The sequence below is a fragment of the Pseudomonas sp. CCNWLW23 genome (genome assembly GCF_037095675.1).
GTDB classification, from domain to species: Bacteria; Pseudomonadota; Gammaproteobacteria; order Pseudomonadales; family Pseudomonadaceae; genus Aquipseudomonas; species Aquipseudomonas atacamensis.
This window is the reverse complement of record NZ_JBAWKM010000001.1, coordinates 230585-285570: the sequence shown is the minus strand read 5'-3', so window position 1 is coordinate 285570 and position 54986 is coordinate 230585. Positions and strand designations below refer to the sequence as shown.

General features: G+C 61.1%; 58 protein-coding genes, 1 other RNA gene and 2 pseudogenes (2 of these 61 running past the window's edge). 30 read left to right on the top strand and 31 right to left on the bottom strand.

What is annotated here, in order from left to right:
- On the top strand, positions 1 to 89 hold the final stretch of the coding sequence (locus tag V8J63_RS01350; RefSeq protein ID WP_016772582.1) for a secondary thiamine-phosphate synthase enzyme YjbQ. The gene continues 337 nt to the left of window position 1, outside the view; 89 of the gene's 426 nt are visible here — the last part of the coding sequence; the start codon falls outside the window, past its left edge; its stop codon occupies positions 87 to 89.
- Between the two features lie 101 nt (positions 90 to 190).
- Positions 191 to 517 (top strand): transcriptional regulator SutA, encoded by a 327-nt coding sequence (sutA, locus tag V8J63_RS01345; protein WP_016772583.1) that lies wholly within the window; start codon positions 191 to 193, stop codon positions 515 to 517.
- 189 nt (positions 518 to 706) lie between these two features.
- Here the strand turns inward: sutA and V8J63_RS01340 are convergent, their stop codons facing one another.
- From V8J63_RS01340 to lptM, 6 genes are read right to left on the bottom strand one after another with little or no spacing between them, the layout of a single operon-like run.
- Positions 707 to 1414, bottom strand: coding sequence for an HAD family hydrolase (locus tag V8J63_RS01340; RefSeq protein WP_122698695.1), 708 nt, complete (start codon positions 1412 to 1414; stop codon positions 707 to 709).
- A complete protein-coding gene (gene xerC, locus V8J63_RS01335; protein WP_024014773.1) occupies positions 1411 to 2310 on the bottom strand; it encodes a tyrosine recombinase XerC in 900 nt (299 codons plus the stop codon). Before xerC ends, V8J63_RS01340 begins: the two co-directional genes overlap by 4 nt.
- 2 nt (positions 2311 to 2312) lie before the next feature.
- Positions 2313 to 3038: a DUF484 family protein gene (locus V8J63_RS01330; RefSeq protein ID WP_024014772.1), complete on the bottom strand. Its 726-nt coding sequence runs from the start codon at positions 3036 to 3038 to the stop codon at positions 2313 to 2315.
- 13 nt (positions 3039 to 3051) lie between these two features.
- On the bottom strand, positions 3052 to 3882 hold the full coding sequence (dapF, locus tag V8J63_RS01325; RefSeq protein WP_016772587.1) for a diaminopimelate epimerase: 831 nt from the start codon (positions 3880 to 3882) through the stop codon (positions 3052 to 3054).
- Between the two features lie 3 nt (positions 3883 to 3885).
- A complete protein-coding gene (gene lysA, locus V8J63_RS01320) occupies positions 3886 to 5133 on the bottom strand; it encodes a diaminopimelate decarboxylase (RefSeq protein ID WP_130889073.1) in 1248 nt (415 codons plus the stop codon).
- Between the two features lie 9 nt (positions 5134 to 5142).
- Entirely contained in the window at positions 5143 to 5313 is a 171-nt protein-coding gene (gene lptM / locus V8J63_RS01315; RefSeq protein WP_016772589.1) for an LPS translocon maturation chaperone LptM, read from the bottom strand.
- 324 nt (positions 5314 to 5637) lie between these two features.
- Here lptM and cyaY point away from each other — a divergent pair, with 324 nt between their 5' ends.
- The 3 genes from cyaY to rnk all read left to right on the top strand — a co-directional run bounded on the left by cyaY (position 5638) and on the right by rnk (position 6868).
- On the top strand, positions 5638 to 5970 hold the full coding sequence (gene cyaY / locus V8J63_RS01310; protein WP_041476930.1) for an iron donor protein CyaY: 333 nt from the start codon (positions 5638 to 5640) through the stop codon (positions 5968 to 5970).
- A gap of 3 nt (positions 5971 to 5973) precedes the next feature.
- Positions 5974 to 6195: a DUF1289 domain-containing protein gene (locus V8J63_RS01305; RefSeq protein WP_110599860.1), complete on the top strand. Its 222-nt coding sequence runs from the start codon at positions 5974 to 5976 to the stop codon at positions 6193 to 6195.
- 253 nt (positions 6196 to 6448) lie between these two features.
- Positions 6449 to 6868, top strand: a complete 420-nt coding sequence (gene rnk / locus V8J63_RS01300) for a nucleoside diphosphate kinase regulator (RefSeq protein ID WP_125925379.1) — start codon at positions 6449 to 6451, stop codon at positions 6866 to 6868.
- Between the two features lie 9 nt (positions 6869 to 6877).
- Here rnk and V8J63_RS01295 read toward each other — a convergent pair whose 3' ends face one another.
- From V8J63_RS01295 to V8J63_RS01285, 3 genes are all read right to left on the bottom strand, one after another.
- Positions 6878 to 9721 carry a class I adenylate cyclase gene (locus V8J63_RS01295; RefSeq protein ID WP_336463457.1) on the bottom strand — a complete coding sequence of 948 codons (2844 nt, stop codon included), beginning with the start codon at positions 9719 to 9721 and terminating at the stop codon, positions 6878 to 6880.
- 181 nt (positions 9722 to 9902) lie between these two features.
- Positions 9903 to 10148 carry a TIGR02647 family protein gene (locus V8J63_RS01290; protein ID WP_016772594.1) on the bottom strand — a complete coding sequence of 82 codons (246 nt, stop codon included), beginning with the start codon at positions 10146 to 10148 and terminating at the stop codon, positions 9903 to 9905.
- A 196-nt stretch (positions 10149 to 10344) separates the two neighbouring features.
- Positions 10345 to 10635, bottom strand: coding sequence for a hypothetical protein (locus tag V8J63_RS01285; RefSeq protein ID WP_122698690.1), 291 nt, complete (start codon positions 10633 to 10635; stop codon positions 10345 to 10347).
- Positions 10636 to 10758: 123 nt separating this feature from the next.
- Between V8J63_RS01285 and V8J63_RS01280 the strand changes: the two genes are divergently transcribed.
- Positions 10759 to 11418 carry a glutathione S-transferase family protein gene (locus tag V8J63_RS01280; protein ID WP_125925381.1) on the top strand — a complete coding sequence of 220 codons (660 nt, stop codon included), beginning with the start codon at positions 10759 to 10761 and terminating at the stop codon, positions 11416 to 11418.
- Between the two features lie 128 nt (positions 11419 to 11546).
- Here V8J63_RS01280 and argH read toward each other — a convergent pair whose 3' ends face one another.
- Positions 11547 to 12941, bottom strand: a complete 1395-nt coding sequence (gene argH, locus V8J63_RS01275) for an argininosuccinate lyase (protein ID WP_110599872.1) — start codon at positions 12939 to 12941, stop codon at positions 11547 to 11549.
- Positions 12942 to 13255: 314 nt separating this feature from the next.
- Here argH and V8J63_RS01270 point away from each other — a divergent pair.
- From V8J63_RS01270 to V8J63_RS01235, 8 genes and pseudogenes are all read left to right on the top strand, one after another.
- Positions 13256 to 13414: pseudogene (locus V8J63_RS01270) on the top strand (sensor histidine kinase); the annotation flags it as partial.
- A complete protein-coding gene (locus tag V8J63_RS01265) occupies positions 13411 to 14157 on the top strand; it encodes a LytR/AlgR family response regulator transcription factor (RefSeq protein WP_336463456.1) in 747 nt (248 codons plus the stop codon). The pseudogene V8J63_RS01270 and the gene V8J63_RS01265, both read left to right, overlap by 4 nt.
- Positions 14158 to 14294: 137 nt before the next feature.
- Positions 14295 to 15236 (top strand): hydroxymethylbilane synthase, encoded by a 942-nt coding sequence (gene hemC, locus V8J63_RS01260; protein WP_125925382.1) that lies wholly within the window; start codon positions 14295 to 14297, stop codon positions 15234 to 15236.
- Positions 15233 to 15979 (top strand): annotated as a pseudogene (locus tag V8J63_RS01255) (uroporphyrinogen-III synthase); the annotation flags it as partial. The gene hemC and the pseudogene V8J63_RS01255, both read left to right, overlap by 4 nt.
- A 36-nt stretch (positions 15980 to 16015) precedes the next feature.
- The gene (locus V8J63_RS01250) at positions 16016 to 17158 is read left to right on the top strand and encodes a uroporphyrinogen-III C-methyltransferase (protein WP_241664263.1); all 1143 of its coding nucleotides are present in this window, start codon (positions 16016 to 16018) and stop codon (positions 17156 to 17158) included.
- Entirely contained in the window at positions 17155 to 18393 is a 1239-nt protein-coding gene (locus V8J63_RS01245) for a heme biosynthesis protein HemY (RefSeq protein WP_130889077.1), read from the top strand. The genes V8J63_RS01250 and V8J63_RS01245 overlap by 4 nt, the downstream gene beginning before the upstream one ends.
- A gap of 216 nt (positions 18394 to 18609) precedes the next feature.
- A complete protein-coding gene (locus V8J63_RS01240; RefSeq protein ID WP_016772601.1) occupies positions 18610 to 19161 on the top strand; it encodes a disulfide bond formation protein B in 552 nt (183 codons plus the stop codon).
- A gap of 181 nt (positions 19162 to 19342) precedes the next feature.
- Complete coding sequence (locus V8J63_RS01235; RefSeq protein WP_016772602.1) at positions 19343 to 19801, top strand: Rsd/AlgQ family anti-sigma factor; 459 nt, start codon at positions 19343 to 19345, stop codon at positions 19799 to 19801.
- A 58-nt stretch (positions 19802 to 19859) separates the two neighbouring features.
- Here V8J63_RS01235 and V8J63_RS01230 read toward each other — a convergent pair whose 3' ends face one another.
- On the bottom strand, positions 19860 to 20525 hold the full coding sequence (locus V8J63_RS01230; protein WP_016772603.1) for an FKBP-type peptidyl-prolyl cis-trans isomerase: 666 nt from the start codon (positions 20523 to 20525) through the stop codon (positions 19860 to 19862).
- 192 nt (positions 20526 to 20717) lie between these two features.
- Between V8J63_RS01230 and V8J63_RS01225 the strand changes: the two genes are divergently transcribed.
- Entirely contained in the window at positions 20718 to 21923 is a 1206-nt protein-coding gene (locus V8J63_RS01225; protein ID WP_336463455.1) for an AlgP family protein, read from the top strand.
- Here V8J63_RS01225 and V8J63_RS01220 read toward each other — a convergent pair.
- Entirely contained in the window at positions 21920 to 22381 is a 462-nt protein-coding gene (locus V8J63_RS01220) for a TIGR02444 family protein (protein WP_130889079.1), read from the bottom strand. The two genes, V8J63_RS01225 and V8J63_RS01220, sit on opposite strands and share 4 nt — an antisense overlap.
- Before the next feature lie 50 nt (positions 22382 to 22431).
- Between V8J63_RS01220 and V8J63_RS01215 the strand changes: the two genes are divergently transcribed.
- The 3 genes from V8J63_RS01215 (at position 22432) to rhtB (ending at position 25702) form a co-directional block, all read left to right on the top strand.
- A complete protein-coding gene (locus V8J63_RS01215; protein ID WP_130889080.1) occupies positions 22432 to 24342 on the top strand; it encodes an ATP-binding cassette domain-containing protein in 1911 nt (636 codons plus the stop codon).
- Positions 24342 to 24923 (top strand): mechanosensitive ion channel family protein, encoded by a 582-nt coding sequence (locus tag V8J63_RS01210; protein WP_130889081.1) that lies wholly within the window; start codon positions 24342 to 24344, stop codon positions 24921 to 24923. The genes V8J63_RS01215 and V8J63_RS01210 overlap by 1 nt, the downstream gene beginning before the upstream one ends.
- Positions 24924 to 25069: 146 nt before the next feature.
- Positions 25070 to 25702: a homoserine/homoserine lactone efflux protein gene (gene rhtB, locus V8J63_RS01205; RefSeq protein WP_016772608.1), complete on the top strand. Its 633-nt coding sequence runs from the start codon at positions 25070 to 25072 to the stop codon at positions 25700 to 25702.
- A 170-nt stretch (positions 25703 to 25872) separates the two neighbouring features.
- Here the strand turns inward: rhtB and V8J63_RS01200 are convergent, their stop codons facing one another.
- From V8J63_RS01200 to V8J63_RS01180, 5 genes are all read right to left on the bottom strand, one after another.
- Positions 25873 to 26619 carry a penicillin-binding protein activator LpoB gene (locus tag V8J63_RS01200; RefSeq protein WP_130889082.1) on the bottom strand — a complete coding sequence of 249 codons (747 nt, stop codon included), beginning with the start codon at positions 26617 to 26619 and terminating at the stop codon, positions 25873 to 25875.
- A 3-nt stretch (positions 26620 to 26622) separates the two neighbouring features.
- Positions 26623 to 27210 carry a penicillin-binding protein activator LpoB gene (lpoB, locus tag V8J63_RS01195; RefSeq protein WP_016772610.1) on the bottom strand — a complete coding sequence of 196 codons (588 nt, stop codon included), beginning with the start codon at positions 27208 to 27210 and terminating at the stop codon, positions 26623 to 26625.
- A gap of 36 nt (positions 27211 to 27246) precedes the next feature.
- Positions 27247 to 27624, bottom strand: coding sequence for a YcfL family protein (locus V8J63_RS01190; RefSeq protein ID WP_336463454.1), 378 nt, complete (start codon positions 27622 to 27624; stop codon positions 27247 to 27249).
- A 16-nt stretch (positions 27625 to 27640) separates the two neighbouring features.
- A complete protein-coding gene (locus V8J63_RS01185) occupies positions 27641 to 29035 on the bottom strand; it encodes a COG3014 family protein (RefSeq protein WP_016772612.1) in 1395 nt (464 codons plus the stop codon).
- Positions 29036 to 29241: 206 nt separating this feature from the next.
- On the bottom strand, positions 29242 to 30648 hold the full coding sequence (locus tag V8J63_RS01180) for a COG3014 family protein (RefSeq protein WP_125925387.1): 1407 nt from the start codon (positions 30646 to 30648) through the stop codon (positions 29242 to 29244).
- A gap of 251 nt (positions 30649 to 30899) precedes the next feature.
- Here V8J63_RS01180 and V8J63_RS01175 point away from each other — a divergent pair, with 251 nt between their 5' ends.
- Positions 30900 to 32798, top strand: coding sequence for an FTR1 family protein (locus tag V8J63_RS01175; RefSeq protein ID WP_125925388.1), 1899 nt, complete (start codon positions 30900 to 30902; stop codon positions 32796 to 32798).
- A 102-nt stretch (positions 32799 to 32900) separates the two neighbouring features.
- On the top strand, positions 32901 to 33356 hold the full coding sequence (locus V8J63_RS01170; RefSeq protein ID WP_042607095.1) for a YaiI/YqxD family protein: 456 nt from the start codon (positions 32901 to 32903) through the stop codon (positions 33354 to 33356).
- Between the two features lie 128 nt (positions 33357 to 33484).
- Here the strand turns inward: V8J63_RS01170 and elbB are convergent, their stop codons facing one another.
- Together elbB and V8J63_RS01160 are read right to left on the bottom strand one after the other, a co-directional pair.
- On the bottom strand, positions 33485 to 34153 hold the full coding sequence (gene elbB, locus V8J63_RS01165) for an isoprenoid biosynthesis glyoxalase ElbB (protein ID WP_336463453.1): 669 nt from the start codon (positions 34151 to 34153) through the stop codon (positions 33485 to 33487).
- 167 nt (positions 34154 to 34320) lie between these two features.
- The gene (locus tag V8J63_RS01160; RefSeq protein ID WP_016772617.1) at positions 34321 to 34980 is read right to left on the bottom strand and encodes a DedA family protein; all 660 of its coding nucleotides are present in this window, start codon (positions 34978 to 34980) and stop codon (positions 34321 to 34323) included.
- A 207-nt stretch (positions 34981 to 35187) separates the two neighbouring features.
- On the opposite strand from V8J63_RS01160, the gene hemB reads away from it, so the two are divergent.
- Positions 35188 to 36201 (top strand): porphobilinogen synthase, encoded by a 1014-nt coding sequence (hemB, locus tag V8J63_RS01155; RefSeq protein ID WP_041476908.1) that lies wholly within the window; start codon positions 35188 to 35190, stop codon positions 36199 to 36201.
- 18 nt (positions 36202 to 36219) lie between these two features.
- A complete protein-coding gene (gene ppk1 / locus V8J63_RS01150) occupies positions 36220 to 38445 on the top strand; it encodes a polyphosphate kinase 1 (protein WP_016772619.1) in 2226 nt (741 codons plus the stop codon).
- Positions 38446 to 38615: 170 nt separating this feature from the next.
- On the opposite strand, the gene ppx is transcribed toward ppk1, so the two are convergent.
- The 5 genes from ppx to V8J63_RS01125 form a co-directional block, all read right to left on the bottom strand.
- Entirely contained in the window at positions 38616 to 40118 is a 1503-nt protein-coding gene (gene ppx, locus V8J63_RS01145) for an exopolyphosphatase (protein WP_076564507.1), read from the bottom strand.
- Positions 40119 to 40325: 207 nt separating this feature from the next.
- On the bottom strand, positions 40326 to 41063 hold the full coding sequence (locus V8J63_RS01140) for an amino acid ABC transporter ATP-binding protein (RefSeq protein WP_130926508.1): 738 nt from the start codon (positions 41061 to 41063) through the stop codon (positions 40326 to 40328).
- On the bottom strand, positions 41050 to 41700 hold the full coding sequence (locus V8J63_RS01135) for an amino acid ABC transporter permease (protein ID WP_016772621.1): 651 nt from the start codon (positions 41698 to 41700) through the stop codon (positions 41050 to 41052). Before V8J63_RS01135 ends, V8J63_RS01140 begins: the two co-directional genes overlap by 14 nt.
- Positions 41697 to 42365 carry an amino acid ABC transporter permease gene (locus tag V8J63_RS01130; RefSeq protein WP_122612308.1) on the bottom strand — a complete coding sequence of 223 codons (669 nt, stop codon included), beginning with the start codon at positions 42363 to 42365 and terminating at the stop codon, positions 41697 to 41699. Before V8J63_RS01130 ends, V8J63_RS01135 begins: the two co-directional genes overlap by 4 nt.
- A gap of 21 nt (positions 42366 to 42386) precedes the next feature.
- Positions 42387 to 43172 (bottom strand): transporter substrate-binding domain-containing protein, encoded by a 786-nt coding sequence (locus tag V8J63_RS01125; RefSeq protein WP_123441794.1) that lies wholly within the window; start codon positions 43170 to 43172, stop codon positions 42387 to 42389.
- A 256-nt stretch (positions 43173 to 43428) separates the two neighbouring features.
- Here V8J63_RS01125 and V8J63_RS01120 point away from each other — a divergent pair, with 256 nt between their 5' ends.
- From V8J63_RS01120 to V8J63_RS01095, 6 genes are all read left to right on the top strand, one after another.
- A complete protein-coding gene (locus tag V8J63_RS01120) occupies positions 43429 to 44136 on the top strand; it encodes a FadR/GntR family transcriptional regulator (protein ID WP_073471078.1) in 708 nt (235 codons plus the stop codon).
- 120 nt (positions 44137 to 44256) lie between these two features.
- The gene (gene trxA, locus V8J63_RS01115; RefSeq protein WP_336463452.1) at positions 44257 to 44586 is read left to right on the top strand and encodes a thioredoxin TrxA; all 330 of its coding nucleotides are present in this window, start codon (positions 44257 to 44259) and stop codon (positions 44584 to 44586) included.
- A 248-nt stretch (positions 44587 to 44834) separates the two neighbouring features.
- Positions 44835 to 46094: a transcription termination factor Rho gene (rho, locus tag V8J63_RS01110; RefSeq protein ID WP_003229334.1), complete on the top strand. Its 1260-nt coding sequence runs from the start codon at positions 44835 to 44837 to the stop codon at positions 46092 to 46094.
- A gap of 238 nt (positions 46095 to 46332) precedes the next feature.
- The gene (ubiD, locus tag V8J63_RS01105; protein WP_039757427.1) at positions 46333 to 47799 is read left to right on the top strand and encodes a 4-hydroxy-3-polyprenylbenzoate decarboxylase; all 1467 of its coding nucleotides are present in this window, start codon (positions 46333 to 46335) and stop codon (positions 47797 to 47799) included.
- A complete protein-coding gene (locus tag V8J63_RS01100; RefSeq protein WP_101161513.1) occupies positions 47799 to 48767 on the top strand; it encodes a CDP-6-deoxy-delta-3,4-glucoseen reductase in 969 nt (322 codons plus the stop codon). The genes ubiD and V8J63_RS01100 overlap by 1 nt, the downstream gene beginning before the upstream one ends.
- A gap of 184 nt (positions 48768 to 48951) precedes the next feature.
- Positions 48952 to 49620 carry a gamma-glutamylcyclotransferase gene (locus tag V8J63_RS01095; protein WP_125925390.1) on the top strand — a complete coding sequence of 223 codons (669 nt, stop codon included), beginning with the start codon at positions 48952 to 48954 and terminating at the stop codon, positions 49618 to 49620.
- Here V8J63_RS01095 and glpT read toward each other — a convergent pair.
- Both glpT and V8J63_RS01085 read right to left on the bottom strand, forming a co-directional pair.
- On the bottom strand, positions 49596 to 50945 hold the full coding sequence (gene glpT / locus V8J63_RS01090) for a glycerol-3-phosphate transporter (protein ID WP_024014747.1): 1350 nt from the start codon (positions 50943 to 50945) through the stop codon (positions 49596 to 49598). The genes V8J63_RS01095 and glpT overlap by 25 nt on opposite strands.
- A 257-nt stretch (positions 50946 to 51202) precedes the next feature.
- On the bottom strand, positions 51203 to 52180 hold the full coding sequence (locus V8J63_RS01085; protein WP_336463451.1) for an NADPH:quinone oxidoreductase family protein: 978 nt from the start codon (positions 52178 to 52180) through the stop codon (positions 51203 to 51205).
- Positions 52181 to 52330: 150 nt separating this feature from the next.
- Here V8J63_RS01085 and V8J63_RS01080 point away from each other — a divergent pair, with 150 nt between their 5' ends.
- Positions 52331 to 52738 (top strand): flagellar basal body-associated protein FliL, encoded by a 408-nt coding sequence (locus tag V8J63_RS01080; protein ID WP_056791694.1) that lies wholly within the window; start codon positions 52331 to 52333, stop codon positions 52736 to 52738.
- 113 nt (positions 52739 to 52851) lie between these two features.
- Here the strand turns inward: V8J63_RS01080 and V8J63_RS01075 are convergent, their stop codons facing one another.
- A complete protein-coding gene (locus tag V8J63_RS01075) occupies positions 52852 to 53304 on the bottom strand; it encodes an EVE domain-containing protein (RefSeq protein ID WP_130889089.1) in 453 nt (150 codons plus the stop codon).
- Positions 53305 to 53501: 197 nt separating this feature from the next.
- Between V8J63_RS01075 and V8J63_RS01070 the strand changes: the two genes are divergently transcribed.
- Entirely contained in the window at positions 53502 to 53657 is a 156-nt protein-coding gene (locus V8J63_RS01070; RefSeq protein WP_024014743.1) for a hypothetical protein, read from the top strand.
- A 35-nt stretch (positions 53658 to 53692) separates the two neighbouring features.
- Here V8J63_RS01070 and V8J63_RS01065 read toward each other — a convergent pair whose 3' ends face one another.
- The 4 genes from V8J63_RS01065 to V8J63_RS01050 form a co-directional block, all read right to left on the bottom strand.
- Positions 53693 to 54298, bottom strand: a complete 606-nt coding sequence (locus V8J63_RS01065; protein ID WP_016772631.1) for a 5-formyltetrahydrofolate cyclo-ligase — start codon at positions 54296 to 54298, stop codon at positions 53693 to 53695.
- Between the two features lie 80 nt (positions 54299 to 54378).
- Positions 54379 to 54557, bottom strand: a non-coding RNA gene (gene ssrS, locus V8J63_RS01060) — 6S RNA.
- Between the two features lie 30 nt (positions 54558 to 54587).
- The gene (locus tag V8J63_RS01055; protein ID WP_016772632.1) at positions 54588 to 54905 is read right to left on the bottom strand and encodes a cell division protein ZapA; all 318 of its coding nucleotides are present in this window, start codon (positions 54903 to 54905) and stop codon (positions 54588 to 54590) included.
- Positions 54902 to 54986, bottom strand: partial view of a TIGR02449 family protein gene (locus V8J63_RS01050; protein ID WP_007911197.1) — the 3' portion only. Its footprint extends 125 nt past the window's final position; only the last 85 of its 210 coding nucleotides appear in the window; its start codon lies off the right edge, out of view; the stop codon is at positions 54902 to 54904. Before V8J63_RS01050 ends, V8J63_RS01055 begins: the two co-directional genes overlap by 4 nt.

Genomic DNA, 54986 nt, shown 5'->3' with positions numbered 1-54986 from the left:
GTACCTGGCAAGGGATTTATCTGGGCGAGCACCGTGATCATGGCGGTGCCCGTAAAGTCCTCGCCACCTTGCACGGTGAACAGGCATGAGCCGCTGCCGGGCAGCGGCAGAAGATTTTTCAACGGCGGCTTCGACAGTCGCCAAAGCTGGTCTATAACTAATCTGCTTTTGGCAAGTCATGAGGTAGAACATGAGCGACGATGATCTGGAAAACGACGACCTCGAAGTAGGCGACGAAGACGAGGCCGAGGAAGGCCTGGAAGCGGCAGCGGAAGACGTTGCCGAAGATGATGGCGGTGACGACACGCCGGCCCCGGCTGCCAAAGGCAAAGCCAAGGCTGCGGTATCGGTCGACGAGTTGCCGAGCATCGAAGCCAAGAACAAGGAGCGTGACGCCCTGGCCAAGGCCATGGAAGAATTCCTTGCGCGCGGCGGCAAGGTGCAGGAAGTGGAGGCCAACGTGGTCGCCGATCCGCCCAAGAAGCCGGATAACAAGTACGGCAGCCGCCCTATCTGAGGCGCGTCGCTCGCTTGCTGAAAAAGCCCGCCGTCGCTGCGGGCTTTTTCATGCCTGAAATAAATCCGTTGAAAACAAATGCAGTCCCCTGTGGGAGCGAGCCTGCTCGCGAAGAGGGCATGTCAGCCGACATACATGTTGGATGACACACCGCATTCGCGAGCAGGCTCGCTCCCACAGGGCTGTAGATCAGTTCGAGGAAGCATTCCAGCGGGAGAGGACGGCTGGCAGTTCAGTGAGGCTGCGAATTTCCGCATCCGGCAAGCGCTCCGCTTCCCAGACCTTGCCCGTCGGGTTGAACCACACCGCGCGCAAGCCTGCCTGCTGAGCGCCGGCAATGTCATCGCCAGGATGATCGCCGACATGCACCGCCGCTGCGGGGCTTACACCGCCGCGCTGCAACGCTTCATGAAACAGCCGCGCATCCGGTTTGGCGATGCCGATGTCTTCGGCGCACAAGGCGAACTTGAAGTAATCCGCCAGCCCCAGCCGACGCACGTCGGCATTGCCATTGGTGACCACGCCGAGGGCATAGTGATTGGCGAGCAGCTCCAGCAGCGGCTCGACTTCCGGGAACACTTCGATCTGATGCCGCGCATGCAGGAACACTTCAAAAGCCTTGTCAGCCAGCTCCGACGCTTCGCCGTGGGCATACCCGGCTTCTTCCAGCGCATGGAACAGCACACGTCGGCGCAGCGCGCTGATGCGGTGTTTGAGGCCCGGTTCGCCCGCCAGCACTCGCTCGCGAATCGACCACAAATGCTCCACCGGCACCGCGCCCAGGTTCGACGCATGCTCGCTCAGCCATTCGCGCAACACGGTTTCGGCGCTGGCGATCACCGGCGCGGTGTCCCACAGAGTGTCGTCGAGGTCGAAGGTGATCAACTGAATGCTCATGAATCATCGCCTTTCATGCGTTTGGCCCGGGGATGGGCGCTGTCGTAGACCGCCGCCAGATGCTGGAAGTCGAGGTGGGTATAGATCTGCGTGGTTTTGATATCAGAGTGACCGAGCAATTCCTGCACCGCGCGCAGATCCTGTGAAGACTCGAGCAAATGGCTGGCGAACGAGTGCCGCAGCATGTGCGGATGCAGGTTCTGCCCCAGCTCGCGCTCGCCAGCCAGTTTGACCCGCACCTGAATCGCCCGGGGGCCGAGACGCCGACCTTGCTGGCTGACAAAAACCGCATCGTCCGCCGGGTTGGTCATGGCTCTAAGCGGCAACCAGTGTTCCAAGGCTTCGCGGGCCTTGGTGCCAACCGGCAACAGCCGGGTCTTGCTGCCCTTGCCGAGCACCTGAACCATGCCGTCGGCGAGGTCGAGTTGATCGAGATTGAGCCCGGTCAGCTCGGACAGGCGCAGGCCAGAGGAATAGAACAGCTCGAGAATCGCCTGATCGCGCCGGGCGAGAAAATCGTCCTCGACCGCACCTTCAAGCAGCTGCAATGCGCGGTCGGTATCAAGGGTTTTCGGCAGGCGCCGTTCGCCTTTCGGCGGGGCCAGGCCGGTGGCCGGGTCGTGGTCGCACAGACCTTCGCGGTTCAAGTAGTGATAGAGCCCGCGCACCGCTGAGAGCAGGCGGGCGAGGCTGCGCGAGGACTGGCCTTGCGCATGCAACCGGGCGATCAGGCTGCGCAGACGCTGGATGTCCAGCGCGGCCCAACTGCCGATGTTCTGCTTGATGCACCAGCCGAGGACTTTATCGAGGTCGCGGCGATAAGCCGACAGGGTGTGCGGCGACACCTGTCGCTCACTGCGCAGATGTTCGCAGTAAGCGTCCAGTTGTCGTTCCATGGTCAGCGTACCGAGCGCAGCGAGCTGTTGACCCGTGGCAGCACGCGGCCCATGACCTCGGCGATGTAGCTCAGGAACAGGGTGCCGACCGAACTCTTGTAATGCTGCGGGTCACGGCTGGCGATGGCCAGGATGCCGTGAATGCCCTGATGGCTGACGGCAACCACGGCGGTCGAGCCGATCTGCTGGCGCTGTTCTTCGCCGAAGAGGAAGTCCAGCTCATGTTCACGCAGGCTGCCGCTGACGCTTTTGCCTTCGGTGAGCAGGCCGCCAATCGCGGTTTGCGCATCGGCGTGGGTTACCCAGCGGCCGACCGGGGCCGGGTTGTCGCCGAGCAGGATCAGGCTGACGAAGGGGACCTGGAAATCCTGACGCAGGCTGTCTTCAACGCTGATGACCACGTCTTCCAGGGTCGATGCATCCATCAGCGCTAGGATCAGGCGGCGGGTTTTTTCAAACAGGCGATCGTTGTCGCGGGCCACGTCCATCAGATGCGAAAGGCGATGGCGCATCTCGATATTGCGGTCGCGCAGGATGGTCATCTGCCGCTCGACCAGCGACACGGTGTCGCCACGTCGGTGCGGAATGCGCAGCGACGGCAGCAGCTCTTCGTGCTCGACGAAGAAGTCCGGATGAGCCTCCAGGTAGGCGGCAACCGCGGCCGCCTCAAGGCTCTCTGACGCTGATTCGTCGACTGGTCGGGCGGGTACCTGTGGCTTGTCGGTCATGATTTCTGCTCGCTCAAAGACGCACTTGTCCTTCGTATACACGCACTGCCGGACCGGTCATCAACACCGGTTCGCCCGGGCCGGCCCACTCGATGGACAGACGCCCGCCGGGCAGGTCGATCAACAGCGGCGAATCCATCCACCCCTGACTGATGGCTGCCACCGCCGCCGCACAGGCGCCGGTGCCGCAGGCCTGGGTTTCCCCGGCGCCGCGTTCCCAAACACGCAGTTGCGCGCGATGGCGGTCGATGACCTGAAGGAAGCCGACATTGACCCGCGCCGGAAAGCGCGGATGGTGCTCGATCTTCGGCCCCAGTTCATGCACCGGTGCGCTGTTGATGTCGTCCACGCGAATGACCGCATGGGGATTGCCCATCGACACGGCGGCCAGTTCGACCGTGGTGCCATCGACGTCCAGCGAATAGCTGCTGGCCTGCGCTGGCGCCTGGAATGGAATGTCCGCCGGCACCAGCCGCGGCGCGCCCATGTTCACGCCGATCTGGCCGTCGTTACGCACGTCCAGTTCGATGATGCCGCCCTTGGTCTCGACGCGGATCTGCCGTTTGGCGGTCAGACGCTTGTCGAGCACGAAGCGGGCGAAGCAGCGCGCACCGTTGCCGCACTGCTCCACTTCCGAACCGTCGGAGTTGAAGATCCGGTAGCGGAAATCCACATCCGGGTTGCTCGGCGCTTCGACGATCAGCAACTGGTCGAAACCGATCCCGGTGTGGCGGTCGCCCCATTGCTTGGCGTGTTTGGGCTGAATGTGCGCGTGCTGGCTGACCAGGTCGAGGACCATGAAGTCGTTGCCCAGGCCGTGCATTTTGGTAAAACGCAGCAGCATGGGTTACTCCGGCAGCAGGCTTTCGCCGGCAAACAGCTCGGCCACGGTTTCGCGGCGACGCACTTCAAAAACCTGATCACCATCAACCAACACCTCAGCGGCACGGCCACGGGTGTTGTAGTTGGAGCTCATGACGAAACCGTAGGCACCGGCCGAATGCACTGCCAGCAAGTCGCCCTCTTCCAGCGCCAGCTCGCGGTCCTTGGCGAGGAAGTCGCCGGTTTCGCAGATCGGGCCGACGATGTCGTACTTGCGTGCAGCGCTGTCGCGCGGTTTCACCGCGGTGACGTCCATCCACGCCTGATACAGCGCCGGACGGATCAGGTCGTTCATCGCCGCGTCGACGATGGCGAAATCCTTGTGCTCGGTGTGCTTGAGGTACTCGACCTGGGTCAGCAGCACGCCGCCATTGGCAACGATGAAGCGACCCGGTTCGAACACCAGCGCCAGATCACGCCCGTCGAGACGCTCGCGCACGGCTTTGATGTAGTCGGCAGCCAGCGGCGGCTCCTCATCGCGATAACGCACGCCCAGGCCACCACCAAGATCGATGTGGCGCAGGTGAATGCCGCAATCGCCCAAGCGGTCGACCAGATCGAGCAAGCGATCCAGTGCATCGATGAACGGCGGCAGGGTGGTCAGTTGCGAACCGATGTGGCAGTCGACACCGACCACTTCCAGGTTCGGCAGATGCGCGGCGCGCACGTACACGTCTTCGGCATCGGCAATGGCGATGCCGAACTTGTTCTCTTTCAGACCGGTGGAAATGTACGGATGGGTGCCGGCATCGACGTCCGGGTTCACGCGCAGCGAAACCGGGGCGCGAACACCCAGCTCGGCGGCGACCACTTGCAGGCGCTCGAGCTCGTCGGTGGATTCGACGTTGAAGCAGTGCACGCCGACTTCGAGGGCGCGGCGCATGTCGTCACGGGTCTTGCCGACGCCGGAGAAAACGATCTTGTCGGCGCTGCCACCAGCGGCCAGTACACGTTCCAGCTCGCCACGGGAAACGATGTCGAAACCGGCGCCGAGACGGGCCAGGACATTCAGTACACCGAGGTTGGAGTTGGCTTTGACTGCGAAGCAGACCAGATGCGGCATGCCGGCCAGCGCATCGGCGTAGGCCAGATACTGCGCTTCGATGTGGGCGCGCGAGTAGACATAGGTGGGCGTGCCGAAGCGGTCGGCGATGGCGGACAGCGGCACACCTTCCGCGAACAGCTCCCCGCCACGGTAGTTAAAAGCGTCCATGGCGATCCCTTAGTAAACGTCGTGCTTGTGAGCCTTGGATGGCTGCTTCTGCGAAGACTGGGCTTGTTCGGCCGGGTCCTGGTCGTCATCGGGCAGGTACAACGGGCCTTTTTGACCACAGGCCGAAACCAGGCAGGCAACCGCGACGAGCGCAGCAAGGGAAGAGATCAGGCGCTTCATGGCGAAATCCTTGAAAATGCGTTAATTGCGCCGGAGTATACCGGCCACCCGGCAGCTTGCCTATGCGAGGGGGTTCCCGTCCGGCGGGGCTTGCTGGATACCGGATGGATACCTGCAATACCTGTGGGAGCGAGCTTGCTCGCGAAGAGGTCGTCACATTCGATATGTTTGTTGCCTGACACACCGCTTTCGCGAGCAAGCTCGCTCCCACAGAGTGCGATGTTGGATGGAAACTGGTGCTTGGTCGTTAATCTTTGCAATCGGCCGGCAGCGTCCGTATCTTTCGGCGCTTGAGCCTGATCAGACATTTTTGAGGTTGCCGCAATGAGTTTGTCCGAAGCCCGTTTCCACGATCTGGTCGATGAAACCCAGGAAAAACTGGAAGACATATTTGACGAAAGCGATCTGGACATCGATCTGGAAAGCTCGGCAGGTGTCTTGACCGTCAAGTTCGAAAACGGCTCGCAGCTGATCTTCAGCCGCCAGGAGCCATTGCGTCAGCTGTGGCTGGCGGCCGTGTCCGGTGGTTTCCACTTCGACTATGACGAAGAAAGCGAGCGCTGGATGTGCGACAAGAGCGAAGAGCAATTGGGCGAAATGCTTCAGCGCCTCGTCAAGCAGCAGGCTGGCGCCGAATTCGATTTCGAAGGTCTGTGATTCGTGACGGATGCCGCCCCTGTTCGCCCGCCGAAACCGCTCTACAGCAACGTCAGCCCGGCGGTGCCTTCGCCGTGCACGGGAGTATGTCGATTGGACGAACAGAAAGTCTGCCTCGGCTGCGCGCGCCACGTTGAAGACATTCGCGAATGGCGCTCGGCCGATGATCAACGGCGCCGGGTAATTTGCCAGCAGGCTGCCGCACGAAAATCCCAAGCCTGTTGATATTGTGGCGAGGGGATTTATCCCCGTTGGGTCGCGTAGCGGCCCCAGAATCTATACGGCTGCTGCGCAGCCGAACGGGGATAAATCCCCTCGCCACAAGGGTTTCACCCAGGCAAAAGGTGGGTGACTTGTATATTTTTTGAGCTGTGATAGTGTCCGCGAACGCCTCAAACCACCGAGGCACGGTGAAAACCCCGTCTTTTTTGGCGGGGTTTTGCTTTTTTTGTGCAGAAGAAAGGAGTCTGCCTGGATCATGACCGCACCTTCCATCACCCTTACCCGTCTGGACGTGCAACGTCTGCAGCGCCTGATCGACAACCTGATCGATAAAGACCAGGCAGCGCCGGGCGTGATTGCGCTGCAAACCGAGCTGGACCGCGCCGATACCGTGGTCGGCCACGATGAAGTGCCCGCCGATGTCGTGACCATGAATTCCCGCGTGCATTGCCGCGAAGAAGGCAGTGGCAAGGATTACCACCTGACGCTGGTCTATCCCAAGGACGCCAACGCCGACAACGGCAAGATTTCGATTCTCGCGCCGGTCGGCAGTGCGCTGCTGGGTCTTAAGGTCGGTCAGCACATCGATTGGCCGGCGCCGGGCGGCAAGTCGCTGAAACTGACCTTGCTGGAAGTGGAATCGCAACCGGTCAACGGCGGCGCCTTTCCCGAATAAATTCCCGCTTCAAACCTGTTCGAGCGCTTCATTCAACGAGCGCTCCAGGTCCGCCTTGTAGCGCAGATACAGATTGCTTGAACTGTGCCCGTCACCGAGCAACCCCGAGAGGTCGAGGTCGGTGATGTAGCAGCGATAGCGTTCGGTCTCGCGGCGCTGCTCGACGATCTCCCGGGCGACCACGCTGAACAACTGGTCGCCATGCTCCAGCTCGCTGAATTCGCGCTGATTGCAATACAGGGTGACCTGCACTTCGCCGGGCGCGGCTTTACCGATGATCGCCTGTACGTCATAGAACGGTTTGTTCACCGGGGTCTGCGGTGCCGGCCGGGTTTCGACCCTGCGCGAGCGCCCCGGGCCTGACGGCAACAGCTGGTAATACAAAGTCTCGGGGCTGCCCGCAGGGCCACCGTCCATCGGCAATTGCGCTTCACGGCGGTACTGGATCGATTGCAGAAAACGCTGCAGCGGCACCAGCAGACTCTGCTCGTCGTGGTACGGCAGTTGCTGCTGCCACAGCGCATTGAATTCATCCAGCACGTACAGCTCGGCCTGCTGTTCGCTGATGCGGTAGAACACCTGAATGCACTCCGGCTGACCCATCGGCAGGATCAGCGCCAGGTCATGGTCCTCCAGCGCCATCGGGTCGAGGTGCAGCGGGCTGTAGCGCGGTTGTTCTTCGCCCAGATAATCGAGCAGTGCCGGCAGAGTGGCGAGGGCGACATGGTTGACCTGGCCGGGCACCAGCTCCAGCACGTGATAGTGCTGCTGCACCTGAATCAGGTAGCGGTGATTCAACTCGCTGAGCAACAGGGTCTGCGCGGTGTCGACGATTTCTTCGACGCGGCGGGCAATGAATTGCGCGCGGTTGTGGCAGAAACAGCGCACTTTCAGCGACGGCTGCACCGGGCCGCGCGGCAGGTTGTTGAGGTAATCGCGCAGGCAGTCGAGCAGCGCATGCGGGCCGTCGAAACGATTGACCAGCACTTCGTTCCAGCTGTTGAGCGTGACCTGATCGAGGGTCAGCACCAGGTTCTCGCGCACACCGGCATAGCTCAGCGAGTCGGTGCGTTCGGTGGTCATCAGGATGTTCAGATCACGGTGATGCTTGAGCGGGTCGACGCCGACGTTGATCAGCAGCAGCACTTCGCTGGGCACAGCGGCACGTAGCAATGGCTCTTCAGCAACAGAGGGCAAGGGCAGGGCGATGCACTGCTGCAAGCTGCCGAGCAGGTTGAACAGCTCGAACTCGCTCAAGTCGCTGGTGCCCGGATGCAGGGCCAGACGTGTGCTGCTGTCGATCACGCCGTTGCGGTGGCACCAGGTCAGCAGTTCAAGCAGCTCGCGACTGCGCTTGATCGGCGCGAAGTGTTCCCACTCCAGTGCCGTCAGGCTGCCGTTGTACAGGCCCCACTGGGTCTGCCCCGGCTCCTTTTTGTTCGGCGACTGCACCAGGGTCAGGGTGTCTTCGGCCAGATCCGGGGCAATGCCCGGATTGATGAACTCGACCTTGTCGGCCTTGCGCTCGAACGCTGCGTAGAGGCGCCGGCCGAGGACATTGAGGTCGCGCTTGTTGATCAGGCTGACAGTCTGTTCGCTGCGGGCGAACTGGGTCAGAAAGCGATAGCTGTAGTTGAGTTCATTGACCAGCGCGCGGCGCTCGGCGCTGACCTGGCGGACTTTCCACTGACTGCGACTGTCGAGCAGCGCCAGTTGCCGTTGATCCCAGTGCCACTCGCCGGCCAGGCGTTCGAGCAGTGCGCGTTGCCAGCCCTGGCTGCGGCTGTTGCCGGTGAGCTTGCGGTTGACCTTCAGATACAGCGCGCGGCGCACCAGCTCAAGACGTTCCGGCTCGTTGCGGGCGATCAGGTATTCCTCGATACGCCGGTACACCACCATGTACGGGTCAAGCTCATCGAGATCGAGCTGATTGGCGAACACGGCTTTCTTGAAGCGCAGGCTCAGGCACTGCACGTGCGGGTGTTCACTGGCGTACACCTCGGTCAACAGCAGTTTGAGCACCGATTTGTAGGGCGACTCGATGCCTTTGAACAACTGCCACAACCCGGCGCCGATGAATTCTCCGGGCGGAATGGTCGCCATCGGCCCGAGATCGAGGGTTTCGTCGGCGCGAATAAAGCGTTTGGACAGCAGGGTGTGGGTGTAGGCGTCGTAGGCCGTTTCTTCATAGACCGGCACCAACCACCAGATCGGCGTGCGCCCGGCCAGCCAGATCGCCGTGCGATAAAACTCGTCGAGCAGCAGATAGTGCTGGGTGCTGCCGCAGTTGTCCGAACTGAGCCTTGAATCGCGTTCGCCTTTGACGAAGCGCGCCGGGTCGATCAGGAAGAAATGCGCTTCGGCACCCTGGCTCGCAGCCCAGGCTTCCAGCAATTGGCACTTCTTGCTCAGCTCGGCGAGCTCGCTTTCGCTCAGATCCGGCCCATGGCAGACCCACACGTCCATATCGCTCTGATCGGCCTGGGCCAGCGTGCCGAGGCTGCCCATCAGGAACAGGCCGTGGATCGGTCGCGGCGGGTTGCTGCCGTGGCGCGGCCTGTAAGAGAACGAGCGAGTCAGGCGCTGCGCCTCGGTCAGCGCATTGGCGTCCGGCTCATAATTCGAAAGCCCCGCCGGCGTACTGCCCGAGACATAGCCGGGCAGCAACGGATGATTGACGTGAAAGAACAGCGGCAACAGCGTCAACACGCTTTGCTGGCGCGTCGACAAGCCTTCGAGAGCGCGGCCGAGGCGGCCTTCATTGAGTTTGAGAAAACGTGCGCGCAGTTGGCTGAGTACCTTGCGGTCGATACCTTCGTCCAGGTCGGGGCGGATTTCGTGGGTGCGGGTCATGTCAGCTCAAACCGGCTTGCAGGCTCGGACGTAGAGGGTCTCGGAATGGCCGCAGTTTAGCCGCTGCGCGGCAGGACGTTTAAGCTGAATTTGTTTTTTGACGTCAGTTTTTTATCGACAGCGAGCGGGCGGGCCCGCGGAAATCCCGTGGCAGGAGTTCCCGTGGGCAAAGTCAGAGAAATCAGGCGGTTTCCTGTTCTTTCAAAATCGTCAGTACGGTCTGCACGTTTTGCGCGGCATCGCGACCGAGGCTGGTCAGATAACCGCCATCGGGCTGGTCGGTGAGTTCTTTTTCAAAGAGGCGCTGGGCGGCAGCGATATGTTTCGGGGCAGCGGTCTGGTGAATTTTCAGACCTTCCTGGGAACTGTCCAGGTTGAAGAGTGCAAGGACTTCCAGTTCGGCAACCAACTCAGGGGTAAGCGACATAAGGACTCCAGACTTTCTAGGAATTGGACGACAGCGCCTCTAAGGTGAACCCGCTGGTGCAGCATGTCCAGTGCTCGGATCAGGGGATTTTGTCTTGAGGCGAATTCCAGTGTAGTCGGGCGGCAGCAGATGGCTGGATGGATGCGTAACAAACCTTGTGGGAGCGAGCCTGCTCGCTCCCACAGGAGCAATGTGGTTACTGCTTTTCCGGTGGCAGCTCTGGCAAAGCGCGCAGTGCCGCTTCGTACCACTGGGTGTCGAACGGGCGATCTTCATCGAGCATCGCGTCAATTTCAAAAGCCAGCACGTGGGCCATCAGATTGAGGATCTCCTCACGGTCCATGCCCACCAAAGTCAGCTTGTTCAACGTCGCCTTGGCCGCCGGCGGGTTGTCGCTTTCAATCTGGTTCTCGATGGCTTCGATCAGCGTCGCTTCGGTGAATGCTTCTTCGTCGTCATCGTTGACGATATCTGTCGGCTCGCTCATGGCAGGCTCCTCAGGGAAAGGCGCCAGTTTACCCGCATTCAGCGGCGTGATGCTGCTGGCGGGAAACGCCGCGGCGATCTATAAACAGGCACTGCCCACCCCGCACGGCCTGGAGGCTCTGTGATGTTCAAGCTCTACGGATTTGCTGTCAGCAACTACTACAACATGGTCAAACTGGCGCTGCTGGAAAAAGGCCTGCCCTTCGAAGAGGTGACGTTCTACCCGGCGCAAACCCCGGAGTCACTGGCAATCAGTCCGCGTGGCAAGGTCCCGGTGCTGGGTGTCGACGCCGGTTATATCAACGAAACCGCGATCATCCTCGAATACCTCGAACAATCACAAAAGGGCACGCCGCTCCTGCCCTGCGATCCGTTCGAGCGCGCGCAGGTATTGGCGATTGCCAAGGAGATCGAGTTGTACATCGAGTTGCCGGGGCGTGCCTGCTATGGCGAGGCGTTTTTCGGTATGACATTGCCGGAGGCGATCAAGGAGAAGACCCGGACGGAACTGCTGCTGGGCTTCGCGGCACTCGGCCGCCACGGCCAGTTCGCCCCTTATGTGGCGGGTGACAGCCTGAGCATTGCCGATTTGTATTTCCTCTACAGCGTGCCGCTGGCCTGTGCGGTCGGGCAGAAGCTGTTCGGGATTGATCTGCTGGCCGAGATGCCGCAGGCGAAATCGCTGCTGGAGCGGCTTGAGCAAAATCCGCATGTGCAGAAGATCGCGGCGGACAAGGACGCGGCGATGCCGGCATTTTTAGCGATGATTGCTGCAAAGAAGTGAATTTTGTAGCGCTCTGAAGGAAGCCTTCGCGAGCAGGCTCGCTCCCACATTGAGCCGGTGGTGAACACAAATTTTGTGAACATCCAGAATCCCTGTGGGAGCGAGCCTGCTCGCGAAGCTCTTGGCTTTTAGCGGCTGGCGATTAGGGCCTGGCCGCGCGCCACCGCAGCCTTGACCTGCGCCGGTGCAGTCCCGCCGATATGGTCGCGGGCATTCACCGAGCCTTCCAGGGTCAGCACGGCAAACACGTCCTGCTCGATCTGATCGCTGAACTGACGCAGTTCTTCCAGGCTCATCTCGGCCAGATCCTTACCGCTGTCGACGCCGTATTTCACTGCGTGGCCCACGATTTCATGGCAGTCGCGGAACGGCAGGCCACGGCGCACCAGGTAATCCGCCAGGTCAGTCGCGGTGGAGAAACCGCGCAGTGCCGCTTCACGCATGATCGCGTGTTTCGGCTTGATCGCCGGGATCATGTCGGCAAACGCGCGCAGCGAATCGCGCAGGGTGTCGGCGGCGTCGAACAGCGGTTCCTTGTCTTCCTGGTTGTCCTTGTTGTAGGCCAGTGGCTGGCCTTTCATCAGGGTCAGCAGGCCCATCAGCGCGCCGAACACACGGCCGGTCTTGCCGCGCACCAGTTCGGGCACGTCGGGGTTTTTCTTTTGCGGCATGATCGAGCTGCCGGTGCAGAACCGGTCTGGTAGATCGATGAACTGGAACTGCGCGCTGGTCCACAGCACCAGCTCTTCGGAGAAACGCGACAGGTGCATCATCGCGATGCTCGCGGCCGAGCAGAATTCGATGGCGAAGTCGCGATCGGAAACGTTGTCCAGCGAGTTGCCGCCGACGGCGTCGAAGCCGAGCAGTTGCGCGGTGTATTCGCGGTCGATCGGGTAGGTCGTGCCGGCCAGCGCGGCGCTGCCCAGCGGCATGCGGTTAGTGCGCTTGCGGCAGTCGACCAGACGCTCGTAGTCGCGGCTGAGCATTTCGAACCAGGCCAGCATGTGGTGCCCGAAGGTCACAGGCTGCGCGGTCTGCAAGTGGGTGAAGCCCGGCATGATGCTCGCGGCCTCACGCTCGGCCTGCTCCAGCAGGCCTTTTTGCAGGCGGGTGATCTCGGCGAGGATCAGGTCGATTTCATCGCGCAGCCACAGGCGGATATCGGTGGCGACCTGGTCGTTGCGGCTGCGCCCGGTGTGGAGCTTTTTACCGGTGACGCCGATGCGGTCGGTCAGGCGTGCTTCGATGTTCATGTGCACGTCTTCGAGGTCGACGCGCCAGTCGAACTGGCCGGCCTCGATTTCGCCCTGAATGGTCTTCAGGCCATCGATGATGCTGTCGCGCTCGGCATCGGTCAGCACGCCGACCTTGGCCAGCATGGTGGCGTGGGCGATCGAGCCCATGATGTCGTGGCGATACAGGCGCTGGTCGAAAGTGACGGAGGCGGTGAAGCGGGCGACGAAGGCGTCGACGGGTTCACTGAAGCGGCCGCCCCAGGACTGATTGGTCTTGTCAGTGCTCATGAATTCGCTCGTATCGGCTTGAAGAAATGGCGTGAAACGCTGGCGCGGATAATAACAGGGTTGCCAATCCTGTCGCTGACACCGGTCGATACGTTTTTTCGCGGATGTGTCAGGCGTGTCCGGCGCGGTCTGCAAGGAATTTACAAAAGGATATTTTTTGATTGAGCAATATCGTTCCGACGAACGTCTACAGTGGACATAAGGGTCGGTGCGAATGCGGATCATGCAAAGGTCCGGCCACTGGCTATAAGAAGAGGGGGCGGGTGAGTTGTACAACGGTCACCCACCGTGAGAAACGCAGGAAACACTGGGCTCCGAGCGGTACGACCCGGACGCTGGCAAATATTGCTGGCCGACGTACGGCACTTTTTGGCGCTCGGGCTAGTCTTAGCGTGGATCGCGGTGACGGAGGTCACTACACCTGTCTACGCTATCCTTGTGCGAGACTCACGCAGGAATCCAGCGCAATATGAATGTCCTGATCGTTGATGACGAACCCCTGGCTCGCGAGCGCCTAAGCCGTATGGTGAGCGAGCTCGAGGGTTACACAGTCCTGGAGCCCAGTGCCACGAATGGCGAGGAGGCGTTAGCGCTGATCGACAGCCACAAGCCGGATATCGTGCTGCTCGATATCCGCATGCCGGGCCTCGATGGCCTGCAGGTTGCTGCCCGACTGTGCGAACGAGAGACGCCGCCGGCCGTGGTGTTTTGCACCAGTCCCGATGAATTTGCCGTGGAAGCCCTGCTGGCCAGCGCCGTGGGCTATGTGGTGAAACCTGTGCGAACCGAACACTTGAATGAAGCCCTGAAGCGGGCTGAACGTCCCAGCCGGGCGCAACTCTCGGCCCTGACCCGTCCCGCTGCCGAAAGTGGCAACGGCCCACGCAGCCACATCAGCGCACGGACCCGTAAAGGCATCGAGCTGATTCCGCTGGATCAGGTGGTCTACTTCATCGCCGACCACAAGTACGTGACCCTGCGTCACGAAGCCGGCGAGGTGCTGCTCGACGAACCCCTCAAAGCCCTTGAAGACGAATTTGGCGAACGCTTTGTGCGTATCCACCGCAATGCGCTGGTCGCTCGTGATCGCATCGAGCGATTGCAACGCACGCCATTGGGACATTTCCAGTTGTTCCTCAAAGGCCTCAATGGCGATGCACTGATTGTCAGCCGGCGGCACGTTGCCGGTGTGCGCAAGATGATGCAGGGGCTTTGACCCGGTCCTCACCGGCCTTTTCGAGTTCTTTTATCCGGCATGGCAGGCCAGGGAGGCCGCGCCGGTTCTGATTCAGGTCAAAGCGAAATTGACTGAGCTGTTATTATCCGCCGTATCTATTCAGTACGGATTGTTCCATGTCCCCTCGCGAAATCCGCATCGCCACCCGTAAAAGTGCGCTGGCCCTCTGGCAGGCCGAATACGTCAAAGCCCGTCTCGAGGCGGCCCACCCGGGCCTGCTGGTGACGCTGGTGCCCATGGTCAGTCGCGGTGACAAGCTGCTCGACTCGCCACTGTCGAAGATCGGCGGCAAGGGCCTGTTCGTCAAGGAACTGGAAACCGCGCTGCTGGAAAACCAGGCCGATATCGCCGTGCATTCGATGAAAGACGTGCCGATGGACTTCCCGCAAGGCCTGGGTCTGTTCTGCATCTGTGAGCGTGAAGACCCGCGCGATGCATTCGTCTCCAACACCTACGCCAGTCTTGAAGCGCTGCCTGCCGGGGCCATCGTCGGCACTTCGAGCCTGCGTCGGCAGACGCAATTGCTGGCGCGGCGTCCCGATCTGCAGATTCGTTTCCTGCGCGGCAACGTCAACACCCGTCTGGCCAAGCTCGACGCCGGCGAGTACGACGCGATCATCCTCGCCGCGGCCGGTCTGATCCGCCTGGGTTTCGAAGAACGCATCACATCGGCGATCAGTGTCGATGACAGCCTGCCGGCCGGTGGCCAGGGCGCGGTCGGCATCGAATGCCGCAGCGCCGACCAAGAAATCCACGCCTTGCTCGCGCCTTTGCATCACGCCGATACCGCTTCGCGGGTGACCGCCGAACGCGCCCTCAACAAACATTTGAACGGCGGCTGCCAAGTGCCGATCGCCTGCTACGCCGTGCTTGAAGGCGAGCAGTTGTGGTTGCGCGGTCTGGTCGGCGAGCCGAGTGGTGGCAAGCTGCTCAGCGCCGAAGCCCGGGCGCCGCGTGCCGACGCGGAAACCTTGGGTGTGCAGGTCGCTGAAGACCTGCTCAAGCAAGGCGCCGACGACATTCTCAAAGCGGTGTACGGCGAGGCGGGGCACGAGTGACGGCCTGGCGCCTGCTGCTGACGCGCCCGGCAGACGACTGCGCGGCGCTGGCCGAACAGTTGGCCGGGCACGGGATTTTCAGCAGTTGCCTGCCGCTTCTGGACATTGTTCCGCTGCCGCTCTCTGACACTATTCGCCAGGCGATTTCGCGATTGCCCGCTTGCAGCGCGGTGATTGTGGTCAGCAAACCGGCGGCGCGGATTGCGGTGGATCTGCTCAAGTCCCAAGGCACGGCGCCATTGAGCATGCCGTGGTTCAGCGTCGGCGCGGCGACCGCAGGCATTCTTCGCGAGCATGGTCTCGATGTCAGCTTCCCGGCTGACGGCGATGACAGTGAAGCCCTGCTGCAATTGCCGCGTCTGCGCGAGGCGCTCGACCAGTCCGGCGCGCAGGTGATGATCCTGCGCGGCGAGGGCGGTCGTGAACTGCTCGCCGAGCGCCTGCGCGCGCTTGGTGCTAGTGTCGAGTATCTGGAGTTGTATCGCCGCGACCTGCCAGCCTACCCGCCAAACGAGCTGCCACGGCGGATCGAAGCGGAACGCTTGAACGGGCTGGTGGTCAGCAGTGGACAGGGTTTCGAGCACCTGCGGCAGATGGCCGGCGATGCCTGGCCGAAGATCGCGCAGTTGCCGTTGTTTGTTCCAAGCCCGAGGGTCGCCGAGCTGGCACGTGCCGCCGGGGCTCAAACAGTTGTGGATTGCCGCGGCGCAAGTGCCGCGGCTTTGCTGACGGCGTTACGGGAATGTCCCATGCCGTTTTCTAATGCAAAGGATGGATACGTGAGCGAAACAGCCTTGCCAAAAGATGACGTCCAGCCTGCGCTCGATGCCCAGGTTGAAACTCCACCACCGGCCCAAGAGCCGCGCCGAGGCAATGGACTGGCAATTGTCGCCCTGCTGCTCGGCGCCGCCGGTGTCGCCATCGGTGGTTGGGGTGTCTGGCAGGTGCGCCACCTGCAGAACAACACGCAGCAACAGTCGAGTCAGGTGCAGGCTTTGAACGATCAGGCGCAGAGTCTGAAGCTCAACGAACAGCGTCTGACCGAGCGCCTGGCGCAGTTGCCCGGTGCTGACGAGCTCGCCGAGCGCCAGCGTCTGGTCACGCAACTGCAGGGCGATCAACAGCGCCTGAATCAACGTCTGGAAACCGTCCTCGGCGCCAGCCGCAAGGACTGGCGTCTGGCCGAGGCCGAACACTTGCTGCGTCTGGCCAGCCTGCGCCTTTCAGCGTTGCAGGACATCAGCAGCGCCCAGGCATTGGTGCAGGGCGCCGATGAAATTCTCCGTGAACAGAACGATCCGGGTTCCTTCGCCGCGCGCGAGCAAGTGGCGAAAACCCTGGTCGCCTTGCGCAGCACCGAACAGCCGGATCGCACCGGGCTGTTCCTGCGTCTCGGCGCGCTGCGCGATCAGGTCATCGACCTGACTGAGCTGGCGCCGGAGTACAAGGATCGCGGCGAGTCGCTGTTGGGCCTGACCAGCGATGGCGATGGCGCCAGTCGCTGGGCACTTTGGTGGGACAAGGTATCGCGCTATATCCGCATCGACTTCAACGCTGACAAGAACGTCAAACCGCTGCTGGCCGGACAGAGCCTGAGCCAGGTGCGCCTGGCCCTGAGCCTGGCGCTGGAGCAGGCGCAGTGGGCCGCGCTCAACGGTCAGGCGGCGGTGTACACCCAGGCGCTGGCCGAGGCACGCGATGTGCTCAAAGGCAATTTCAACCCGGACAATCCGCAAAGCAAAGTCATGCTGGAACAGGTCGCCGAGCTGAGCAAGGAACCGGTCACCGTCAAGACGCCGGATCTGGCCGGCACCTTGAGTGCGGTGCAGGGATATCTGGAGCGACGTAACGTCAATGCCGAGGAATCGGTGAAACCGTTCGCCAAGCCTGCCGCCAATGCTGCGCAGGAGGCGACCCCATGAAGCGCCTCTATGTAATCGTGTTTCTGGTCATCGCCGCGACGGCAGCGCTGGGCCTGGCGATTGCCGAGCATTCCGGTTACGTGCTGGTGGCGTACAAGAGCTTCCGCTACGAATCGAGCCTGTGGGCGACCCTGGCGGTGATCGCGGTGCTGTGGCTGCTGTTCTGGGGCATCAAGGTGCTGGTCGAGCTGGTGATGACCTCCACCGGCGTGGTCAATCCGTGGTCGCGACGCAATCGCAGCCGCCGCGTACAAGTGGCGATCGAACACGGCCAGTTGGATCTGGCCGAAGGTCGCTGGGCCAGCGCGCAACGGCATCTGACCCGCGCAGCGGAAGCCGAGCGTCAGCCACTGCTGTATTACCTCGGCGCCGCCCGTGCGGCGAACGAGCAAGGTCAGTACGAAGAAAGTGATCGTTTGCTCGAACGCGCGCTGGAGCGTCAGCCGCAAGCCGAATTGGCGATCGCCCTGAGTCACGCACAATTGCAGACTGATCGTGGCGACACCGACGGTGCGCTGGTGACCTTGCAGGCAATGCATGAACGGCATCCGCGCAGCGCGCAGACATTGCGTCAATTGCAACGTCTGCATCAGCAGCGTGGCGAATGGGCGGCGGTGATTCGTCTGCTGCCAGAGTTGCGCAAGGACAAGGTCCTGCCGCCGGCGGAACTGGCCGAACTCGAGCGCCGCGCCTGGGGTGAGAACCTGTCCTTGGCAGCGCATCGCGAAGAAGACGGTACGGTGGGTCTGCAATCGCTCAAGCGGGCGTGGGAACAGCTGACTTCGGCGCAGCGTCAGGAAGCACCTTTGGTGCTGGCCTATGCCGAGCAATTGCGCCAGCTTGGTGCTCAGGTCGAGGCCGAAGAGGTCCTGCGAACAGCGCTCAAGCGCAAGTACGACAGCCATCTGGCGCGGCTTTATGGTCTGGTTCGTGGCAGTGATCCTGCGCGTCAGTTGCAGATTGCCGAAGGCTGGCTCAAGGAGCACCCGGCCGATCCGAGTCTGCTGCTGACCCTTGGACGCTTGTGTCTGCAAACCAGCCTGTGGGGCAAGGCTCGCGACTATCTGGAAAGCAGTCTGCGCGTGCAGCGCAATCCGGAGACCTGTGCGGAGTTGGCCCGTCTGCTTGCACAGCTTGGCGATACCGAGCGCAGCAATCAGTTGTTCCAGGAAGGTCTGGGGCTGCTGGATGAACGCCTGCTCGCGGCGCCTTTGCCGGTTGCGGCGAAGGTCTGAATGGCGAGGGAGTTTGCTCCCTCGCGAACTTCGATGACCGAAAATTCGCCTTCTTCGCGCGCTGGAGACAAAGTCCTACAGAGCTCTTCACCGTTTCCTATCGAGCCTGTCGGGTTTTCCCTACACCTGCGGTGAACTGTCGGCAGGCCCTTGCCTTGAAAGGCTGACACGCTTTCCTCTACCGTAACCGTCTGTCTCTACTGTTACGGAAAAGCCATGTCGTTGGCCTGCTCACGCTCCTTGTTCTTCATGGCTTTCATTGCGGGGGCCTTTGCTCTGGGAGCTTCCTATTACCTCGAATACGCGGTCGGCCTGACGCCTTGCAGTCTGTGCCTGGTGCAGCGATTGTTCCTCACATTGCTGTGCATCGGCTGCGGCGTGGCGGCGGTGCATGGCCCTCGGCGCGTTGGCTTATGGTGGTACTGGCTGTTTGCACTCGGCGCCAGTCTGGGGGGAACCACCGCTGCGTGGCGGCAGGTGTTGATCCAGAGTGACTCCATGCTGCAACTGGTCAAATGCTCGCCAACCGTGGAGTCACTGTTCAGCGACCTGCCGTGGATCTGCGCCTTGCAACGGATGTTCAACGGCGGCGCCGATTGTGCGGACATCTCCTGGACACTGTTCGATTTGAGCATCCCGGAATGGAGCCTGCTGTTTTTTGTCGGCGTGTCGATCCTTGCGGTTTATCAGTTGTTGCGTCTGATCTGGAGCGCTCTGCAACGACCGGTCAGCGACGAAGCGTCGCACCACCTGCTGGTCAGGGATTAAACACTTGTATGAACTTTATCTCCTGCGTACCTTGAAGCCATAGGCGTGCGGGCATAATCTGGCCGGCACGTGTCATTGGATTTATGTTGCTCGATGACGCTCTGCCCGATCGTCCACCAGTCAAATCAGAACAGGGGCGCGGGTGTAGAGCAGCATGACCCACAAGGGAAGAGAGATCGCCATGCTCGAAAGTTGTCAGAATGCTCAGGAACGTTGGGGTGGGGTTCATCTGCTGATCGACCGCTGGTTGCAGGAGCGTGAAGAGCTGATCGGCGCCTACGACAAGCTCGGTGCGCAGCCTGAGTCGCTGTCCGAGAGCCGCAAGCCTTTGCAGGAATTCTGCGGCGTGCTGGTCGATTACGTATCGGCGGGGCACTTCGAAATCTATGAACAGCTGACTGGCGAAGCCAAGGCGTTCAACGACAAGCGCGGTCTGGAACTCGCCGAGACCATCTACCCGCGCATCGACGTCATTACCGAGAAGCTGCTCGCGTTCAACGACCTGTGCGATGAAGGCAAATGCGTTGCGGAGAAATTCAAGGAATTGGGCGGCTTGCTGCATGAGCGCTTCGAACTTGAAGACTGCCTGATCGAAGTGCTGCACACGGCACACAAGGCAGAAGATCCGGTTCAGGCCTGATCCACGTCCTTCATGAAAAAACGGTGCGCCCGAAAGCGCACCGTTTTTTTATGCCTGATCAGCTCGTCGCGCCACGCAATTCCACTTCGAAAACCAGAGGCGTGAACGGCGCGATCAGGTCGCCGGCACCGTCGGCGCCATAGGCTTGATCCGATGGAATCACCAGCCGCCATTTCGCCCCCACCGGCATGTTCTGCAAGGCGGTGCGCCAACCGGCGATCACACTGTCGAGGTTGAACCATTGCGGTTGGGTGTTCTGATCGAACACGGTGCCATCCGGCAGCTTGCCGACATACAGCACCTGCACTTTGCCGTCCGGGCCGGCCTTGGCGCCAGTGCCCGGAACCAGTTCAGTCAGAAGGATGCCATCGGCCAGTTCCTTCACCCCTGGTTTGGCTTTTTCCGCACTGAGAAAGCGTTGCTCGTTTTCCATCGCCGCGTCGCTCGATTGCCGTGATGCCTGCTCGGCATTGCGCGATTCGTGGTCGGCCAGAATCTGTTCGATACGCGCTTCACTCAGCGCCAGCGGCTTGCCCTGATACGCCTGTTGCAGACCTTCGATCAGCGCCTGGATCTGCAACTGTGGTACCTCCTGACGCAGCCGTTCGCCGAGGCTGGCACCGAGGCTGTAAGCCAGATCATGAGCATCGTTCGCCGTGTTTTTTTCATCGGCATACGCCGTCGAAAAAAACACGCAGAGGGACAAAATAAAGTAGCGCGACATGGGCACTCTCCGACCTGGGATGCGGGGGATTATGCCAGTGCAAACGTCTGCATCGGTGAACTGCTTTTTCCCGCGTGCACAACATTTCGGCTTCGGTGCAACGCAACGGTGCAGATACTGTCAACATGCCCTAGCGGCGGTATCAGCAGAGGTCTAGTATGAGCCGCACTCACGTCAGCCAGGAGGTAAACCATGTCGGCCACCAAGAAGCCTGTAAATACTCCGTTGCACTTACTCCAACAGTTGTCGGGCAGCCTGCTCGAGCATTTGGAAAACGCTTGCTCGCAAGCCTTGGCTGATGCTGAAAAACTGCTCGCCAAGCTGGAAAAGCAACGCGGCAAGGCGCAGGAAAAACTGCATAAATCGCGCACCAAATTGCAGGACGCCGCCACCGCCGGCAAAGCCAAGGCACAGAACAAGGCCAAGGCTGCCGTGAAAGAACTCGAAGACCTGCTCGACGCTTTGAAAGATCGTCAGTCCGAAACCCGCAGCTACATTTTGCAACTCAAGCGCGATGCCCAGGAAAGCCTGAAACTGGCCCAGGGTGTTGGCCGCGTGCAGGAAGCAGTGGGCAAGGTTCTGTCGTCGCGTTCGGCCAAACCGGCAGCAGCACCAGCGAAGAAAGTCGCTGCCAAACCTGCTGCAAGCAAAGCCCCGGCGAAGACCGCTGCGGCGAAACCTGCTGTCGCGAAAACCGCCGCCAAACCAGCGGCCAAGGCGCCAGTGAAAGCGGCTGCCAAACCAGCGGCGAAAACTGCAGCGAAGAAGCCGGCGGCGAGCGCGGCAAAACCGGCGGCTAAAACCACCGCAGCCAAACCTGCTGCAGCCAAGCCAGCAGTGAAAGCCACCCCTGCCAAAGCCGCTGCAAAACCGGCCGCGAGCAAAGCTGCACCGGCGAAAACCGCAGCCGCCAGACCTGCTGCCAAAGCAGCAGCGAAACCAGCAGCGAAACCAGCAGCAAAACCTGCTGCCAAGACTGCCGCTGCGAAGCCTGCTGCCAAGACTGCGGCCAAGCCGGCCGCCGCCAAACCTGCTGCGAAAGTGGCGGTAAAACCGGCTGCCATACCAACCGCAACATCGGCAGCAAAACCTGCGGCAAAAACCGCTGCGAAACCGGCCGCCAAGCCAGCTGCGAAACCCGCTGCTGCCAAGCCTGCGACCGCTGCTGCAAAGCCGGCCGCCAAGCCAGCCGCAAAACCAGCGGTGAAAAAGCCTGCAGCTGCCAAGCCAGCCGCGACCAAACCGGCTGCCGCTCCAGCAGCCAAGCCTGCACCTGTGGCGACCCCGGCTGCCCCAGCTGCCTCGGCACCGTCGTCCGCCACTCACTCGACCCCTTCGACTACGCCAGCGCCAGCCGCTTCGTCGAACGTCAGCAGCACCCCGACCAGCGCTTCCTAAGTGCCGGTTGCCGCGACGCGCAGCACTTGCAGCGCGCCGCGGTTCAGGCTGGCGGCATTGCCGGCCAGGTCTTCCAGCCAGGTCACCGAACCTGCATCGTTGCGCGTCCACTCCTGCGCCACACCTTCGAGCCGTGACAGCAGGGTGCGCTCAGCTTCAAGCTCCAGTGATTTGATCTGCTCGCGCATGCCGGCTACCACCGCATCGTCGACGGCCCGCGCTTTCCATTGCAGGCGCAGGGTCCGCAGCGGCTGCACCACTTCGATATCCCACGGCGCGGTCAAGGCCTTGAGCAGACGTACGCGCGGTTCATCGCACGCCACCGCGCGCTGCTCCAGCCACAAACCGCAGAGCAGCAGGCAGACATTGGCGCCCGCCGTTTGCAATTGCAGGCAGGCATCTTCCACGCCCGGCCGGGCGTAGACATCAAGGGCAAAGCTCCACAGGTCAGAGGACATCGTGCTACTCGCGCCAGTTGTGAGCGAAGCTGGTAGACTCCGCCGCCATTATGATCCGACTTCAGAACCTGACTTTACAGCGTGGCCCGCAACGTCTGCTAGAAGACGCCGAGCTGACCCTGCACGCCGGCCACAAAGCCGGCCTCATCGGCGCCAACGGTGCCGGCAAATCCAGCCTGTTCGCCCTGCTGCGCGGCGAGTTGCACCCGGACTCGGGCGACTGCCTGCTGCCGGCCGACTGGCGTATCGCGCATATGCGCCAGGAGGTCGACACTCTCGAGCGCCTGGCGGTTGATTATGTGCTCGATGGCGACCTGCGTCTGCGCGAGGTGCAACGCGAGCTTGCCGCCGCCGAGGAGGCCCACGACGGCACCGCACTGGCGCGCCTGCACGCCGAACTCGACAGCGCCGACGGCTACACAGCCGATGCGCGGGCGCGCAAGCTGCTCGCCGGTCTTGGGTTCACCAATGAGCAGATGGATCGTCAAGTAGGCGATTTCTCCGGTGGCTGGCGGATGCGTCTGAATCTGGCGCAGGCACTGATGTGCCCGTCGGATCTGCTGCTGCTCGATGAACCGACCAACCACTTGGATCTCGACGCGATCATCTGGCTCGAAGAGTGGCTGAAGAGTTATCCGGGCACCTTGCTGCTGATTTCCCACGACCGGGATTTCCTCGACGAAGTGGTCGATCACGTCGCCCATGTCGATCAGCGCAAACTGACCCTCTACCGCGGCGGCTACACCGCGTTCGAACGCGCCCGCGCCGAGCGTCTGGCCCAGCAGCAACAAGCCTACGAGAAGCAGCAGGCGCAGCGTGCGCACATGGAAAGCTACATCGCCCGCTTCAAGGCGCAAGCGACCAAGGCCCGTCAGGCGCAGAGCCGGATCAAGGCGCTGGAGCGCATGGAAGAATTGTCGGCGGCCCACGTCGATTCGCCGTTCGACTTCGTCTTCCGCGAGTCGACCAAGATCTCCAGTCCGCTGATCGACCTGTCCGATGCGCGCCTGGGTTATGGCGACAAGACCATCCTCGAGAAGGTCAAGCTGCAACTGACCCCGGGTGCGCGGGTCGGTCTGCTTGGGCCGAACGGCGCGGGTAAATCGACGCTGATCAAGAACCTCGCCGGCGAGCTCGAACCGCTGGCCGGGCGCCTGACCCGTGGCGAAAACACCGTGGTCGGCTACTTTGCCCAGCATCAGCTCGACTCGCTGGATTCCAAGGCCAGCCCATTGCTGCATTTGCAGCGTCTGGCGCCGGGTGAGCGCGAGCAGACCCTGCGCGACTTCCTCGGCGGCTTCGACTTCCGGGGCGCACGCATCGATGAGCCGGTGCTGAATTTCTCCGGTGGCGAGAAGGCCCGTCTGGCCCTCGCGCTGATCGCCTGGGAGCGGCCGAACCTGCTGCTGCTCGACGAACCGACCAACCACCTCGACCTGGAAATGCGTCTGGCGCTGACCATGGCCCTGCAGGAATTCAGTGGTGCAGTGCTGGTGGTCTCTCACGATCGGCACTTGCTCAAGAGCACCACCGACAACTTCTATCTGGTCGCTGACGGAAAGGTCGAAGAGTTCGATGGCGATCTCGAAGACTACGCACGCTGGCTGGTGGAATACCGTCAGCGCAATGCGCCGGTCAGCAACACGCCGGTCAACCCGGACAAGACCGACAAGAAAGCACAGCGCCAAGCGGCGGCAGCGTTGCGTCAGCAACTGGCGCCGCACAAGCGCGAGGCTGACAAGCTTGAAGCCGAGCTGGGCAAGCTTCACGAGAAACTGGCCAAGGTCGATGCCAGCCTCGGTGACAGCGATATCTACGAGCCGGCACGCAAAAATGAATTGCGTGATCTGCTCGCCGAACAGGCGAAATTGAAGGTGCGTGAAGCCGAGCTGGAAGAAGCCTGGATGGAAGCGCTGGAAACCCTGGAAAGCATGCAGGCGGAGCTGGAGGCGTTGTCCTGATGGAAGCCTTCAAGCTGCCTTTCTCGGCGGTGTGGGTCGAACCGTTGTGGTTCACCGCGCAGATTCTGCTGATTCTGCTGGCCGGTTACCTGACCCAGCGTTTCGTTGCCAAAGGCCTCACTCGCCTGGGTGAGCGCTATCCGTTCCCACCGCAGTTGCTGATGCCGCTGCGTGGCGTGTTGCGCTGGCTGATCATGGGCAGCGCGCTGCTCTTCGTGCTCGAGCGCCTCGGCGTTTCGGCCACGGTGCTGTGGACGGCGCTGTCGGGATTTGTCGCGGTGGCAGCGGTGGCGTTCTTCGCCATGTGGAGCGTGCTGTCGAACCTGCTCTGCGCCATTCTGATCTTCACCGTCGGGCCGTTCCGCCTCGGCGACGTGGTCGAGCTGGTCGACACCACCGACAAGCCTGGCGTCAAAGGCCGGGTGATCGCGATCAATCTGCTCTACACCACGCTGGTCGAGGCCGAAGAACTCGGCACCGGCAGCGCCATGGTGCAGGTGCCGAACAGCCTGTTCTTCCAGCGATCGGTGCGGCGTTGGCGCGGGACCGATGTGTTGCCGTCGAGCGGGTTCGAGAAGTAGCTTTTTCAGCAAGATCGCAGTCTTCGGCAGCTCCTACATTTGGAATACGATCCCTGTAGGAGCTGCCGAAGGCTGCGATCTTTTGCTTTTAGCCCCAAACAGCATTAGTTTTGACGACTTGTCACAAGCATCAGCCGAGGTGTGCGATGGAGCTTCAAACATGGCTGGCATTTTTTGCCGCCTGCTGGGTGATCAGCCTGTCCCCGGGCGCGGGCGCCATCGCGTCGATGTCCAGCGGTCTGCAGTACGGATTCTGGCGCGGCTACTGGAACGCACTGGGCCTGCAGATCGGTCTGGCGGTGCAGATCGCGATTGTCGGCGCGGGTGTTGGCGCTGTGCTCACCGCTTCGGCCACGGCATTCCATGCGATCAAATGGTTCGGTGTCGCCTATCTGGTTTATCTGGCGATCAAGCAATGGCGCGCGCTGCCCATGGACATGAGCGATGACGCCGCGGTTCGGCCGATCGGCAAGCCACTGGCCCTGGTGTTTCGCGGCTTTCTGGTGAACATCAGCAACCCCAAGGCGTTGGTGTTCATGCTCGCGGTGTTGCCTCAGTTCATCAATCCCCATGCGCCGCTGCTGATTCAGTATCTGGTGATCGGCGTGACCATGGTGTTCGTCGACCTGATTGTCATGGCCGGCTACACCGGACTGGCGTCGAAGGTGCTGCGCCTGTTGCGTACGCCCAAGCAGCAGAAACGCATGAACCGCACCTTTGCCGGGTTATTCATTGGCGCGGCGGCATTCATGGCGACGTTGCGAAAAGCGGCGGCGTAAAACGCTCGGGCAGAAAAAAGGCGACCTCAAGAGGTCGCCTTTTTCATTTCTACCGAGACATCGGGGCAAGCGAGCTTTTCTTGAATCAATAGCGAGGGCCGCTTCGCGACCCAACGGGGATAAATCCCCTCGCCACAGAGCCCTTCGCCACAAAAGTCCTCAGATCCGGCTCAGCGTAAAATCACCGGCGCCGTATCACGCGGCAGATTGTTGCGCTGCGGCGCTTCACGCGGCTGCTCATAACCGTCACCACCACCGAGCTGCATGCTCAGTTGCCCGGCCACGTCTTCGCCCAAGGCCTTGGACACCTCACGCACCACCCGCGGACGGTTCAGCGAGATCTTGATGTCGCGATGGTTCACCAGTTTGGTGTCCTGCGCTTCACCCATCGCCGTGAAGGCCGAGGTGATCTCGTAGGTCTTGGTGTTGATCAGACTGAAATCCGCCACCAGCGTCAGGCCCAGTACCGCCGAGTAGCTGTCGGTGTGCGCCAGCTCGTTGATGTCCTGGGTGAAGTCGATGTCGGACACAGTGCCGAACAGCACGTAGTCGGCGCCTTTGAAGTTGCCGGCCTTGATGCGCCTGATCACGTCATACACATCGCCTTTGGATGAGGCGGTATACGGCGTGCCCTGCACCAGCTGGAACATGCCGGTACGCAGGATTTCACCCTTGATGTCGCCGGTGAATTTGCGCAACTCGCCCTGTTCGATATAGCTGGTGGTCGCTTCGATCTCGTTGTAGCTCGAAGAACCGCTGGCGCTGTAGTAACTCTCGCGATGATTGCTCTGCGCCGAAACGATGTGGATGTATTGCTCCACGCGCTCCTGATACGCCAGATCCGTCACCGCCACTTTCGGGGCCGCCTGCGCGCTGAACGCGCAAGCCAGGGCCATCATGCCAATCCATGTGCGCATCGATCAACGCTCCGTGGTTTTGCGGATCTCTTTTTCATCCATCCACTCGGCCAGACCGCTTTCGACGTCGATCAACTGCAGGCTGAATTTGTAGAAGACGTCCTTGTAGTCGCTGCTGCGCTTGACGATCGAGCTGATCGAGCCTTCGATGCGGTACTTGGCGGCAACCATGTTGCCGGTCTTGGCCACGGTGCTTTTCTTGTACAGGCCGCTCTGGTTTTGCAGCTTGAGCTGGTCAACCTGACTCTGCATCGCATTGTTGTCGCTGGCGAAGCGCGCAACACCGGTCTTCATCAACTGAGTCTTGATGCTGGTGGTGATTTCGCGGGTGTCGATGTACTCGCTGGTCTTGTTCTTCACATCGTAGACCTGAACCACCGGACGGCCCTGCAGAATGCCGGACTGGGCCAGCGAGCGGGTCATCGACTCGGCGATCATTTGCAGGTCGGTCGAACCGAATTCGTTGGTCACGGTTTCAACCGCTTTGGTGTCGCCGTAGCTGATGTTCTTGCTGCCCAGGGTCGGCGAGGTGTTGGCGCAACCGGAGGCGAGCAGGGCGATGACGGCGATGCAGGAAAAGCGTGCAAACATGAGAAAGCTCTCTCAATCAGAAATAGGGTGGCGGGCTTAAGGCGTCTTGATTTCCAGACGGAAATCCACGGCTTTCGGGGTCGGCGCGATGGCCTGAATGAAGCTGGTCTGGGCGCCGTACATCATCTGGCTTTTCCACACTTCTTCTTCGGCAACCGGGAAACCTTCGGCACCAAGCCAGGCGAAGCGGTAGTAGAAAATCTTGTTGCTGTTGAGGGTATTGCTCAACTGCACGTTGACGGTCATGAAGCCGTTTTCACGAGCCACGCGCATGGCGCCGACGACGATGTGTTTCTGCGGGCCCATGGCCACGACTTTGCTCGCGGCGCTGCCCGGCTCCGGCGGTGGCGGTGGCGGGGTGGCGCAGCCTGCCAGCAAGGCGAGGGCGGCGACGGCGATGATCTTCAAGCGCATTGCAAAGACTCCGTTCTTAAGGTTGTTTGAGGCTGGCGACGTTGGTCGCGGCAGCGCTCGGCATTACGTGAGCAGCGATGCCGCCAGCGAATACCTGGTTGCCCACGGCACGCAGGCTGATCACTTGGTAGCGCTGGTCGACAGTGACCTTGACCACCGAGCCGCCGACGGCGCTCGGCAGGGTAACCTGATGCTCACCTTTTTTCAGGCGCAGACGCACCACTTGCGTGTTGTCCGGCAGGGTGCGCCATGTACGGGTATCGGCACCTTCAAGCACCGCTGAAGAAATACCCACGGCGAGACCGGCCAGCGGGTTGGTTTCGTTGATCTGCTTTTGCGCCACGCCTTTGGTGATTGCGCGCACGGTGGTGCGCACGATGATCCCCGGCATGTCATCGCGCAGGGCGCGGCGGGACATGGCGGTGGTGCTGTTCAGCGCGGTCAGGTCGACTTGCTTGCCGTCGACGCCGATCTGCGCGAAAGGCGCGGTGGAGGTGTCCGGTTTGATGATCGGGAACGACAGCGGAGTGATCACCACGTTGTTGGAAATCGGCAGCGGCAGCGGCACACGAATCGAGTCGCGGGCCGGGGCCAGACCGCTCTGCACGACGATGAGAATGTCGCTGTCATCGGATTTGGAAGGCTTGTCGAGATTGACCAGCGCCTGCTCGAGCAGCGGCGTGTTCGGACGCAGTTCGGCAGCCTTGCGATAACCCGGCGCGGCCAGATCCTTCTCGCCCAAAGCTTCGTAAACGAAACCGGCCAGGTAATGGCTGAACGCACTCTGGTAGCTGTTCTTCAGGCCGACCACTTCCGGCGCGTCGAGGCTGGCCACCGGATAACCCTGCAGATCCTTGTACTGGGTCTTGATGCCTTCTTTCTCGGCTTCTTCTTCGCTCTTGAGGTATTCCTTGTCGCGCAGGTCGGCGATCACCGCTTCGCGTTCGTGGGTCTTTTTGATCGCCGTGCGGGCGCCATCGAAATCGTTGACCGCCAACAGGTTCAGGGCCATCTGCGTGGTCAGCATGACTTTTTCGTAGTCATAGCCTTCGTAGCGACGCACCTTGTCGTTGACGATGAAGCTGCCGAACTGTGCCAGGTACTTGGCCGAGTCGAGCTTGACCGCGTCTTCCCACTGACCGACCACCTGATCGGCACTGCCCCAGGCGTTCTGGCTGCCCGACAGGTCGCCCTTGGCGCGCAGCAGTTCACCTTTCTCGAAGTAATAGAGCAGGTCTTTGTCGGTGCCGGTGTTGTTCTTTTCCAGCAGGGTCAGCGCCGCGTCGACGTTGCCGGAAGCCAGTTGCTGATTGGTCTGGGCCAGTTCGGAATCGTAGTTGCGAAACGCTGCGCAGCCGGACAACAGCGTGACAGCGCTGAGCGCGAGCAGCATGGGAGCGCGGAATGCCATGGGTACTTCTTCCCTGAGTAACAAAACTTGCAGCCGCGTGTGCTGGTCGGGCTGGTGTGACCTATCGACGGCGGCGCTGGCCTCCTGCCAATTCCTCATGGGTGAGGAGCTTTTGATGCCGGCTCGCTGGGCGAGGGCGCGGCATTATAAACGTGGCGTGATGGCTATGTAATAGCTTTTTGGGTGCATTTTCAGATGTGGTGCCATCACTTCTCCGCAGAAGCGGGTTTATCCGACGTGGGTTTTTTATTCGGTACAAAGGCTGATCCGACGGTATAGACCTGATCCCGGAATACCCGCAGGTGCAGAATCTGGCGGTCCTGGTCGACGCGCATTTCAAAAGCGTGGTCGATGGACGCAGGCGCAAAACGGAAGGTATGCAGGCCTTTCTTCAAGCGCAGGCGGGCGACCAGCGTCTTGTCCGGCAACGCTCGCCATGTGCGGGTGTCGGCTTCTTCGAACGGATCATGCTGAGTGACGATCAACGAGGCTTTCGCCGGGTTGCGCTCGTTTTCCTGCGCTTGACCGATGGCGGCCATGTTGGCGCGGAACATCGCCCGCGAGATGATTTGCGGCATGTCGTCGCGCAGTGTGCGCATGGACATGTCAGTCACGCTGTTGATCACTACCAACGGCTGTTTGCGACCGTCTACGGTGATATGGCTGAAGTTGGGCGTAACTGCGTCCGGCACCATCACCGGGAATGAAATGGGCGCAATGATGACCAGCGTTTCGTTCAGACGAACCGGGATCGGCACTTGCACTGAGCTGCGAGCCGGGGCCAGGCCACTCTGGATAATCAGCAACACATCGCTTTCATCGGCTTTCGCTTGCGGTTTGTCGAGATTGCGCAGGGCCTTTTGCAGCAAGGGCATGTCCGGCCGCAGTTCGATCGCCTGACGATAACCGGCCGCCGCGAGGGCGCGTTCGCCGAGGGCTTCATAGGTGAATCCGGCCAGATAGTGGCTGAACGCACTTTGGTAGCCGTTTTTCAGCTCAACGACCTGCGGCGCATCAAGCAAGGCGACCGGGTAGCCTTCCAGTTCTTTGTACTGGAGAATCTTGCCCTGAGCTTTTGCCTGTTCCTCGGCCGCTTCGTATTGCTTTTCACGCTGGCGGGCGATCAATGCTTCGCGTTCGTGGGTTTTCCTGATGTCTGCGCGGGCGCCGGCAAAGTCATTGACGGATAGCTGGTTCAAGGCCATTTGCGTAGTCAACATGACCTTTTCGTAATCGTAGCCTTCATAGCGCCGCAGCTTGTCGTTGACCAGCATCGTGCCCATTTCATCACCGAAACGCGCCAGTAATTTCATCGCGCCGGACGGGTTGGCTTCCTCGCGCTGGAAGATCATCCGGTCGGCATTGCGCCAGGCGTCCTGGCTGTCGGGCAGGGCACTGCCAGCGCTGAGGATCGCGCCTTTTTCCAGGTAGTACAGCAGATCCTTGTCTTCCCACGGGTTGTTCATTTCCACCAGTGCCAGAGCCCCGGTCAGATTGCCCCGGGTCATTTGCTCGGTGGTCTGCTGCATTTCAAGATCGTAGTTGCGATAGGCGGCACAACCGCTCAACTGAACAGCAACGCAAAGCAGCAAAACGAACGGAAGACTCCGCATTGAGGTTGATTCCTTGCGCGCAAATGCTCTGGGGCGGGCAGTATAAAGTGGATGGTGGCAAATGGCTGTGATCTTGATCGAACGTGTCGAGGCTCGATCGGCAGCGGGTAGTGCGGCAATACTCGGCGACAAACGCTGCTGCCGTCTGCCGGGTATTTCCTGCCAATCAAAGCGAAACGCCGACAAAGCTTGAGAGAAATGTCTTCGAAGTGAACAATATGTAACTTCGCATTTCCATTTGAGATTCGTTCATGACTGCCTCGTCCCGATTGCTGGCCTGGCTGCTGTTCCCGTTATTGTCCCTGAGCAGCCTGCCGCTGCTGGCCGATACCGTGGAAGGCGCGCCGCAAGCGTTGCACCTGCTCGATTACATCAGTGCCGATTACCCGCCGACGGTCGCGGCAGGCAAAGTCATCGACGATGGCGAATACCGCGAGCAGCTGGAATTCACCCAGGTTCTGCAAGGCTTGATTACTGCATTGCCGGCCAAACCGGAAAAAGCCGCGCTGGAACAGGGCGTCGAGTCTTTGCACGCCGCCATCGCTGCGAAGCATGACGGTGTTGATGTCGCCCGTCAGGCCCGACAGCTGGGGGCCAAACTGGCGGTGGCTTATGAAGTCAGCCAGGCGCCGATCATCACCCCGGACCCGACACGCGGTGCGCCGTTGTATGCGCAGAACTGCTCGGTGTGCCACGGCGATACAGGTGCCGGCGACGGCCCGGCCGGCCTAGGTCTGACTCCCGCGCCAGCCAACCTGCGCGACGCTGTGCGCATGGATCACCTGAGTCTGTACGCGATCTACAGCACCCTCGGCCAGGGTGTCGAAGGCACCGACATGCCGGCGTTTGCCGATCAGCTCGATGATCGCCAGCGCTGGGATCTGGCCACCTACATCGCCGGCTTCAGTGCCGATGCGGCGGCCGCCAAGTCCGACAAGGTCTACAACATCGCCGACCTGGCCCGGCAGACCCCGGCCGAGGTGCAGGCTGCCGAGGGCGCAGAGGTCGCGGCAACGTTCCGGGCCCAGCGCGCACAACCGCCGCAGGTCAAACGTGGTCCGGCACAGTTGCTTGATTACACTGCCGCCACGCTGGACAAGAGCCTCGCGGCCTACCGCGCCGGGGAACATGATCAGGCCTATGACCTGTCGGTAGCGGCATATCTGGAAGGCTTCGAGCTGGTCGAAAGCTCGCTGGACAACGTCGATGCCAACGTGCGCAAGGACACCGAAAAATCGCTGATGGCTTACCGGCAGTCGCTGCAGGACGGTCTGCCGGTCGAACAGGCCGAACAGCGTCTCGACGCGGCCAAGGCCAAACTCAAGGAATCTGCTGGCCTGCTGGGCAGCGATGGTCTGAGCTGGTCGCTGAGCTACATCTCCGGCCTGCTGATTCTGCTGCGCGAAGGCCTGGAAGCGATTCTGGTGCTGGCGGCGATCCTCGCCTTCTTGCGCAACACCGGCCAGCAATCGGCCGTTCGCAGTGTCAACGTTGGCTGGGGCCTGGCCTTGCTGGCGGGCTTGGGCACCTGGGCGCTGGCGGCGTATGTGATCGACGTCAGCGGTTCGCAGCGTGAGTTGCTGGAAGGCGCCACCGCGCTGTTCGCCAGCGTCATGGTGTTGTGGCTCGGCGTGTGGATGCATGACCGCCGTCACGCGGCGGCCTGGCAGGATTACATCAAGAGCAGCCTGGTCGGCGGCGGTGGTCGTTTCGGTTTTGCGATCCTAGCGTTCTTCTCGGTCTATCGCGAGTTGTTTGAAGTGATCCTGTTCTACGAAACTCTGTGGCTGCAGGCCGGGCCTGCCGGGCACAACGCCGTGCTGGCCGGCGGCGCCACGGCGCTGGTGCTGCTGGTCGGTCTGGCCTGGGTGATCCTGCGCGGCTCGGCGAAACTGCCGCTGACGCTGTTCTTCAGCATCAACGCCGCGCTGTTGTGCGCGTTGTCGGTGGTATTTGCCGGGCATGGCGTCAAGGCCTTGCAGGAGGCGGGAATCTTCGGCACACGGCCGGTCGCGTTCTTTGAATTCGACTGGCTGGGGATCCATGCCGATGCCTATTCGCTGACCGCGCAGGTGGTGGCGATTGTGGCGATTGCTGTGCTGTATGGGCGTAGTTGGGTGGCGGAGAAGCGTCGGGTGTCGGCTGCATAAAGGCATTCGCTGCGCTCATATTCGCGAGCAGGCTCGCTCCCACAGGTTCGGTATGTATCCTGTGGGAGCGAGTCTGCTCGCGAATTTTTTGGAGGCAAGAACATGCGTGTATGGATCGATGCCGACGCCTGTCCACGGGCGGCGAAGGATCTGGTGGTGAAATTCGCGTTAAAGCGCCAGTTCGAAGTAGTGCTGGTGGCCGGGCAGCCACAGATCAAGCCGGGGCTGGCGATCGTCAAATTGATCGTGGTGCCGAGCGGGCCGGATGCGGCGGATGATTATCTGGTCGAGCACGCCGTGCCGGGCGAACTGGTGATCTGCAGCGATATTCCGCTGGCCGATCGGCTGGTGAAGAAGGGCGTGGCGGCACTGGATCCGCGCGGCAAGGAGTTCGATGCGCAGAACATGGGCGAGCGGCTGGCGGTGCGGAATCTGTTCACCGATCTCAGGGAGCAGGGCCAGATGAGCGGCGGCCCGGCACCCTTTGGCGAGCGTGAGAAGCAGGCGTTTGCCAATGCGCTGGACCGGATTCTGACCCGGCTCACCCGCAAGCCCTGAGTCTTGCACAATCGCTGTGGGAGCGAGCCTGCTCGCGAAATCTGTGTGTCATTCAACCTGATGTTGGCTGATACAACGCATTCGCGAGCAAGCTCGCTCCCACATTTGGTTTCATCTACGGCGAGGGATCAAGCGTCGTTTTCGTGAGTCAGTTCGAGCACGCGGTCGACCAGTTTGTTGATCCCCGAAGCCGCTTCACTGATGGTCTGCGCCAGCATGTACGCCGGGGTGGTGACCAGTTTGCGCGCCTTGTCTTCGACGATTTCGGTGACGGCGCACTCTTCGTGGGTGGCGCCCATCTTGTTCATGGCCGCAGCGGTGTCGGCGTCGTTGCCGATGGTGCAGGTCACGCCCGGGCCATAGATTTTCGCCGCCAGCGCCGGAGAGATGCAGATCAGCCCGACCGGTTTGCCCGCTTCGGCAAATGCTTCGGCCAGGGCCAGCACTTCGGGTTGCACGGTGCAGCGGGCGCCTTCGATGGCGAAGTTCGACAGGTTCTTCGCCGCGCCGAAACCGCCGGGCACGATCAGCGCATCGAAGTCTTCGACGTCGGCGTCGCGGATATCCTTGACGTTGCCCCGGGCAATGCGCGCCGATTCCACCAGCACGTTGCGCGATTCCGGCATTTCTTCGCCGGTCAGGTGGTTGATCACATGCAATTGCGCGATGTTCGGCGCGAAGCACTGCACCTGTGCGCCGCGCTGGTCGAGGCGCAGCAGGGTGATGACACTTTCCTGGATTTCGGCGCCGTCGTACACGCCACTGCCGGACAGGATCACTGCAACTTTTTTGCTCATGGGCTTCTCTCCAGATTCATGGCGCTCAATGTCCCTCAAATCGTCGCGCGTGGCCATAGGGGCATGGCTGACGCGCGCGGGGGCAGAGCGCTCTCTCAATGGATCGCAACGGCGGCGGGGTGTTCATTATTTGCCTGGGCTGCGCATGGCAGTCGCCAGCGAATGGCTTATTCGGCTGGCGTTTTCGGCCCGGCAGGAGGGGTCGTTTCGGCCTGGCGCAACTGCTCTGCCTCGGCGGCCTTGGCGAGTTGCTCGTCCTGATAGATTTTCTTCGCCAGTTGCGCATTCTTGAAGCGGCGCCGCAGCCACAGGCCCAGCCCGAGGATCAGCAATGCGCCGAGCACCCACAGCTCGTACTTCTTGATGCTGCCGAGCATGCCTTCCAGCACTGCGCCGAAGTGGTAAGCCGCCGCAGCCAGGGCGGTGGCCCAGATCGCCGCGCCGATGCCGTTGAGCAGCAGGTAACGTCCCGGTGGATAACCGGACAGGCCGATCGCCACCGGCATCACGGTGCGCAGGCCATAAACGAAGCGGAAGCTCAGGACCCAGATGTCCGGATGTTTACGGATGTGCTCCAGTGCGCGGTCGCCCATCATCTGCCAGCGCGGTTTGCGCGCAAGCAATTTGCGCCCGTGCTTGCGCCCCAGGAAGTACCACAGCTGATCACCGGCATAACTGCCGAAGAACGCCACGACCACCACCAGGTTGATGTCCATGTATCCACGGAACGCAAGGAAGCCTGCGAGCACCAGAATGGTTTCGCCTTCGAAGAACGTGCCGAGAAACAAGGCAAAGTAGCCAAAGTCGTGCAGAAATTGTTGGAGCATTGTCTGGGTGCTGGCGAAATGAACGCGCAGCCTAACCCTTCGGGCACATTCATGAAAGTGTCCAAATGTGTCTCGACGTGAACATTTCCTACATCGACAATGGATTGCGGCTACCTGTCACAGAGCACACATAACTGTCATCTGTTGGTCATAATGGCCGTCTATAACTGTCACGCTCGCCCGTTTGCCCGGGCTCAGGAGTCTGCCGTGAGCTTTACCCCCGCCAATCGTCTGTTCCCTGCCACTCGTCTGCGCCGCAATCGTCGTGATGATTTTTCGCGGCGCCTGGTGCGTGAAAACGTATTGACGGTCGATGATCTGATTCTGCCGGTGTTCGTGCTCGACGGTGAAAACCGCCGCGAAGCCGTGGCCTCGATGCCGGGCGTCGAGCGACTGACCATTGATCTGCTGCTTGAAGAAGCGGCGAAATGGGTCGAGCTGGGCATTCCGGCGCTGGCGCTGTTCCCGGTCACCCCGCCTGAGCTGAAATCCCTCGATGCCGCCGAAGCGTGGAATCCCGAAGGCATCGCCCAGCGCGCCACTCGCGCCCTGCGTGAGCGGTTCCCGGAGCTGGGGGTGATCACTGACGTCGCGCTGGATCCGTTCACCACCCACGGTCAGGACGGCATTCTCGACGAAGACGGCTACGTGCAGAACGACATCACTGTCGATGCGCTGGTGCGTCAGGCGCTGTCCCATGCCGAAGCCGGCGCGCAGGTGGTGGCGCCGTCGGACATGATGGACGGTCGCATCCAGGCGATTCGTGAGGCCCTGGAAATTGCAGGTCACGTCAACGTGCGCATCATGGCCTACTCGGCCAAGTATGCCAGCGCCTACTACGGGCCTTTCCGCGATGCTGTGGGTTCGGCGTCGAACCTCGGCAAGGCCAACAAGGCTTCTTATCAGATGGACCCGGCCAACAGCGACGAAGCGCTGCACGAAGTCGGTGCCGACTTGTCCGAAGGTGCGGACATGGTCATGGTCAAGCCGGGCATGCCCTACCTGGACATTCTTTTTCGCGTCAAAGATGCCTTCAAGGTGCCGACCTTCGTCTATCAGGTCAGTGGCGAATACGCCATGCACATGGCCGCTATCCAGAATGGCTGGTTGAGCGAAGCGGTGATCCTCGAGTCACTGACCGCCTTTAAACGTGCCGGTGCAGATGGCATCCTGACTTACTTTGCCGTTCGTGCCGCTCAATTGTTACGAGAGCAGAAATAGCCCTCCCAGGAACATTCCATGAATACCGAAGGACTCACTGAAGTTGCCGTAAAAGAAGCTCAGCCGGTGGTCGAGCAAATCACCGAAACCCCGCCGGAACTGGAGCCTGCGCCACCCGCGCCGGTTGCCGAAACCGCTGTGGCGGTACCGGCGATCGCCATTCCCGGCCTGGATGACAGCAGCCTGTACATCCACCGCGAGCTTTCGCAATTGCAGTTCAACATCCGCGTGCTGGAACAGGCGCTGGACGAGTCCTACCCGTTGCTGGAGCGGCTGAAGTTCCTGCTGATCTTCTCCAGCAACCTCGACGAATTCTTCGAAATTCGCGTCGCCGGGCTGAAAAAGCAGATCACTTTTGCCCGCGAACAGGCCGGCGCTGACGGCTTGCAGCCGCATCAGGCGCTGGCGCGGATCAGCGAACTGGTTCACGGTCACGTTGACCGCCAGTACGCGATCCTCAACGACATCCTCCTGCCGGAGCTGGAAAAGCATCAGGTGCGCTTCATCCGTCGGCGCAACTGGACGACCAAGCTCAAGACCTGGGTCCGCCGCTATTTCCGCGACGAGATCGCGCCGATCATCACCCCGATCGGCCTCGACCCGACGCACCCGTTCCCGCTGCTGGTGAACAAGAGCCTGAACTTCATCGTCGAGCTCGAAGGCATCGACGCCTTCGGTCGCGACTCCGGTCTGGCGATCATTCCGGCGCCGCGTCTGCTGCCCCGGATCATCAAGGTGCCGGAAGAAGTCGGCGGCGCCGGCGACAACTATGTGTTCCTGTCGTCGATGATCCACGCCCACGCCGATGACCTGTTCCAGGGCATGAAGGTCAAAGGCTGCTACCAGTTCCGTCTGACCCGAAACGCCGACCTGGCGCTCGATTCCGAAGATGTCGAAGACTTGGCCCGCGCTCTGCGTGGCGAGTTGTTCTCGCGGCGCTACGGTGACGCGGTGCGTCTGGAAGTCGCCGACACTTGCCCGAAACACCTCTCGGACTATCTGCTCAAGCAGTTCAACCTGAGCGAGACCGAGCTGTATCAGGTCAACGGCCCGGTCAACCTGACGCGCCTGTTCAGCATCACCGGTCTGGACAGCCATCCGGAGCTGCAATACACGCCGTTCACCCCGCAGATCCCGAAACTGCTGCAAAACAGCGAAAACATCTTCAGTGTGGTCAGCAAGCAGGACATCCTCCTGCTGCACCCGTTCGAGTCGTTCACCCCGGTGGTCGACCTGCTGCGTCAGGCCGCGAAAGACCCGCACGTGCTCGCCGTACGGCAAACCCTGTACCGCTCCGGCGCCAACTCCGAGATCGTCGATGCGCTGGTGGATGCCGCGCGTAACGGCAAGGAAGTCACTGCGGTGATCGAGCTGCGCGCGCGCTTCGACGAAGAATCCAACCTGCAACTGGCCAGCCGTCTGCAAGCGGCCGGTGCGGTGGTGATCTACGGCGTGGTCGGCTTCAAAACCCACGCCAAGATGATGCTGATCCTGCGCCGTGAGGCTGGCGAAATCGTCCGCTACGCGCACCTCGGTACCGGCAACTACCACGCCGGTAACGCCAAGCTTTACACCGACTACAGCCTGCTGACCTCCGACGACGCTTTGTGCGAAGACGTCGGCAAACTGTTCAGCCAGTTGATCGGCATGGGCAAGACGCTGCGCATGAAAAAGCTGCTGCATGCGCCGTTCACCCTGAAGAAGGGCATGCTCGACATGATTGCCCGCGAAACCCAGTTCGCCCTCGAAGGCAAACCGGCGCACATCATCGCCAAGTTCAACTCGCTGACCGATCCGAAGATCATCCGCGCGCTGTACAAGGCCAGCCAGTCCGGCGTGCGCATCGATCTGGTGGTGCGCGGCATGTGCTGCCTGCGTCCGGGCATCGCTGGGGTTTCGCACAACATTCATGTGCGCTCGATCATCGGCCGCTTCCTCGAGCACACGCGGGTGTTCTACTTCCTCAACGGCGGCGACGAGCAGATGTTCCTCTCCAGCGCCGACTGGATGGAGCGCAACCTCGACAAGCGCGTCGAGACCTGCTTCCCGGTGGAAGGCAAGAAATTGCTGACTCGGGTCAAGAAGGAGCTGGAGCTGTACCTGACCGACAACACCCACAGCTGGAGTCTGCAGTCGGACGGCCGCTACATTCGCAACACGCCCACCGGAAACCAGAACCCGCGCAGTGCGCAGGCGACGTTGCTGGAGCGGCTGGGCAGCCCGATATTGCCGGTGAGCAGCTGACCTTCAGCCCAATAAAAAGGCGATCCCTCGGGATCGCCTTTTTTGTACCTACACTGATTCCGACCTGTGGCGAGGGGATTTATCCCCGTTGGGCGCGAAGCGATCCCTTGAGTCAAAATCGGTCCTGCTGCGCAGGCCAGCGGGGATAAATCCCCTCGCCACAATCAGTGTCAATGCACCGTGAGAACAATCCCCACCCGCGTCAACCAGTCCGCCTCAAGCCCGAAATCCGCCTGGGTCAGCTGATTTTCATCCAGCCAGTTCTCCGGGAATTCCACATCGAGATGATCGCCACTCGCATGCAGCGCCACCTGCGGCATCGCCTGGGTTCCGCGAATGTGATGGAACAGAATGGCGAACCGCAGCAGCACGCACAGGCGAATCAGCTTGATGCCGTCATCGCCGAATTCGGCGAACTTGTCCTTGGGAATATTGCGCCGGTGCCCGCGCACCAATAGCGCGAGCATCTGCTGATCTTCTCGCGAGAAGCCGGCCAGATCGGAGTGCTCGATCAGGTAGGCACCGTGCTTGTGGTAGTGATAGTGAGCGATGTCGAGGCCGACTTCGTGCACTTTCGCCGCCCAGCCGAGCAGTTCGCGCCAGATACCGTCATCCAGCTCCCAGTCGACGGCGACCTGATCGAACGCGTGCAGGGCCTTGCGCTCGACCCGCGCCGCCTGTTCCAGATCGACGTGATAGCGCTCCATCAGCGAGGTCAGGGTGCGTTCGCGCACGTCTTCGTGATGATGGCGGCCGAGCAGGTCGTAGAGCACGCCTTCACGCAGCGCGCCTTCACAATGATCCATGCGTTGCAGTTCGAGGGCGTCGAAGATCGCTTCGAGAATCGCCAGGCCCGCCGGGAAGATCGCGCGGCGGTCAGGCTTGATGCCTTCGAAATCGATCTTGTCGGCGTCGCCGAGCTTGAACAGTTTGCGCTTGAGCCACGCCAGGCCTTCGGCGTTGACCTCGCCGCTGCCGTGGCCGCCAGCCTTCAGGGCCAGGCCGATGGCGCGAATCGTACCGGAGGAGCCGATGGCTTCATCCCAGGTCAGGCGATGCAGGGCGTGCTCGATGCTCATGATTTCCAGGCGCGCCGCCGTGTAAGCCTGGGCGTAGCGGGCCGGAGTGATCTTGCCGTCCTTGAAATAGCGCTGGGTGAAACTCACGCAGCCCATTTGCAGGCTTTCGCGCAGCAACGGCTCGAAGCGCTGGCCGATGATGAATTCAGTACTGCCGCCGCCGATGTCGGCGACCAAACGTTTGCCTGGGGTATCGGCGAGCGTGTGCGAAACGCCGAGATAGATCAGGCGCGCTTCTTCACGGCCGGAGATGACTTCTACCGTGTGGCCGAGGATTTCTTCGGCGCGGCGGATGAATTCGCCACGATTGCGCGCTTCACGCAGGGCGTTGGTGCCGACGATGCGCACGGCGCCGAGCGGCATACCGTTGATCAGTTGGGCAAAGCGCTTGAGGCAATCGAGGCCGCGCTGCATCGATTCTTCGTTGAGCTGGCGCGCGTCATCGATGCCGGCGGCCAGTTGCACCTTCTCGCCGAGGCGTTCGAGAATGCGGATTTCGCCGTTCTGGGCCTTGGCCACGACCATGTGAAAGCTGTTGGAGCCCAGGTCGATTGCGGCGATCAGGGACAGATTCTTGGCTTGGGATTGCGGCATGGTCAGGGGGTCTCGGTCGATAACCCCGACATCGTGCCACGATCAAACGCTGGCGCCAACGCGCATGGTTCAAACCGTTGATTCAGCGCAGAAAGTCTGGGGATCGCGGCGCGGCCATTCGCGAGCAGGCTCGCTCCCACAGATGAGCGCATTCCCCTGTGGGAGCGAGCCTGCTCGCGAAGAGGGCATCACTGCCTCAGAAAATCTTCAGGCTGTCGCTTCCACCGTGCCAATAAAGTTCGCCAGCTCGGCCGTCTGCGGATTGGCAAACAACACCTTTGGATCGCCCACCTCATGCACCTTGCCATGGTGCATGAACACCAGTTTGTCGCCGACTTCCCGGGCAAAGCGCATCTCGTGGGTGACCATGATCAGCGTCATGCCTTCCTTGGCCAATTGCCGCACCACGCTGAGCACTTCATTGACCAGCTCAGGGTCCAGCGCCGAGGTGATTTCATCGCACAGCAGCACCTTCGGCGACATCGCCAAAGCCCGGGCGATCGCCACCCGCTGTTGCTGCCCGCCGGACAGACGATCCGGAAAGGCATCGAATTTCTCCCCGAGCCCGACTCGCTCGAGCATTTCCCGCGCCAGTTCGGCAGCCTTGGCCTTGGGTATTTTTTGCACCACTTGCGGCGCGAGCATGACGTTCTCCCCGACGGTCAGGTGCGGGAACAGGTTGAACTGCTGGAAGACCATGCCGACCTTCTGTCGCAGGCTGCGCAGATCAGCGCGGGCGGCGTCGAGGTATTCGCCGTCGACTTCGATCACGCCGTCGTTGATCGACTCCAGGCCGTTGAGTGTGCGCAACAGAGTCGATTTGCCCGAGCCGCTGCGGCCGATGATCGCCACGACCTGGCCTTCCTCGACGCTGAGGTCGATGCCTTTGAGTACGTGGTGATCGCCGTAGTATTTATGCAGGGCGGAAATTCTAAGCAGAGGCATGCAGTCTCCTTTCCAGGTAGCGCGCACTGAGGGACAAGGGGTAGCAGAGCAGGAAGTAGCCGAGGGCGACGAGGCCGTAGACCATGAACGGTTCGAACGTGGCGTTGGCGAGCATGCCGCCGGTCTTGGTCAGTTCGGTGAAGCCGATGATCGAGGTCACCGCTGTGCCTTTGACCACTTGCACCGAGAAGCCCACGGTCGGCGCCACGGCGATGCGCAGCGCTTGCGGCAGGATCACGTAGCGCAACTGCTCCAGCGGATTGAGCGCCAGGCTCGACGAAGCTTCCCACTGACCGTGGGGAATAGCCTCGACGCAACCGCGCCAGATCTCCGCCAGATAGGCGCTGGTGAACAAGGTCAAAGCGATCGCGGCGGCCATCCACGGCGAAATCTCGATCCCGGCCAGCGCCACACCGAAGAACACCAGAAACAGCTGCATCAACAGTGGCGTGCCCTGAAACAGCTCGATCCAGGTGCGGGCGATGCTGCTGGGCAGCGTGTTCTTGGAGATGCGCATCACCAGAATCAGCAGGCCGACGAGGCCGCCGCCGATGAATGCCACCAGCGACAGCGCCAGCGTCCATTGCAGGCCGGTGAGCAGGTTGCGCAGGATGTCCCAGAAAGTGAAATCGCTCATTGGCTGCTCCTCGCAATGAACCGCCGGCCGAACCAGTTGAGCAATTGGCGGATCAGCAGCGCCATGCACAGGTAGATCAGGGTAGTCAGCGCGTAGGTTTCAAAGGCGCGGAAGTTGCGTGACTGAATGAAGTTGGCGGCGAAGCTCAATTCTTCCGTGGCGATCTGCGAACACACCGCCGAACCGAGCATGACAATGATGATCTGGCTGCTCAGCGCCGGCCAGACCTTGCCCAGCGCCGGCAGCAGGACGACGTGGCGGAACGCTTCGAAGCGGGTCATCGCCAGTGCCGCTGCCGCTTCCAGCTGCCCGCGCGGAATCGCCTGGATGCCGGCGCGGATGATCTCGGTCGAATAGGCGCCAAGGTTGATCACCATCGCCAGCACCGCCGCCTGCCATTCGGAAATCTGCACGCCGAGCGACGGCAGGCCGAAGAAGATGAAGAACAGTTGCACCAGAAACGGCGTGTTGCGGATCAACTCGACGTAGACGCCGAAGATCGCCGAGAACGGGCGGATCTGCCACGCCCGCACCAGCGCCCCGACAATCCCGACGCCGACCCCGAGCAGCGCGCCGATGGCGGTCAGCTCCAGCGTGAACAAAGCGCCGCGCAGCAGCAGGTCGGTGTTTTCCACCACCGGCAAAAAATCGAACTGATAAGCCATGAAGGTCTCCCGCGCAGTCGATCAGAGATCGGCCGGCAGCGGCTCTTTCAGCCAGGTCTGCGAGTTCTTTTCCAGTGCGCCGTCAGCCTTGGCGGTGTTGAGGATGTCGTTGACCTTGGTCAGCAGCGCCGCTTCGTTCTTGTTCACACCGACGTAGACCGGCGAATCCTTGAGCTTCACCTTCAGCGCCGGCACGCGCTTGGGATTCTTCTCGCTGATGGCCACCATCACCACGTTGCCGCTGGCGATCAGATCGACTTGCCCTGCCAGATAAGCGGCGATGGTCGAGTTGTTGTCTTCGAAACGTTTGATGGTCACGCCTTCGGGGGCGACTTTGCTCAGCTCGATGTCTTCGATGGCGCCACGGGTGACGCTGATGGTCTTGCCCTTGAGGTCGTCGAGGCTGGTGATCGCAGCGTCTGGCGGGCCGAACACGGCGAGGTAGAACGGCGCATAGGCGCGGGAGAAGTCGATGACTTTCTCACGCTCGGGGTTTTTGCCGAGGCTGGAAATCACCAGATCGACTTTGCCGGTGGTGAGGAACGGGATGCGGTTGGTGCTGTTGACCGGGGTCAGTTCAAGTTTGACCTTGAGTTGGTCAGCGAGCAGTTTCGCCGTGTCGATATCCAGGCCGCGCGGCTTCATGTCCGGGCCGACCGAGCCGAACGGCGGGAAGTCCTGGGGCACGGCAACTTTCAGCGTGCCGCGTTTGACCACGTCGTCCAGACCGTCGGCGTGAGCGGGGGCCTGGCACAGCAGCAGGCCGGCAAACAGGGAAGCGAGGAGGGCGCTGTAACGCTGGGTCATGGACAATCTCCGGATCGGCGGGAAGTGGTTGCTGCGATCGGACAGAGCATGGGCCGTGCCAACAGGCGGATTTCGCCCCGGCAAGCCGCGGCACCAGCGGCTTCGTTCGGTCTTACTGGTCTGAACAGTCAACTCGGTTTTCGCACTGCGATGGCGCATCGGCAGTGCGCGCCGAACCCCGCTGGGGCACGACTTGCCGGACTCGACGAATAGCTTTACAACTAGCCGCATCTTGGCCCTGACGCGTCCGCACATCATGAATTCGATCTCCCGCGCCGTACCCGAAGTGGCGCTGCAAGCGATCCGCAAACTGATCACCGAACAGGGCTTCGGTGCCGGCGACGCGTTGCCTTCGCAACGGGATCTGGCGCTGCAACTGGGCGTCAGTCGGGCATCGTTGCGTGAAGCGCTGTCGTCGCTCAGTGCACTGGGCGTGGTCAGCATTCAGCCGGGCAAGGGCGTGTTCGTGCAGTCGCCGGTCGAATTGTCGCGCGGCGACAACGCGCCAGGCTGGTCGTTTGCGGCGCAGGCATCGCCGCTGGATATCTTTCAATTGCGCTATGCGCTCGAAGGGTTTGCAGCAGGTTTGGCGGCAGTGACGTTGAGCACGTTCGATCTGGATGCGCTGGAAGACAACGTTGCGGCCATGCGCGAGCAATTGAAGCTCGGCGACTTTGAGGCAGCGGCGAAACTCGACTTCGAATTCCACCGACGCATCCTTCTTGCCAGCGGTAATCAGGCGATGCTGAGCATTCTCACCGCCAGCGCCGAGATCTTTCTCGAGAGCCAGAAACTGCCGTTCATCCGCGCCGAGCGCGCCATGGAAACCTGGCAGGAACACCGCAAGATCCTCCGTGCCCTGGCCCGCCGTGCGTCGGGAGCAGCGCAAAAAGCCATGCAGGAACATGTGCGCAACGCCGCCCTGCGTACCGGAATCGCCTTCATCGCTCCCGCCACGGCGTGACTTGAGCTATATCCAAACTCATCAAGGGCCATAGCAACACTCAATCATCTGCGGCTTCCTGAACAAGGGAAGGGCGGCTATGATGGGCCACGTTTTTTTGCTTACAACCTGGAGAATTCCATGAGCAGCGATCTGATCAAACACGTTAGCGACGCTAGCTTCGAAGCCGACGTACTCAAGGCCGAAGGCGCTGTCCTGGTCGACTACTGGGCTGAATGGTGCGGCCCTTGCAAAATGATCGCACCGGTTCTGGACGAGATTGCCGAGATTTACAAAGGCAAGCTGACCGTCGCCAAACTGAACATCGACGAAAACCAGGAAACCCCGGCCAAGCATGGCGTGCGTGGTATCCCGACGCTGATGCTGTTCAAGAACGGCAACGTTGAAGCGACCAAGGTCGGCGCACTGTCGAAGTCGCAGCTGGCGGCGTTCCTCGACGCCAACATCTGAGCGTCGCAGTAAAACGCTGAAAAAAAGCCCCGCAAATCGCGGGGCTTTTTGCGTATTCAGGGCTAGACGCTCCGAAACTCAGGTGGTACATTCGGCCCCGCACTGGTTTCTCCAATGCCCCCTGCTAGCCGTCGCCGACGCACTCCTTTTCGAATTAGTTCGCGATCCTGTCGCCTTCTCCGCGGCGCGGCCTCATTAAGCCAAAAGCTTAATTTCCCCCCCTCCATAAATGATTACGTCATTCCTATATGAATCTGACTGAACTCAAGCAAAAGCCGATTACCGAACTGCTCGAATTGGCCGAACAGATGGGCATAGAAAATATGGCCCGTTCGCGCAAGCAGGACGTGATTTTCTCCCTGCTGAAAAAGCACGCGAAAAGCGGCGAGGAAATCTCCGGTGATGGCGTGCTGGAGATTCTCCAGGACGGCTTCGGCTTCCTGCGCTCCGCAGACGCCTCCTACCTCGCCGGCCCTGACGACATCTACGTCTCGCCGAGCCAGATCCGCCGCTTCAACTTGCGCACCGGTGACACCATCGTTGGCAAGATCCGCCCTCCGAAGGAAGGCGAGCGGTATTTCGCCCTGCTCAAGGTCGACACGATCAACTTCGATCGTCCGGAGAACGCGAAAAACAAGATTCTCTTCGAGAACCTGACGCCGCTGTTCCCGACGGTGCGCATGAAGATGGAAGCCGGCAACGGTTCCACCGAAGACCTCACCGGTCGCGTGATCGACCTGTGTGCACCGATCGGCAAAGGCCAGCGTGGTCTGATCGTCGCACCGCCGAAAGCCGGTAAAACGATCATGCTGCAGAACATCGCAGCGAACATCGCCCGTAACAATCCTGAAGTTCACCTGATCGTGCTGTTGATCGACGAGCGTCCGGAAGAAGTGACCGAAATGCAGCGCACCGTGCGCGGCGAAGTGGTTGCCTCGACCTTTGACGAGCCGCCGACCCGTCACGTGCAGGTTGCTGAAATGGTGATCGAGAAGGCCAAGCGCCTGGTCGAGCACAAGAAAGACGTGGTGATCCTGCTCGATTCCATCACCCGTCTGGCCCGTGCCTACAACACCGTGATCCCGAGCTCCGGCAAGGTATTGACCGGTGGTGTCGATGCCCACGCCCTCGAGAAGCCGAAGCGTTTCTTCGGTGCCGCGCGTAACATCGAAGAAGGCGGCTCGCTGACCATTATCGCCACCGCGCTGGTTGAAACCGGCTCGAAGATGGACGAAGTGATCTACGAAGAGTTCAAGGGTACCGGCAACATGGAACTGCCTCTGGATCGCAAGATCGCCGAGAAGCGTGTGTTCCCGGCCATCAACATCAACCGCTCCGGCACCCGCCGCGAAGAGTTGCTGACCGCCGACGACGAACTGCAGCGCATGTGGATTCTGCGCAAGCTGCTGCACCCGATGGACGAAGTCGCCGCCATCGAGTTCCTGGTCGACAAGCTGAAGACGACCAAGACCAACGACGAGTTCTTCTTGTCGATGAAACGCAAGTAATACGCTGGCGTTTCAACAAAGGACGCTCCCGCAAGGGGGCGTTTTTTTTGCCCCGAAAAATCTCGCGCCCATCACGGATATCTGTTGATGGGCCGATTTTGCGGCGTCGGCAGCGTACTCCCGAGTTCGAGGCCTGCGCCTTCGCCGCAGCGCGGGGGCCACAATCGAGCAATGACGGGCTGCTGTTTGCTCCTCAGAGCAGGTAGGATGTACGCCTATTTTGAGGGTGCCATCGTCAATGAAATTCAAGGATCTTCGGGATTTCGTGCAGCAGCTTGAGCAGCGCGGAGAGTTGAAACGCATCCAGATTCCCGTCTCGCCGGTGCTGGAGATGACTGAGGTGTGCGACCGCACGCTGCGGGCCAAAGGCCCGGCATTGTTGTTCGAGAAGCCCACCGGTTACGACATTCCGGTGCTCGGCAACCTGTTCGGCACCCCCGAGCGCGTGGCCATGGGCATGGGCGCCGAGTCGGTCAGCGAACTGCGCGAAATCGGCAAGCTGCTGGCCTTTCTCAAGGAGCCGGAGCCGCCGAAGGGCTTGAAGGACGCCTGGTCGAAACTGCCGATCTTCCGCAAGATCATTTCGATGGCGCCGAAAGTGGTCAAAGACGCGGTGTGTCAGGAAGTGGTCATCGAAGGCGACGACGTCGATCTGGCGATGTTGCCGGTGCAGACCTGCTGGCCCGGCGACGTCGGCCCACTGATCACTTGGGGACTGACGGTCACCAAAGGCCCGAACAAGGAACGCCAGAACCTCGGTATCTACCGCCAGCAAGTGATTGGCCGCAACAAGGTGATCATGCGCTGGCTCAGCCATCGTGGCGGTGCTCTCGACTTCCGCGAGTGGTGCGAGAAGCATCCGGGTCAGCCTTTCCCGGTGTCCGTAGCCCTTGGCGCCGATCCGGCAACGATTCTCGGTGCCGTGACGCCGGTACCGGACAGCCTCTCGGAATATGCTTTTGCAGGGCTCTTGCGCGGTAACCGCACCGAGCTGGTCAAGTGCCGTGGCAACGATCTGCAAGTGCCGGCCACCGCCGAAATCATCCTCGAAGGCGTGATCCATCCCGGCGAAATGGCCGACGAAGGTCCGTATGGCGACCACACCGGTTACTACAACGAAGTCGACAGCTTCCCGGTGTTCACCGTCGAGCGCATCACCCACCGGATCAAACCGATCTATCACAGCACTTACACCGGCCGTCCGCCGGATGAGCCGGCGATTCTCGGCGTGGCGCTGAACGAAGTGTTCGTGCCGATCCTGCAGAAGCAGTTCCCGGAAATCACCGACTTCTACCTGCCGCCGGAAGGCTGCTCGTACCGCATGGCCGTGGTGACGATGAAGAAGTCGTATCCGGGGCATGCCAAGCGCGTGATGCTCGGCGTCTGGTCGTTTTTGCGACAGTTCATGTACACCAAGTTCGTTATCGTCACTGACGACGATATCAACGCCCGCGACTGGAACGACGTGATCTGGGCCATCACCACGCGCATGGACCCCAAGCGCGATACGGTGATGATCGACAACACGCCGATCGACTACCTCGACTTCGCCTCGCCGATTTCCGGCCTGGGCTCGAAAATGGGCCTGGATGCCACCCACAAGTGGCCGGGCGAAACCACCCGCGAGTGGGGCCGCGTAATCGTCAAGGACGACGCCGTCACCCAACGGATCGATGCCATCTGGAATCAGTTAGGAATAGATTGATGCGTGTAACCCTGCAGCCTTCCGGAGCCGTGCTCGAGATACAGCCCGGTGAGCGGATTCTCGACGGTGCGCGGCGCTTGGGCTATGACTGCCCGCAAAGCTGCCGCAACGGCAATTGCCACGTGTGTGCAGCGCTGCTGGTGGAGGGCCGCGTCGAGCAGGCCGGCAAAGTCCACGATCATGGCGAGTTCTACACCTGCATCGCCGCACCGCTGGAAGACTGCGTGCTGTTGTGGGATGGCGTGCTCGCACTCGGTGAATTGCCGGTGCGCAGCCTGTCGTGTCAGGTCATCGAGTGCCGCGAGGTCGGCGGCGACACCTGGCGCGTGCGCCTGCGGGCACCAGCAGGCAAGCCGCCGCGCTATCACGCTGGGCAATATTTGATGATCGAGCGCGAGAGCGGTGAGAAGTCGGCGTTCTCCATGGCTTCGGCACCCCACGGCGGACGTGATCTGGAAATCCATGTGCTGGCGCGCGAAACCAGTGCGTTGAGCCTGATCGAGCAGCTGCAACGCAACCCGATGGTGCGTGTCGAGCTGCCCTTTGGCGACACACATCTTGCGGAGCTACCCGACGGTCCTCTGGTGTTGATCGCCGCCGGCACCGGCATGGGCCAGATTCACAGTCTGATCGAACATTGCCGAGCCGAAGGCTTCAAACATCCAGTGCATCTGTATTGGGGCGTACGCCGCCCGGAAGATTTCTATCAGATCGAGCACTGGGACGAATGGCTGAAGCTGCCCAATCTGTTCCTGCACAAAGTGGTCAGCGACCAGTGCGGCTGGGAAGGGCGCTGCGGGATGTTGCACGAGGCGGTTTGCGAGGATTTCCCCGATCTGAAGCCGCTGCACGTCTATGCCAGCGGTTCGCCGGCGATGGTCTATGGCACGCTGGACGCGCTGGTCGAGGCGGGGATGGATGCGCATCAGATGCGCGCCGACGTCTTCGCCTATGCGCCGCGCTCCTGAGACTTATAACTTGGTATATAGCCGATCGGTATTTACCTTAAACAGTAAATATCGCTAGGTTATATATGAATCAGGCAATTAATCAGTGGCACTTAATTTGCCTTAAAACATATGTGCCTTATTGTTACAGCGGTGCGTTCTATTAAGTAATTCTTCACCCGCGGGGAGCTGAACGCTATTCGCCATGAGCGCCATTGAAAACGCAATTCTGAACCTGGCTTACCCTCCGCGGCTCGATCTTGGGCCGCAGCTGACGCACGAACAACTTCTCGCTTCCATGCAATCGACCATGGCACGCCACAAGGGCGGGCCGGTGTGGCTGTTCGCGTATGGCTCGCTGATCTGGCGGCCGGAATGCACGGCAGTTGAGCGCATGCGCGGTCGCGTGCATGGCTACCATCGTGGCTTGTACCTGTGGTCCCACGAGCATCGGGGCACCCCGGAAATGCCCGGTCTGGTGTTCGGTCTGGATCGTGGCGGTTCATGCAGTGGCTTTGCCTACCGCTTGCCGGAAGACAATCTCGATACCGCGCTGTATGCGCTGTGGAAACGCGAGATGCCGTTTCCCTCGTATCGCCCGCACTGGCTCAATTGCCGGCTCGAAGATGGCACTCAGGTGCAGGCCTTGGGATTCGTTCTGGAGCGTCACCTGCCGAGCTATGCCGGCAACTTGCCGGATCATGTGCTCAGCCAGGTGTTCGCCAACGCCAGCGGGCGTTACGGCACCACTCGCGATTATGTCGAGCAGACCGCGCACGCCCTGCGCAGCCACGCCATGCCAGACCGCAATCTGGAGGCGCGGCTCAAGCGCTGTAAATCACACAGCGATCAGGCGACCGCTTCACGGCTCTGACTGGCGACTTGCTTGTGCCACAGCGTTGGCGCAAGGAAGGCCATCGCCAGCAGGCAAGCGCCGACCAGCAGGACGAAACCGCCATCCCAGCCGAAGTGGTCAACGGTGTAGCCCATCGCCGCACTGGCCGCGACCGAACCCCCCAGATAACCGAACAGACCGGTGAAGCCCGCTGCGGTACCGGCGGCTTTCTTCGGCGCCAGTTCCAGCGCTTGCAGGCCGATCAGCATCACCGGACCGTAGATCAGGAAGCCGATCGACAGCAGGGCGATCATGTCGACCATCGGGTTGCCGGCCGGATTCAGCCAGTAAACCAGGGTCGCGACAGTCACCAGGGCCATGAACACCATGCCGGTCAGGCCACGGTTGCCACGGAAGATCTTGTCCGACATCCAGCCGCACAGCAGCGTGCCCGGGATGCCTGCCCACTCGTAGAAGAAATAGGCCCACGAGGTCTTATCCACGGTGAAGCCCTTGGCTTCCTTCAGGTACGTCGGCGCCCAGTCCAGCACGCCGTAGCGCAGCAAGTAGACGAAGACGTTGGCCAGAGCGATGTACCAGAGCATTTTGTTGCGCAGCACGTATTTGACGAAGATTTCCTTGGCGCTGAATTCGTCTTCGTGGCTGGCGTCGTAGCCTTCCGGGTAATCGTTCTTGTACTGCTCGATCGGCGGCAGGCCGACTGATTGCGGGGTGTCACGCATGGTGATGAAGGCGAACACCGCTACGCCCAGCGCGACCGCTGCCGGGACGTAGAACGCCGCGTGCCAGTCATTGAACAGGCCCATGCCGATCAGGAACAGCGGGCCGATCAGACCGCCGCCGACGTTATGCGCTACGTTCCACACCGAGACCACGCCGCCGCGTTCCTTCTGCGACCACCAGTGCACCATGGTCCGCCCGCTCGGCGGCCAGCCCATGCCCTGCGCCCAGCCGTTGATGAACAGGAGAATGAACATCATCGTCACGCTGGACGTTGCCCACGGCGCGAAACCGAAAATGAACATCACCCCGGCCGAGACCAGCAGACCGAACGGCAGGAAGAAGCGCGGGTTGGAACGGTCGGACACCAGGCCCATGAGGAACTTCGACAAACCATACGCAATGGCGATCGCCGACATCGCCAGACCGAGGTCGCCACGGCTATAGCCTTCGTCGATCAGGTACGGCATGGCCAGGGAGAAGTTCTTGCGCAGCAGGTAGTAACCGGCGTAGCCGATAAAGATACCGGCGAAGATCTGCCAGCGCAGGCGGCGGTAGGTGCTGTCTATTTTTTCTTCAGGCAATGGAGCCTGATGTGCGGCAGGACGAAAGAAAGCAAACATTCAAGAGCTCCAGTTTTCTTGTTTTGACTGCGGATGCGAATGTTACAGTTTCGTTACCGAAAATAGCATCGCTTCACGTCGGCAAAACAGCGGAAATTTGGGCAGATGAGCGTTCCTTTATGAACATGTCGCTCTGAGATAAGAAGGCGGCGCTGAGGGGATGGTGGCTCGGGTGGGTTTCTGCGGTTTGACGTATGGAAGAGGCAGACCTCAACGGTAAAGCGATCCGGATGGTTGCTCCGGATCGCTCCATGTTGTTAACGAACCTGAACGACAACCTTGCCCACAGCCTTGCGCTGGCCGAGATCATCGATTGCCTGCGCGGCATTGTTCAGCGGATATACCTGCGATACCAGCGGTTTCAGCTTGCCCTCGGCAAACCAGGCGAACAGCTGCTGAAAGTTGGCTGCGTTGTCCTGGGGCTGGCGCTGGGCAAAGGAGCCCCAGAACACGCCGAGCACCGCCGCGCCTTTGAGCAGGGCGAGGTTGACCGGCAGTTCGGGGATGCGTCCGCTGGCGAAGCCGACCACCAGCAGGCGGCCGTTCCAGGCGATGGCGCGGATGGCCTGGTCGAACAGGTCGCCGCCGACCGGGTCGTAGATCACGTCGGCGCCCTGGCCGTCGGTGAGGCGTTTGATCTCTTCCTTGAGGCTGGCTTCGCTGTAGTTGATCAGTTCATCGGCGCCGGCAGCCTTGGCCACCGCGAGTTTCTCGGCACTGCTGGCGGCGGCGATCACGCGGGCGCCCATGGCTTTGCCGATCTCCACCGCGGCGAGGCCGACGCCGCCCGACGCGCCGAGCACCAGCAGGGTTTCGCCCGGTTGCAGGTTGGCGCGTTGTTTGAGCGCATGCATCGACGTGCCATAGGTCATGCTGAATGCAGCGGCGACGTTGAAATCCATCGACGGCGGAATCGGCAGGACGTTGTAGCCCGGCACCGCCACCTGCTCGGCAAAACTGCCCCAACCGGTCAGCGCCATGACCCGGTCGCCGACTTTCAGATGGCTGACCTTTTCCCCGACTTCGCGCACCACGCCCGCCGCTTCACCGCCTGGCGAAAACGGGAAGGGCGGTTTGAACTGGTATTTGCCCTCGATGATCAGCGTGTCGGGGAAATTGACTCCGGCAGCGTGCACGTCCAGCAGGATTTCATTCTTCTTGGCGACAGGGCTGGCGACGTCTTCCAGCACCAGCGATTCGGCAGGGCCGAAGGCTTTGCACAGCACGGCTTTCATCAGGGCTATTCCTTTGGGAGTGATGGCCGATAAGTGTAGGTGTGTGAATCAACGGGTCAACGAGCATGCCCGGCCCTGATAGTCAGCCATAAGCTTGTGCTTGCGCGGCGGGTCGTTATGCTAGGCCGCAAACCGGATAAGGAGCGAATTGTGAAAGCGTGGATCATGTTGTTGCTGGCCCTGTCTCTGCCTGTGGCAGCACTGGCCGAAGAAGCCAAAGAAGGCGAGGCGCCGAAGGTCAATTACATCACCCTGAGCCCGCCGTTCGTCGGCAACTATGGCCTCGACGGCACCGCCAAGCTTAAGGTCTACAAGGCCGATGTGGCCCTGCGCGTAACTGGCGAAGAGGCGACCAAACTGGTCAAGGCCAACGAGCCGCTGATCCGCAATCAGCTGGTGGCGTTGTTCACTCAGCAGTCGACCGAGGCGATGGGCAGCATCGAGGGCAAGGAAAAGCTGCGTCAGGAAGCGTTGAAGCAGACCCAGCAGGTCATGAATGACGAGACCGGCAAGCCTGTTGTTGAGGATCTGTTGTTCAACAACCTGATCATTCAGTAAGTCATTCGCTGTCCGGGCTGGCCTCTTCGCGAGCAGGCTCGCTCCCACATTGGACTGCATGTTCCTGTGGGAGCGAGCCTGCTCGCGAAAGCTATTTATCCGGCATAAATGAATCAGGGTTTGAGCCCGATAACCGCCGTCCACTGTTCTGGTGTAACCGGCATCACCGACAACCGTGAGCCCTTCTGCACCAATGGCATCTCTGCCAGCGCCGTCTGCTGCTTCAGATAATCCAGCTTCAACACCCGTTTGAACGTCTCGACATGCTCGACATCGATCGCGCTCCAGGCATTTTTTTCTGCTGTAGCCTTCGGATCGAAGTAATGGCTCTGCGGCTCCAGCGCCGTCGGATCGGGATACGCTGCTTGGATAATTTTGCCAATCCCGGCAATCCCCGGCTCGGGGCAGCTGGAATGGTAGAAAAAGAACTCGTCACCAACGGCCATCGCCCGCAGGAAATTGCGCGCCTGATAATTGCGAACCCCGTCCCAGCGCGCCTTGCCGAGCTTTTCCAGACCCTTGATCGAGAGTTCGTCGGGCTCTGATTTCATCAGCCAGTAGGCCATGTCGTATGCTCCTGAAGCGGTCATTGGGCAGGTTGTCGGGCAATTTTATGACAAACCGACAGTCGGTTGACGTCAGCGTTTGCGCACAGGTTCACGTTGCCGCAAAATGCCGGCCTTTAAAGCTTGACGCTGCTGCACGGCCTACGAACGGAAACCGCTGCTGTCATCGTGATGATGTGCCTTGAGGGGGGCAATCGATGAAACGCAAACCGGATTTGCTATGGACTTTGGTAATTTTGTTTGGCCTGGGCGTGGTAACCACCGGTTACGCGCAGAGCCTGTGGGCGAACAAGACCGACGCGCCGATTGAAGTGGCGCAACAGGTGCAACAGTCGACCGCTTTCAAACGCTGAACCTGTCTCTTCGACGCCGCTGGTCCCTGCGGCGTCTACTCTGCGAAATACCACGCCTTGTCGGTGACCGTGCCTTGTAACGGAACATCCCAGCTCGCCTGCGCCAGACGTTCGACCTTCTGACACTCATGGGCCAGGCCCAGCAGCGTCGGCTTGCGCCAGTTCTTGCGCCGAGCCAGATAGGCGAGGCTGCGATCATAGAATCCGCCGCCCATGCCCAGGCGCCCGCCGACATCATCAAACCCCACCAGCGGCAACAACACCAGATCCAGCGCCCAGACCTTGCGTTGCCGAGCCAGATTGGCCCGGGGCTCGAGGATGCGGAAACGATTGGGCGTGAGCTTTTCGCCGGGGCGGATGCGCTGGAAGACCATTTTCGTTCGTGGCCACGCGCTGAGTACCGGCAGATAAGTCGCCTTGCCGCGACGCTGGGCTTCGCGCAGGAGCAGGCGCGGATCGATTTCACCGTCGGTGGGCAAATACAGAGAGATATGTTTCGCCCGGCGAAAGTGCGGGTCTTGCGCCAATTGCCGGAACAGGCCTTTGGCAGCCCGGCGTTGTTCGCCCGGCGTCAGTGCGCGGCGCGCCTTGCGCAGCAGGCGGCGGAGTTGCGGGCGGGGCAGCAGCGCGGGTTCGGTCATGGTTCGGCTTCGGCAGGTGGATGCAAAAACGTACGCATAAAAAATCCGATGTCGGCATACACCGACATCGGATTCGAATCAGGCTCCCCGGATGAACCGCTGTCAACTCAGCCCTTGAACCCGAAAGTTCAAGGTGGAAGAAGCAGTAGACTTTAAGGCTTTCCGTCTAGCGGACATGCACACCAGCCCAACGTGCAACTTCCAGGGTAGTGCGAATCGGCTCCGGGACATCGTCAACTGGCAAGCACCCCAGGGAGTGCCGCGAGTATACCTCAAGCTGTCAGTCGAATCAGCCCTTGGCGGTGTTCTGATCGTCGGCCAGAACCAGATCGACACGATCGAGCAAGTCGCGTACCTGTTCGCGGGTCGAACCGCTGGCCTGGATATCCGGGCGCTCTTCTTTGTGCAACAGGTCGTGGGTGATGTTCAGCGCGGCCATCACGGCAATGCGATCGGCGCCGATGACTTTGCCGCTGCTGCGGATCTCGCGCATCTTGCCGTCCAGGTAGCGGGCGGCACTGACCAGATTGCTGCGTTCTTCCGGCGGGCAGATGATCGAATACTCTTTGTCGAGGATCTGCACGGTAACGCTATTGCTTGAACTCATGAGTCTTGCTCCAGGGCCTTGAGGCGCGAAATCATCGATTCGACCTTACGCCGGGCGATTTCGTTTTTTTCAATGAGGTGA

Coding starts and splice junctions, on each gene's coding strand:
- sutA (WP_016772583.1), top strand. CDS start 191: ATGAGCGACGATGATCTGGAAAACGACGACCTCGAAGTAGGCGACGAA.
- V8J63_RS01190 (WP_336463454.1), bottom strand. CDS start 27,624: ATGCGCTTGAAGATCATCGCCGTCGCCGCCCTCGCCTTGCTGGCAGGC.
- V8J63_RS01200 (WP_130889082.1), bottom strand. CDS start 26,619: ATGCGCACATGGATTGGCATGATGGCCCTGGCTTGCGCGTTCAGCGCG.
- ppk1 (WP_016772619.1), top strand. CDS start 36,220: ATGAATACCGAAGGACTCACTGAAGTTGCCGTAAAAGAAGCTCAGCCG.
- rhtB (WP_016772608.1), top strand. CDS start 25,070: ATGGAGCTTCAAACATGGCTGGCATTTTTTGCCGCCTGCTGGGTGATC.
- elbB (WP_336463453.1), bottom strand. CDS start 34,153: ATGAGCAAAAAAGTTGCAGTGATCCTGTCCGGCAGTGGCGTGTACGAC.
- V8J63_RS01100 (WP_101161513.1), top strand. CDS start 47,799: ATGCGTGTAACCCTGCAGCCTTCCGGAGCCGTGCTCGAGATACAGCCC.
- ppx (WP_076564507.1), bottom strand. CDS start 40,118: ATGCCGCAATCCCAAGCCAAGAATCTGTCCCTGATCGCCGCAATCGAC.
- V8J63_RS01125 (WP_123441794.1), bottom strand. CDS start 43,172: ATGACCCAGCGTTACAGCGCCCTCCTCGCTTCCCTGTTTGCCGGCCTG.
- V8J63_RS01285 (WP_122698690.1), bottom strand. CDS start 10,635: ATGAGCGAGCCGACAGATATCGTCAACGATGACGACGAAGAAGCATTC.
- V8J63_RS01065 (WP_016772631.1), bottom strand. CDS start 54,298: ATGACCGAACCCGCGCTGCTGCCCCGCCCGCAACTCCGCCGCCTGCTG.
- rho (WP_003229334.1), top strand. CDS start 44,835: ATGAATCTGACTGAACTCAAGCAAAAGCCGATTACCGAACTGCTCGAA.
- V8J63_RS01280 (WP_125925381.1), top strand. CDS start 10,759: ATGTTCAAGCTCTACGGATTTGCTGTCAGCAACTACTACAACATGGTC.
- V8J63_RS01120 (WP_073471078.1), top strand. CDS start 43,429: ATGAATTCGATCTCCCGCGCCGTACCCGAAGTGGCGCTGCAAGCGATC.
- ubiD (WP_039757427.1), top strand. CDS start 46,333: ATGAAATTCAAGGATCTTCGGGATTTCGTGCAGCAGCTTGAGCAGCGC.
- V8J63_RS01140 (WP_130926508.1), bottom strand. CDS start 41,063: ATGCCTCTGCTTAGAATTTCCGCCCTGCATAAATACTACGGCGATCAC.
- V8J63_RS01075 (WP_130889089.1), bottom strand. CDS start 53,304: ATGGCCTACTGGCTGATGAAATCAGAGCCCGACGAACTCTCGATCAAG.
- V8J63_RS01170 (WP_042607095.1), top strand. CDS start 32,901: ATGCGTGTATGGATCGATGCCGACGCCTGTCCACGGGCGGCGAAGGAT.
- xerC (WP_024014773.1), bottom strand. CDS start 2,310: ATGGAACGACAACTGGACGCTTACTGCGAACATCTGCGCAGTGAGCGA.
- V8J63_RS01330 (WP_024014772.1), bottom strand. CDS start 3,038: ATGACCGACAAGCCACAGGTACCCGCCCGACCAGTCGACGAATCAGCG.
- lptM (WP_016772589.1), bottom strand. CDS start 5,313: ATGAAGCGCCTGATCTCTTCCCTTGCTGCGCTCGTCGCGGTTGCCTGC.
- rnk (WP_125925379.1), top strand. CDS start 6,449: ATGACCGCACCTTCCATCACCCTTACCCGTCTGGACGTGCAACGTCTG.
- V8J63_RS01235 (WP_016772602.1), top strand. CDS start 19,343: ATGCTCGAAAGTTGTCAGAATGCTCAGGAACGTTGGGGTGGGGTTCAT.
- V8J63_RS01180 (WP_125925387.1), bottom strand. CDS start 30,648: ATGCGGAGTCTTCCGTTCGTTTTGCTGCTTTGCGTTGCTGTTCAGTTG.
- V8J63_RS01085 (WP_336463451.1), bottom strand. CDS start 52,180: ATGAAAGCCGTGCTGTGCAAAGCCTTCGGCCCTGCCGAATCGCTGGTG.
- V8J63_RS01245 (WP_130889077.1), top strand. CDS start 17,155: ATGAAGCGCCTCTATGTAATCGTGTTTCTGGTCATCGCCGCGACGGCA.
- V8J63_RS01160 (WP_016772617.1), bottom strand. CDS start 34,980: ATGCTCCAACAATTTCTGCACGACTTTGGCTACTTTGCCTTGTTTCTC.
- lysA (WP_130889073.1), bottom strand. CDS start 5,133: ATGGACGCTTTTAACTACCGTGGCGGGGAGCTGTTCGCGGAAGGTGTG.
- V8J63_RS01215 (WP_130889080.1), top strand. CDS start 22,432: ATGATCCGACTTCAGAACCTGACTTTACAGCGTGGCCCGCAACGTCTG.
- V8J63_RS01295 (WP_336463457.1), bottom strand. CDS start 9,721: ATGACCCGCACCCACGAAATCCGCCCCGACCTGGACGAAGGTATCGAC.
- glpT (WP_024014747.1), bottom strand. CDS start 50,945: ATGTTTGCTTTCTTTCGTCCTGCCGCACATCAGGCTCCATTGCCTGAA.
- V8J63_RS01265 (WP_336463456.1), top strand. CDS start 13,411: ATGAATGTCCTGATCGTTGATGACGAACCCCTGGCTCGCGAGCGCCTA.
- V8J63_RS01070 (WP_024014743.1), top strand. CDS start 53,502: ATGAAACGCAAACCGGATTTGCTATGGACTTTGGTAATTTTGTTTGGC.
- V8J63_RS01130 (WP_122612308.1), bottom strand. CDS start 42,365: ATGGCTTATCAGTTCGATTTTTTGCCGGTGGTGGAAAACACCGACCTG.
- argH (WP_110599872.1), bottom strand. CDS start 12,941: ATGAGCACTGACAAGACCAATCAGTCCTGGGGCGGCCGCTTCAGTGAA.
- trxA (WP_336463452.1), top strand. CDS start 44,257: ATGAGCAGCGATCTGATCAAACACGTTAGCGACGCTAGCTTCGAAGCC.
- V8J63_RS01175 (WP_125925388.1), top strand. CDS start 30,900: ATGACTGCCTCGTCCCGATTGCTGGCCTGGCTGCTGTTCCCGTTATTG.
- V8J63_RS01210 (WP_130889081.1), top strand. CDS start 24,342: ATGGAAGCCTTCAAGCTGCCTTTCTCGGCGGTGTGGGTCGAACCGTTG.
- V8J63_RS01240 (WP_016772601.1), top strand. CDS start 18,610: ATGTCGTTGGCCTGCTCACGCTCCTTGTTCTTCATGGCTTTCATTGCG.
- V8J63_RS01095 (WP_125925390.1), top strand. CDS start 48,952: ATGAGCGCCATTGAAAACGCAATTCTGAACCTGGCTTACCCTCCGCGG.
- hemC (WP_125925382.1), top strand. CDS start 14,295: ATGTCCCCTCGCGAAATCCGCATCGCCACCCGTAAAAGTGCGCTGGCC.
- V8J63_RS01185 (WP_016772612.1), bottom strand. CDS start 29,035: ATGGCATTCCGCGCTCCCATGCTGCTCGCGCTCAGCGCTGTCACGCTG.
- V8J63_RS01055 (WP_016772632.1), bottom strand. CDS start 54,905: ATGAGTTCAAGCAATAGCGTTACCGTGCAGATCCTCGACAAAGAGTAT.
- cyaY (WP_041476930.1), top strand. CDS start 5,638: ATGAGTTTGTCCGAAGCCCGTTTCCACGATCTGGTCGATGAAACCCAG.
- V8J63_RS01135 (WP_016772621.1), bottom strand. CDS start 41,700: ATGAGCGATTTCACTTTCTGGGACATCCTGCGCAACCTGCTCACCGGC.
- V8J63_RS01290 (WP_016772594.1), bottom strand. CDS start 10,148: ATGTCGCTTACCCCTGAGTTGGTTGCCGAACTGGAAGTCCTTGCACTC.
- V8J63_RS01220 (WP_130889079.1), bottom strand. CDS start 22,381: ATGTCCTCTGACCTGTGGAGCTTTGCCCTTGATGTCTACGCCCGGCCG.
- V8J63_RS01340 (WP_122698695.1), bottom strand. CDS start 1,414: ATGAGCATTCAGTTGATCACCTTCGACCTCGACGACACTCTGTGGGAC.
- V8J63_RS01225 (WP_336463455.1), top strand. CDS start 20,718: ATGTCGGCCACCAAGAAGCCTGTAAATACTCCGTTGCACTTACTCCAA.
- lpoB (WP_016772610.1), bottom strand. CDS start 27,210: ATGTTTGCACGCTTTTCCTGCATCGCCGTCATCGCCCTGCTCGCCTCC.
- dapF (WP_016772587.1), bottom strand. CDS start 3,882: ATGCTGCTGCGTTTTACCAAAATGCACGGCCTGGGCAACGACTTCATG.
- V8J63_RS01230 (WP_016772603.1), bottom strand. CDS start 20,525: ATGTCGCGCTACTTTATTTTGTCCCTCTGCGTGTTTTTTTCGACGGCG.